At 60.2% G+C, this 55189-nt stretch carries 60 protein-coding genes (2 of these 60 only partly in view); 34 read left to right on the top strand and 26 right to left on the bottom strand.

Annotation, left to right across the window (positions count from 1 at the left end; genetic code table 11):
* The 4 genes from kdgD to garD all read left to right on the top strand — a co-directional run.
* A protein-coding gene (kdgD, locus tag BFQ03_RS24820; protein WP_032860114.1) for a 5-dehydro-4-deoxyglucarate dehydratase crosses the window boundary here: on the top strand, positions 1 to 203 show its end. 709 nt of this gene lie to the left of the window's left edge; only the last 203 of its 912 coding nucleotides appear in the window; the start codon falls outside the window, past its left edge; the stop codon is at positions 201 to 203.
* 54 nt (positions 204 to 257) lie between these two features.
* Positions 258 to 1703: an aldehyde dehydrogenase family protein gene (locus BFQ03_RS24815; protein WP_065944212.1), complete on the top strand. Its 1446-nt coding sequence runs from the start codon at positions 258 to 260 to the stop codon at positions 1701 to 1703.
* A gap of 120 nt (positions 1704 to 1823) precedes the next feature.
* Complete coding sequence (locus tag BFQ03_RS24810; RefSeq protein WP_032860112.1) at positions 1824 to 3188, top strand: MFS transporter; 1365 nt, start codon at positions 1824 to 1826, stop codon at positions 3186 to 3188.
* Between the two features lie 12 nt (positions 3189 to 3200).
* Positions 3201 to 4754 (top strand): galactarate dehydratase, encoded by a 1554-nt coding sequence (gene garD, locus BFQ03_RS24805; RefSeq protein WP_065944211.1) that lies wholly within the window; start codon positions 3201 to 3203, stop codon positions 4752 to 4754.
* A gap of 9 nt (positions 4755 to 4763) precedes the next feature.
* Here garD and BFQ03_RS24800 read toward each other — a convergent pair whose 3' ends face one another.
* From BFQ03_RS24800 to BFQ03_RS24790, 3 genes are all read right to left on the bottom strand, one after another.
* Positions 4764 to 5468: an HAD-IB family phosphatase gene (locus tag BFQ03_RS24800; protein ID WP_032860110.1), complete on the bottom strand. Its 705-nt coding sequence runs from the start codon at positions 5466 to 5468 to the stop codon at positions 4764 to 4766.
* Complete coding sequence (locus BFQ03_RS24795) at positions 5465 to 6109, bottom strand: 1-acyl-sn-glycerol-3-phosphate acyltransferase (protein ID WP_083204911.1); 645 nt, start codon at positions 6107 to 6109, stop codon at positions 5465 to 5467. The genes BFQ03_RS24800 and BFQ03_RS24795 overlap by 4 nt, the downstream gene beginning before the upstream one ends.
* A 246-nt stretch (positions 6110 to 6355) precedes the next feature.
* On the bottom strand, positions 6356 to 6955 hold the full coding sequence (locus tag BFQ03_RS24790; protein WP_050593344.1) for a GNAT family N-acetyltransferase: 600 nt from the start codon (positions 6953 to 6955) through the stop codon (positions 6356 to 6358).
* A gap of 282 nt (positions 6956 to 7237) precedes the next feature.
* Here BFQ03_RS24790 and BFQ03_RS24785 point away from each other — a divergent pair, with 282 nt between their 5' ends.
* Entirely contained in the window at positions 7238 to 8179 is a 942-nt protein-coding gene (locus BFQ03_RS24785; protein ID WP_065944209.1) for an AEC family transporter, read from the top strand.
* A 15-nt stretch (positions 8180 to 8194) separates the two neighbouring features.
* On the opposite strand, the gene BFQ03_RS24780 is transcribed toward BFQ03_RS24785, so the two are convergent.
* The 6 genes from BFQ03_RS24780 to gatC all read right to left on the bottom strand — a co-directional run bounded on the left by BFQ03_RS24780 (position 8195) and on the right by gatC (position 13421).
* Positions 8195 to 8578: a carboxymuconolactone decarboxylase family protein gene (locus BFQ03_RS24780; RefSeq protein ID WP_032860107.1), complete on the bottom strand. Its 384-nt coding sequence runs from the start codon at positions 8576 to 8578 to the stop codon at positions 8195 to 8197.
* On the bottom strand, positions 8575 to 9636 hold the full coding sequence (locus BFQ03_RS24775) for a calcium/sodium antiporter (protein WP_032860106.1): 1062 nt from the start codon (positions 9634 to 9636) through the stop codon (positions 8575 to 8577). Before BFQ03_RS24775 ends, BFQ03_RS24780 begins: the two co-directional genes overlap by 4 nt.
* Before the next feature lie 44 nt (positions 9637 to 9680).
* Entirely contained in the window at positions 9681 to 10052 is a 372-nt protein-coding gene (locus BFQ03_RS24770; protein WP_032860105.1) for a septal ring lytic transglycosylase RlpA family protein, read from the bottom strand.
* Between the two features lie 157 nt (positions 10053 to 10209).
* The gene (gene gatB / locus BFQ03_RS24765; protein ID WP_032860104.1) at positions 10210 to 11655 is read right to left on the bottom strand and encodes an Asp-tRNA(Asn)/Glu-tRNA(Gln) amidotransferase subunit GatB; all 1446 of its coding nucleotides are present in this window, start codon (positions 11653 to 11655) and stop codon (positions 10210 to 10212) included.
* A gap of 10 nt (positions 11656 to 11665) precedes the next feature.
* Positions 11666 to 13117 carry an Asp-tRNA(Asn)/Glu-tRNA(Gln) amidotransferase subunit GatA gene (gatA, locus tag BFQ03_RS24760; protein ID WP_032860103.1) on the bottom strand — a complete coding sequence of 484 codons (1452 nt, stop codon included), beginning with the start codon at positions 13115 to 13117 and terminating at the stop codon, positions 11666 to 11668.
* 16 nt (positions 13118 to 13133) lie between these two features.
* Entirely contained in the window at positions 13134 to 13421 is a 288-nt protein-coding gene (gene gatC, locus BFQ03_RS24755) for an Asp-tRNA(Asn)/Glu-tRNA(Gln) amidotransferase subunit GatC (RefSeq protein WP_032860102.1), read from the bottom strand.
* Between the two features lie 210 nt (positions 13422 to 13631).
* Between gatC and mreB the strand changes: the two genes are divergently transcribed.
* From mreB to tldD, 8 genes are all read left to right on the top strand, one after another.
* Positions 13632 to 14669, top strand: a complete 1038-nt coding sequence (gene mreB, locus BFQ03_RS24750; RefSeq protein WP_002555108.1) for a rod shape-determining protein MreB — start codon at positions 13632 to 13634, stop codon at positions 14667 to 14669.
* A 138-nt stretch (positions 14670 to 14807) separates the two neighbouring features.
* A complete protein-coding gene (gene mreC, locus BFQ03_RS24745) occupies positions 14808 to 15884 on the top strand; it encodes a rod shape-determining protein MreC (RefSeq protein WP_082445572.1) in 1077 nt (358 codons plus the stop codon).
* Positions 15884 to 16372: a rod shape-determining protein MreD gene (gene mreD / locus BFQ03_RS24740; protein WP_032860100.1), complete on the top strand. Its 489-nt coding sequence runs from the start codon at positions 15884 to 15886 to the stop codon at positions 16370 to 16372. The genes mreC and mreD overlap by 1 nt, the downstream gene beginning before the upstream one ends.
* 50 nt (positions 16373 to 16422) lie before the next feature.
* Positions 16423 to 17019 (top strand): Maf family protein, encoded by a 597-nt coding sequence (locus tag BFQ03_RS24735; RefSeq protein ID WP_032860099.1) that lies wholly within the window; start codon positions 16423 to 16425, stop codon positions 17017 to 17019.
* A 69-nt stretch (positions 17020 to 17088) separates the two neighbouring features.
* Entirely contained in the window at positions 17089 to 18546 is a 1458-nt protein-coding gene (rng, locus tag BFQ03_RS24730) for a ribonuclease G (protein WP_032860098.1), read from the top strand.
* A 75-nt stretch (positions 18547 to 18621) separates the two neighbouring features.
* Positions 18622 to 22437, top strand: a complete 3816-nt coding sequence (locus tag BFQ03_RS24725) for a YhdP family protein (RefSeq protein ID WP_065944208.1) — start codon at positions 18622 to 18624, stop codon at positions 22435 to 22437.
* A gap of 48 nt (positions 22438 to 22485) precedes the next feature.
* Positions 22486 to 23334: a carbon-nitrogen hydrolase family protein gene (locus tag BFQ03_RS24720; RefSeq protein ID WP_065944207.1), complete on the top strand. Its 849-nt coding sequence runs from the start codon at positions 22486 to 22488 to the stop codon at positions 23332 to 23334.
* A gap of 16 nt (positions 23335 to 23350) precedes the next feature.
* Positions 23351 to 24793, top strand: coding sequence for a metalloprotease TldD (gene tldD, locus BFQ03_RS24715; RefSeq protein WP_065944206.1), 1443 nt, complete (start codon positions 23351 to 23353; stop codon positions 24791 to 24793).
* Between the two features lie 45 nt (positions 24794 to 24838).
* On the opposite strand, the gene yjgA is transcribed toward tldD, so the two are convergent.
* Positions 24839 to 25360 carry a ribosome biogenesis factor YjgA gene (gene yjgA, locus BFQ03_RS24710; RefSeq protein WP_029291815.1) on the bottom strand — a complete coding sequence of 174 codons (522 nt, stop codon included), beginning with the start codon at positions 25358 to 25360 and terminating at the stop codon, positions 24839 to 24841.
* 108 nt (positions 25361 to 25468) lie between these two features.
* Between yjgA and pmbA the strand changes: the two genes are divergently transcribed.
* From pmbA to BFQ03_RS24680, 6 genes are all read left to right on the top strand, one after another.
* Positions 25469 to 26815, top strand: a complete 1347-nt coding sequence (gene pmbA, locus BFQ03_RS24705) for a metalloprotease PmbA (protein ID WP_032860094.1) — start codon at positions 25469 to 25471, stop codon at positions 26813 to 26815.
* 152 nt (positions 26816 to 26967) lie between these two features.
* Positions 26968 to 27363: a FagA protein gene (locus BFQ03_RS24700; protein WP_065944205.1), complete on the top strand. Its 396-nt coding sequence runs from the start codon at positions 26968 to 26970 to the stop codon at positions 27361 to 27363.
* On the top strand, positions 27356 to 28732 hold the full coding sequence (locus BFQ03_RS24695; protein ID WP_065944204.1) for a class II fumarate hydratase: 1377 nt from the start codon (positions 27356 to 27358) through the stop codon (positions 28730 to 28732). Before BFQ03_RS24700 ends, BFQ03_RS24695 begins: the two co-directional genes overlap by 8 nt.
* Before the next feature lie 27 nt (positions 28733 to 28759).
* Complete coding sequence (locus BFQ03_RS24690) at positions 28760 to 29203, top strand: hypothetical protein (protein ID WP_032860091.1); 444 nt, start codon at positions 28760 to 28762, stop codon at positions 29201 to 29203.
* Between the two features lies 1 nt (position 29204).
* A complete protein-coding gene (locus BFQ03_RS24685) occupies positions 29205 to 29816 on the top strand; it encodes a superoxide dismutase (protein ID WP_032860090.1) in 612 nt (203 codons plus the stop codon).
* 31 nt (positions 29817 to 29847) lie between these two features.
* Positions 29848 to 30741 (top strand): ZIP family metal transporter, encoded by an 894-nt coding sequence (locus BFQ03_RS24680; protein ID WP_038443334.1) that lies wholly within the window; start codon positions 29848 to 29850, stop codon positions 30739 to 30741.
* A 148-nt stretch (positions 30742 to 30889) separates the two neighbouring features.
* Here the strand turns inward: BFQ03_RS24680 and BFQ03_RS24675 are convergent, their stop codons facing one another.
* The 10 genes from BFQ03_RS24675 to BFQ03_RS24630 form a co-directional block, all read right to left on the bottom strand.
* Complete coding sequence (locus BFQ03_RS24675) at positions 30890 to 31162, bottom strand: HPr family phosphocarrier protein (RefSeq protein ID WP_057438107.1); 273 nt, start codon at positions 31160 to 31162, stop codon at positions 30890 to 30892.
* 16 nt (positions 31163 to 31178) lie between these two features.
* Complete coding sequence (gene rapZ, locus BFQ03_RS24670) at positions 31179 to 32036, bottom strand: RNase adapter RapZ (RefSeq protein ID WP_032860087.1); 858 nt, start codon at positions 32034 to 32036, stop codon at positions 31179 to 31181.
* Between the two features lie 2 nt (positions 32037 to 32038).
* Entirely contained in the window at positions 32039 to 32503 is a 465-nt protein-coding gene (gene ptsN, locus BFQ03_RS24665) for a PTS IIA-like nitrogen regulatory protein PtsN (RefSeq protein ID WP_032860086.1), read from the bottom strand.
* Positions 32504 to 32515: 12 nt separating this feature from the next.
* Positions 32516 to 32821, bottom strand: a complete 306-nt coding sequence (gene raiA / locus BFQ03_RS24660; protein ID WP_032860085.1) for a ribosome hibernation-promoting factor, HPF/YfiA family — start codon at positions 32819 to 32821, stop codon at positions 32516 to 32518.
* 75 nt (positions 32822 to 32896) lie between these two features.
* Positions 32897 to 34390: an RNA polymerase factor sigma-54 gene (locus tag BFQ03_RS24655; protein ID WP_065944203.1), complete on the bottom strand. Its 1494-nt coding sequence runs from the start codon at positions 34388 to 34390 to the stop codon at positions 32897 to 32899.
* Between the two features lie 184 nt (positions 34391 to 34574).
* Positions 34575 to 35300: an LPS export ABC transporter ATP-binding protein gene (lptB, locus tag BFQ03_RS24650; protein ID WP_029291791.1), complete on the bottom strand. Its 726-nt coding sequence runs from the start codon at positions 35298 to 35300 to the stop codon at positions 34575 to 34577.
* The gene (gene lptA / locus BFQ03_RS24645; protein WP_029291790.1) at positions 35300 to 35833 is read right to left on the bottom strand and encodes a lipopolysaccharide transport periplasmic protein LptA; all 534 of its coding nucleotides are present in this window, start codon (positions 35831 to 35833) and stop codon (positions 35300 to 35302) included. Before lptA ends, lptB begins: the two co-directional genes overlap by 1 nt.
* Entirely contained in the window at positions 35820 to 36392 is a 573-nt protein-coding gene (gene lptC / locus BFQ03_RS24640) for an LPS export ABC transporter periplasmic protein LptC (protein WP_032860083.1), read from the bottom strand. The genes lptA and lptC overlap by 14 nt, the downstream gene beginning before the upstream one ends.
* An 8-nt stretch (positions 36393 to 36400) precedes the next feature.
* Positions 36401 to 36925 carry a KdsC family phosphatase gene (locus tag BFQ03_RS24635; RefSeq protein ID WP_032860082.1) on the bottom strand — a complete coding sequence of 175 codons (525 nt, stop codon included), beginning with the start codon at positions 36923 to 36925 and terminating at the stop codon, positions 36401 to 36403.
* Positions 36926 to 37900 (bottom strand): KpsF/GutQ family sugar-phosphate isomerase, encoded by a 975-nt coding sequence (locus BFQ03_RS24630; RefSeq protein WP_032860081.1) that lies wholly within the window; start codon positions 37898 to 37900, stop codon positions 36926 to 36928.
* Between the two features lie 288 nt (positions 37901 to 38188).
* Here BFQ03_RS24630 and BFQ03_RS24625 point away from each other — a divergent pair, with 288 nt between their 5' ends.
* The 10 genes from BFQ03_RS24625 (at position 38189) to hisC (ending at position 46222) form a co-directional block, all read left to right on the top strand.
* Positions 38189 to 38998, top strand: a complete 810-nt coding sequence (locus BFQ03_RS24625) for an ATP-binding cassette domain-containing protein (protein ID WP_029291781.1) — start codon at positions 38189 to 38191, stop codon at positions 38996 to 38998.
* Positions 38998 to 39795, top strand: a complete 798-nt coding sequence (gene mlaE / locus BFQ03_RS24620; RefSeq protein ID WP_032860080.1) for a lipid asymmetry maintenance ABC transporter permease subunit MlaE — start codon at positions 38998 to 39000, stop codon at positions 39793 to 39795. The genes BFQ03_RS24625 and mlaE overlap by 1 nt, the downstream gene beginning before the upstream one ends.
* On the top strand, positions 39795 to 40262 hold the full coding sequence (mlaD, locus tag BFQ03_RS24615; protein WP_032860079.1) for an outer membrane lipid asymmetry maintenance protein MlaD: 468 nt from the start codon (positions 39795 to 39797) through the stop codon (positions 40260 to 40262). Before mlaE ends, mlaD begins: the two co-directional genes overlap by 1 nt.
* 11 nt (positions 40263 to 40273) lie before the next feature.
* Complete coding sequence (locus tag BFQ03_RS24610; RefSeq protein ID WP_032860078.1) at positions 40274 to 40927, top strand: MlaC/ttg2D family ABC transporter substrate-binding protein; 654 nt, start codon at positions 40274 to 40276, stop codon at positions 40925 to 40927.
* Positions 40924 to 41229, top strand: coding sequence for an STAS domain-containing protein (locus BFQ03_RS24605; RefSeq protein ID WP_032860077.1), 306 nt, complete (start codon positions 40924 to 40926; stop codon positions 41227 to 41229). Before BFQ03_RS24610 ends, BFQ03_RS24605 begins: the two co-directional genes overlap by 4 nt.
* Before the next feature lie 114 nt (positions 41230 to 41343).
* Positions 41344 to 41583, top strand: a complete 240-nt coding sequence (locus tag BFQ03_RS24600) for a BolA family protein (protein ID WP_010567702.1) — start codon at positions 41344 to 41346, stop codon at positions 41581 to 41583.
* A gap of 23 nt (positions 41584 to 41606) precedes the next feature.
* Positions 41607 to 42872 (top strand): UDP-N-acetylglucosamine 1-carboxyvinyltransferase, encoded by a 1266-nt coding sequence (murA, locus tag BFQ03_RS24595; RefSeq protein ID WP_032860076.1) that lies wholly within the window; start codon positions 41607 to 41609, stop codon positions 42870 to 42872.
* A gap of 213 nt (positions 42873 to 43085) precedes the next feature.
* A complete protein-coding gene (gene hisG / locus BFQ03_RS24590) occupies positions 43086 to 43721 on the top strand; it encodes an ATP phosphoribosyltransferase (RefSeq protein WP_003188599.1) in 636 nt (211 codons plus the stop codon).
* A 128-nt stretch (positions 43722 to 43849) separates the two neighbouring features.
* Positions 43850 to 45166: a histidinol dehydrogenase gene (gene hisD / locus BFQ03_RS24585; protein WP_029291757.1), complete on the top strand. Its 1317-nt coding sequence runs from the start codon at positions 43850 to 43852 to the stop codon at positions 45164 to 45166.
* 3 nt (positions 45167 to 45169) lie between these two features.
* Complete coding sequence (gene hisC / locus BFQ03_RS24580; RefSeq protein WP_032860075.1) at positions 45170 to 46222, top strand: histidinol-phosphate transaminase; 1053 nt, start codon at positions 45170 to 45172, stop codon at positions 46220 to 46222.
* A 130-nt stretch (positions 46223 to 46352) separates the two neighbouring features.
* On the opposite strand, the gene BFQ03_RS24575 is transcribed toward hisC, so the two are convergent.
* Positions 46353 to 47627, bottom strand: a complete 1275-nt coding sequence (locus tag BFQ03_RS24575; RefSeq protein WP_032860074.1) for a uracil-xanthine permease family protein — start codon at positions 47625 to 47627, stop codon at positions 46353 to 46355.
* 2 nt (positions 47628 to 47629) lie between these two features.
* Entirely contained in the window at positions 47630 to 48268 is a 639-nt protein-coding gene (gene upp / locus BFQ03_RS24570; RefSeq protein WP_032860073.1) for a uracil phosphoribosyltransferase, read from the bottom strand.
* Positions 48269 to 48433: 165 nt separating this feature from the next.
* On the opposite strand from upp, the gene BFQ03_RS24565 reads away from it, so the two are divergent.
* The 3 genes from BFQ03_RS24565 to BFQ03_RS24555 all read left to right on the top strand — a co-directional run bounded on the left by BFQ03_RS24565 (position 48434) and on the right by BFQ03_RS24555 (position 49839).
* Positions 48434 to 48991, top strand: a complete 558-nt coding sequence (locus BFQ03_RS24565) for a hypoxanthine-guanine phosphoribosyltransferase (RefSeq protein WP_029291749.1) — start codon at positions 48434 to 48436, stop codon at positions 48989 to 48991.
* Between the two features lie 3 nt (positions 48992 to 48994).
* Positions 48995 to 49462, top strand: coding sequence for a WbuC family cupin fold metalloprotein (locus tag BFQ03_RS24560; protein WP_032860072.1), 468 nt, complete (start codon positions 48995 to 48997; stop codon positions 49460 to 49462).
* 89 nt (positions 49463 to 49551) lie between these two features.
* On the top strand, positions 49552 to 49839 hold the full coding sequence (locus BFQ03_RS24555; protein ID WP_065944202.1) for a PA4642 family protein: 288 nt from the start codon (positions 49552 to 49554) through the stop codon (positions 49837 to 49839).
* 167 nt (positions 49840 to 50006) lie between these two features.
* Here the strand turns inward: BFQ03_RS24555 and mqo are convergent, their stop codons facing one another.
* Together mqo and BFQ03_RS24545 are read right to left on the bottom strand one after the other, a co-directional pair.
* On the bottom strand, positions 50007 to 51515 hold the full coding sequence (mqo, locus tag BFQ03_RS24550) for a malate dehydrogenase (quinone) (protein WP_032860070.1): 1509 nt from the start codon (positions 51513 to 51515) through the stop codon (positions 50007 to 50009).
* A gap of 732 nt (positions 51516 to 52247) precedes the next feature.
* The gene (locus BFQ03_RS24545; RefSeq protein WP_032860069.1) at positions 52248 to 52484 is read right to left on the bottom strand and encodes a hypothetical protein; all 237 of its coding nucleotides are present in this window, start codon (positions 52482 to 52484) and stop codon (positions 52248 to 52250) included.
* 170 nt (positions 52485 to 52654) lie between these two features.
* On the opposite strand from BFQ03_RS24545, the gene BFQ03_RS24540 reads away from it, so the two are divergent.
* Positions 52655 to 53242, top strand: coding sequence for a YajG family lipoprotein (locus tag BFQ03_RS24540; protein WP_032860068.1), 588 nt, complete (start codon positions 52655 to 52657; stop codon positions 53240 to 53242).
* Positions 53243 to 53299: 57 nt separating this feature from the next.
* Here the strand turns inward: BFQ03_RS24540 and BFQ03_RS24535 are convergent, their stop codons facing one another.
* Complete coding sequence (locus tag BFQ03_RS24535) at positions 53300 to 53509, bottom strand: hypothetical protein (protein ID WP_032860067.1); 210 nt, start codon at positions 53507 to 53509, stop codon at positions 53300 to 53302.
* 159 nt (positions 53510 to 53668) lie between these two features.
* Here BFQ03_RS24535 and BFQ03_RS24530 point away from each other — a divergent pair, with 159 nt between their 5' ends.
* Complete coding sequence (locus BFQ03_RS24530) at positions 53669 to 53926, top strand: hypothetical protein (protein WP_032860066.1); 258 nt, start codon at positions 53669 to 53671, stop codon at positions 53924 to 53926.
* Between the two features lie 123 nt (positions 53927 to 54049).
* Here the strand turns inward: BFQ03_RS24530 and BFQ03_RS24525 are convergent, their stop codons facing one another.
* Positions 54050 to 55189, bottom strand: partial view of a 1-acyl-sn-glycerol-3-phosphate acyltransferase gene (locus BFQ03_RS24525; RefSeq protein WP_174553292.1) — the 3' portion only. The gene runs 24 nt beyond the window's last position; only the last 1140 of its 1164 coding nucleotides appear in the window; the start codon falls outside the window, past its right edge; the stop codon is at positions 54050 to 54052.

Genomic DNA, 55189 nt, shown 5'->3' with positions numbered 1-55189 from the left:
CCGTCGACAAGATCATCGACGACTTCTTCCTGCCTTACCTGGACATCCGTAATCGCAAGGCCGGTTATGCCGTGAGCATCGTCAAGGCGGGCGCAAAAATCGCCGGCTATGACGCAGGCCCGGTGCGTACCCCGCTGACCGATCTGCTGCCGGAAGAGTACGAAGCCCTGGCTGCGCTGATCGATAAGCAAGGCGCGCAGTAACCCAATAACAAAGCCGCTGAGTCATCAGCGGCTTTTTGCGTCAGGAGAAGATTCGTGTCCCAAGCCAAGCGTTTTGACAACTACATCGGTGGCCAGTGGGTGGCCGGTGCTGACTACTCAAGCAACATCAACCCGTCGGATCTGTCGGATGTCATCGGCGATTTTGCCAAGGCCGATCTGGCCCAGGTCAACGCCGCCATCGACGCCGCCCGCGGGGCGTTCCCGGCATGGTCGACTTCCGGCATCCAGGCCCGGCATGACGCCCTGGATAAAGTCGGCAGCGAGATCCTCGCGCGCCGTGAAGAACTCGGCACGCTGCTGGCCCGCGAAGAGGGCAAGACCCTGCCCGAAGCCGTTGGCGAAGTGACCCGCGCCGGCAATATCTTCAAGTTTTTCGCCGGCGAATGCCTGCGTCTGTCCGGTGATTACCTTCCGTCGGTGCGCCCTGGGGTCAATGTCGAAGTCACTCGTGAAGCCTTGGGCGTGGTGGGCCTGATCACTCCGTGGAACTTCCCGATTGCCATCCCCGCCTGGAAAATCGCTCCGGCCCTGGCCTACGGCAACTGCGTGGTGCTCAAACCGGCGGAGCTGGTGCCCGGCTGTGCCTGGGCGCTGGCAGAAATCATCTCCCGCGCCGGCTTCCCCAGTGGCGTGTTCAACCTGGTGATGGGCAGTGGCCGTGTAGTCGGTGATGCAATGGTCAACAGTCCGAAGGTCGATGGTGTCAGCTTCACCGGCTCCGTGGGCGTAGGGCGGCAGATCGCGGTCAGTTGTGTGTCGCGCCAGGCCAAGGTGCAGTTGGAAATGGGCGGCAAGAACCCGCAAATCATCCTCGATGATGCCGACCTCAAGCAGGCCGTCGAGTTGTCGGTGCAGAGCGCGTTCTACTCCACCGGCCAGCGTTGCACGGCGTCCAGTCGCTTTATCGTGACGGCCGGGATTCATGACCGGTTCGTCGCGGCCATGGCCGAGCGCATGCAGTCGATCAAGGTCGGGCATGCCCTGCATGCCGGGACCGATATTGGCCCAGTGGTGTCCCAGGCTCAATTGGACCAGGACTTGAAATACATCGACATCGGCCAGGGCGAAGGCGCGCGGCTGGTCAGCGGTGGTGGCCTGGTGACCTGCGACACCGAAGGTTACTTCCTGGCGCCGACGCTGTTTGCCGACAGCGAAGCCGCCATGCGCATCAGTCGTGAAGAAATCTTCGGCCCCGTGGCCAATGTGGTGCGCGTGGCGGACTACGAGGCGGCGCTGGCCATGGCCAATGACACCGAGTTCGGCTTGTCGGCGGGCATCGCCACCACCTCGCTCAAATACGCCAACCACTTCAAGCGCCACTCCCAGGCCGGGATGGTGATGGTCAACCTGCCGACGGCGGGTGTGGATTATCACGTTCCCTTCGGTGGCCGGAAGGGTTCATCCTACGGTTCGCGTGAGCAAGGTCGCTATGCGCAAGAGTTCTACACCGTGGTGAAAACCAGCTACATCGGCTCATAAACCCAGCCCCGGAAAGAGGGGGTTTCTGTAGGAGCGAGCAAGCTCGCTCCTACAAGAGCCAGCGTTACGCAACACACAACCATTACCCGCAAAAAAAATAATTAGTGGGAGTACATCTACATGCAAGCGACCAAGCCGACGCACGTCCGTTATTTGATCTTGCTCATGCTGTTCCTGGTGACCACGATCAACTACGCCGACCGTGCCACCATCGCCATCGCAGGTTCCAGCCTGCAAAAAGACCTCGGCATCGACGCGGTCACCCTCGGTTACATCTTCTCTGCATTCGGTTGGGCCTATGTGGCCGGGCAAATCCCCGGCGGCTGGCTGCTGGACCGGTTCGGCTCGAAAAAAATCTATGCCCTGAGCATCTTCACCTGGTCGCTGTTCACCGTGCTGCAAGGCTATGTCGGTGAGTTCGGGGTCTCCACCGCCGTGGTTGCGCTGTTCATGCTGCGCTTTTTGGTCGGCCTGGCAGAAGCGCCTTCCTTTCCCGGTAATGCGCGGATTGTCGCGGCCTGGTTCCCCACCGCCGAGCGCGGTACGGCCTCGGCGATCTTCAACTCGGCGCAGTACTTCGCCACGGTGTTGTTTGCACCGCTGATGGGCTGGATCGTCTACAGCTTCGGCTGGCAGCATGTGTTTATCGTGATGGGTCTGATCGGTATCGTGTTCTCGCTGATCTGGCTCAAAGTGATCTACAGCCCGCGCCAGCACCCGTTGATCAACGAGGCCGAGTTCAATCACATCGCCGCCAACGGGGCGATGGTCGATATGGATCAGGACAAGGCCAAGGGTAAGAAAACCGACGGGCCGAAGTGGGATTACATCCGCCAGTTGCTGACCAATCGCATGATGCTCGGTGTGTACCTGGGCCAGTACTGCATCAACGGCATTACCTACTTCTTCCTGACCTGGTTCCCGGTGTACCTGGTGCAGGACCGTGGCATGACCATCCTCAAGGCCGGCTTTATCGCCTCGCTGCCAGCGATCTGCGGGTTTATTGGCGGTGTCTTGGGTGGGGTTATTTCCGACTACTTGCTGCGCAAGGGCCATTCCCTGACCTTCGCACGCAAGGCGCCGATCATTGCCGGCCTGCTGGTCTCCAGCAGCATCATTGCCTGCAACTATGTGGACGTGGAATGGATGGTCGTCGGCTTCATGGCCCTGGCCTTCTTCGGCAAAGGCGTTGGCGCACTGGGTTGGGCGGTGGTGTCCGACACCTCGCCGAAACAGATCGCCGGCCTCAGCGGTGGCTTGTTCAACACCTTTGGCAACCTGGCTTCGATCACCACGCCGATCGTGATTGGCTACATCATCAGCACCACCGGCTCGTTCAAGTGGGCCCTGGTGTTCGTCGGCGCCAACGCGCTGGTGGCGGTGTTCAGCTATCTGGTGATCGTCGGTCCGATCAAGCGCGTGGTGCTCAACGAACCACCGAGCAAAGGCCCCGAGTTGACTAACCTTACCCAAGCGCAATCCTGAAGGGGCCGTGCGATGCAGTTGATTGAACATGCCGACTCGCCGCGCTCCATTCGTTTGCACGAGCGCGACAATGTAGTGATTGTGGTCAATGACCAGGGCGTGCCGGCCGGGACCGAGTTCCCGGACGGCCTGGTGACCGTGGAGTTCATTCCCCAGAGCCACAAGGTGACCCTGGAAGATATCCCCGAAGGCGGTCAGATTATTCGCTATGGCCAGACCATCGGTTACGCCTTGCAGCCGATACCGCGAGGCAGTTGGGTCCAGGAAGATCAGTTGCGTATGCCAACGGCGCCGCCGCTGGACAGCTTGCCGCTGTCCACCGAAGTGCCCGAGGCCCAGGCGCCATTGGAAGGTTTTACCTTCGAAGGCTATCGCAACGCGGATGGCACCGTGGGCACGCGCAATATCCTCGGCATCACCACCACCGTGCAGTGCGTGACCGGCGTGCTGGACCAGGCGGTCAAGCGCATCAAGGGCGAGTTGCTGCCCAAGTACCCGCATGTCGATGACGTGGTGGCCCTGACCCACAGCTACGGGTGTGGCGTGGCCATTACCGCCACCGACGCCTATATCCCGATCCGTACCGTGCGTAACCTGGCGCGCAACCCGAACCTGGGTGGCGAAGCCCTGGTGATCAGCCTGGGCTGCGAGAAACTGCAGGCCGGGCAGGTGATGCACGACAACGACAGCTCGGTGGACCTCAGTGAACCGTGGTTGTATCGCCTGCAGGACGCAAGCCATGGTTTCACCGAAATGATCGAGCAGATCATGGAATTGGCCGAAACCCGCCTGAAGAAACTCGACCTGCGCCGTCGCGAAACCGTACCGGCGTCGGAGCTGATCCTCGGTATGCAATGTGGTGGCAGTGACGCTTTTTCCGGGATCACGGCCAACCCGGCGCTGGGTTACGCCTCGGACTTGTTGTTACGGGCGGGGGCGACGGTGATGTTTTCCGAAGTCACCGAAGTGCGCGATGCCATTTACCTGCTGACTTCCCGCGCGGAAAACCAGGATGTTGCCCGGGAACTGGTGCGGGAAATGGACTGGTACGACCGCTACCTGGCCAAGGGCGAGGCCGACCGCAGCGCCAATACCACGCCGGGCAACAAGAAGGGCGGGTTGTCGAATATTGTCGAGAAGTCCCTGGGCTCCATCGTCAAATCCGGCAGCAGCGCGATCAATGGCGTGCTTGGGCCTGGCGAACGGTTCAAGGGCAAAGGCCTGATCTTCTGCGCGACACCGGCCAGCGATTTTGTCTGCGGCACCTTGCAACTGGCGGCGGGGATGAACCTGCATGTGTTCACCACCGGTCGCGGCACGCCCTATGGGCTGGCGATGGCGCCGGTGGTGAAGGTCTCGACCCGTACGGAACTGGCGCAGCGCTGGCCGGACCTGATCGATATCGATGCCGGGCGGATCGCCACTGGCCGTGCAACCATCGAAGAGTTGGGATGGGAGTTGTTCCACTTCTATCTGGATGTGGCCAGCGGCAAGAAGCAGACCTGGGCTGAGAGGCACAAACTGCACAATGACATTACCTTGTTCAATCCGGCGCCGATCACCTAGGCCTTGGGGTTAGGGCAACGCGCTGATCAATGCCTGCAGATGGGGGTAGACCTGTTGCGGGCTGGTCGCGCGAAGGATGTGCCCGGACATTGCAGGCATGGGGTGGCGCGTGTAGTAGTCCGCACAGACAAAGCCGTCTACCCAGCCATCGACATACACCTGATGGTCAGAGCGGGCATCTCCGACGATCACGGCCCGGCCCTTGAGCTTGCCGCTCTGGCGCCATTGCCCGACGATTCTGCTCTTGCCGCGCCCGGGATTTATCAGCGGTGAGGGCCAGGGGCATAGGGCCCGCGAACCGGCCCAGAACAGACGGTTGGCGATCACGTTGTGTGTGTCGATATCCAGCGAGCGGGCGATGGGGGCGATCCACTCGATGTAGCCGCCGGACAGGATATGCACTTGTGTGCCCTCGCGTTGCAGGTTACGCAGCATCAGCATCAGGTCCGGGTCGAGGCTGCCAATGATCGCGTCGACATAGTGGTTGATATGGCGCTTGCGGATGCGCGGGATCACCTTGATCAAGGACAGCAGCTCCCAGGTACTGGCCCGGCCGGCCAACGCCTTGGGCGCCAGCCGTTGCAGTTGCTCCAGCGTAGCCTGGGCGCCGGGGCCGTCGCCAAGCGCCGACTTGATGACTTCCAGGGTGCTTTCGTGGTTCACCAGAGTCTGGTCAAAGTCGAAGATTACATGGGTTGTGTCAGCTGTGGTCACGGGCGTACCTGCTTATCTAGCTGGCGATACTGGTGTTTATCCTCGCGGGTCCACAGGGTCGCAGCGATACCCAGGTGTTGGGCAATGCGTGCCTGGACCTGGTCGGCAAACGCCTGGCCACTTTGCTGCTCCTGGCGTTCGAGGCGCTCCAGGTAGGTCATTTCGCAGATGGCCCAGGGCATCATCAGCACACGTAGGAAGCTCGCCAGGCCAGAAGCATGCAGCGGGCTGGCGACTAGGCCGAAGGGTAAAATCAGGCGTCCGGCCAGCGGCACCACGGGCAAGCCGCGGCTCAACAGCCCCGCGCGAAAGCGATACAAGCCCCGGCCATTGTTAATGGTCGCTTCGGGGGTGGTGTAAAGCGCGGTGCCTTGTGGGTGGGTGCGCAGTTTATGCAGGTTGCGGGAGAAGGCCTTCTTATCTGCACCGTTCCAGAACTGCCCACCCGAGCATTTGAGCAGCAGGAAGGCCGTGAAGGCGATAAAACGGTTGTAACCGCTGGACGCCACCAGCGTCGCGCCAGGCATCGCCAGGATGGCGAACGGGTCAATCACGCTGACGTGATTGGCGGCCACCACGCAGCCGTCGGTGAGAAGGGCGATTTGCCGTGATGAGTGTGTGCAGCGGATCCGGATACCCATTATCCCTAGAAGGCCTCGATACATGATGCGTCTGACAGCCAGAGGTAACGGCCAGGCGATCAGACTCACCATGACCATTGATAGCAGGCGCAGGCCTGCCAGCACGCAGCCAAAGGGCAGGTACAGTGGGCGTAGCCAGCAGGGATAGGCCCAGACTTCCCGGGTGCATAGGCCCGCTACAGAATGAAGGGGGGCTGGTGGAGGTAGATTGTCTTTCAAGGGGGCCTACTCAAGTGATGATGGTCGTCAGGCCAGCTTGGTTTGCTCGGCGGTTTTCATCCGGCGCGAAAACCGCTCGATGCGCGCCAGGTTGGCAGGGCTGATTTCCTTGAACCGCTCGCAGGTAAGATCAATTTTCACGTGCGGGCCATAAGGGGTTTCAATCACTTGCCCCGCGATGTGTGGTGCGTGCAAAAAGGCCCTGTTCATTTCCAGTGCACGGTGATGTTGGATATTGGTCAGGGTGTAAATCTTCTCGAAACCCAAGTGTTTAAACCCGTATTCAAGTGCCAGGTGAATGGCGATAAAGGGGTAGGGTGTTCCCCAGTATTTCCTCAGGAAACGGTTGCCGAAGTTGATCCCGTATTCTTTCTTTGCGAACCCGGCATAACCGATAAATGAACCCTCCAGGCCAATGCTCACTGCCCAGCGTGACCAGTTCTGGTCGGCCATTTCTTTTTTGAAGGTCGAGATTTCGTTTGTGGCAGCGGCCATGTCCCGGGTGGTGCCGGCTGAAATGAACTTCATCGCTTCGGGGTCACTGAGCAGCTCGGTATACCCCTTGATGTCCTGATCGTCCCAGCTTCTGATATGCACGTTGTATAAATGGCTGACGGATCTACGCATGAGTCCCCCCTGGAGTTATTCAGTTGTTACAGGAGGGGATTTTCAGGGGCAGCGTTGATGAAACAGAGGTGTGGATTCTCGTTAGTGCGTGGGAGCCTGTGTAGTGGTTTGTGGGACAGTCGACTCTCAAGCGAGAGCTTGGTATTACCTCCTACAAAATAGGCACAGTTCCCTGTTTTTATTTTTTAGTTAGTGCTCATGTTTAGAAATGAAATGTGAACAGTCGGTGCCACTGCTTTATCATTGCAACTCCCTGAAAACAGGACTTAAGGCTGATACAGCATGCTCGCCATTTTCCTTGCGACGCTCACCATCACCGCACCGGTGTTTGCCATGCTGTTCCTGGGGGCGTTGCTCAAGCGCATCAGTTGGATCAACGACAACTTTATCCACACCGCATCGGCCCTGGTGTTCAACGTCACCATGCCGGCGTTGCTGTTTCTGGGGATTCTGCACGCCGACCTGCATTCGGCGCTCAAGCCAGAACTGCTGATCTATTTCTCCTTGGCCACGGTCGTCAGCTTTGCCCTGGCCTGGGGCTGGGCGATCTTTCGTTGCCCGCGTGAGGATCGGGGCATCTATGCCCAAGGGGCATTTCGCGGCAATAACGGAGTGATCGGCCTGGCACTGGCGGCCAGCATGTATGGGGACTACGGGATCTCCCTCGGGGCGATCCTCGCGGGGCTGGTGATCCTGTTCTACAACACCCTGTCGACCATCGTGCTGGCAGTCTATAGCCCGGTGATCAAGTCTGACCCGTGGAGCATCTGCAAGAGCGTACTGGCCAACCCGTTGATTCTCAGCGTGATTGCCGCCACACCGTTTGCCTATTTCCAGATTGGCCTGCCCGGTTGGCTGCAAACCTCCGGTCAGTACCTGGCGGACATGACGCTGCCCATGGCCCTGATCTGCATTGGCGGCACTTTGTCACTGGCTGCATTGCGCCAAAGCGGCAACATGGCGTTGAGCGCCAGCCTGGTGAAGATGATTGGCTTGCCGGTCGTGGCAACGCTGGGGGCTTGGTTGTATGGCTTCCGGGGGCCGGAGTTGGGGATTCTGTTCCTGTATTTCGGCGCGCCGACGGCCGCTGCCAGTTTTGTCATGGCCCGTGCGGCCCAGGGTAATCATGAACTGGCGGCGGCGATTATTGTGATCACCACCTTGATGGCGGCGGTGACCACCAATATCGGGATCTTTGTGTTGCAGGCGGGTGGCTGGGTGTAGGAGACAAACTCGCTCCTACAAAGGGGGTTGCTGATAACTGTCGATCACTTCCTGGGCCGCCCGAAACGCATCAATCGCCGCCGGCACGCCGGCATACACCGCGCAATGCAGCAGTGCCTCGCGAATTTCTTCAACAGTACAGCCATTGTTCAGCGCACCGCGTACATGGCCCTTGAGTTCTTGCGGGCACTTCAAGGCGGTCAGCGCCGCGAGGGTAATCAGGCTGCGGGTCTTCAGCGGCAGGCCTTCACGGTTCCACACTCCACCCCAGGCATGTTCGTTGACGAAGTCCTGCAACGGCTGAGTGAACTCGGTGGCATTGCCCAGGGCGCGATCGACAAACGCATCGCCCATTACCTGGCGACGCATTTCTACGCCGGATTTCGCTTGATCGGTCATTGCGACTCCCTCTTGTGTTGACGGCGCCAGGCTCGCAGCGAGGTGAATAACAGGAACGCCACCAGCGCTGGCAGGACGTAATACAGCATCAATTGTTCAAGTTTGTTGGCCAGCGGCATGCCCGTGGTGAATGACACCACGTGCAGCCCATAAGCCAGGTACAACCCCAGCAGCAGCAAACCTTCGGCGCGGGTGATGCGGTAGCCGGTGTAAAACACCGGCAGGCACAACACCACGACGCCGAGCATCACCGGCAAGTCGAAATCCAGGGCGTTGGGCGACACCGACAAGGGCAACGGCGCCACCAGCGCGGTAAAGCCCAGCACTCCCAACAGATTGAACAGGTTGCTGCCGATCACGTTCCCCACCGCAATCTCCCGTTCGCCGCGCAGGGCGGCGATCAGTGAGGTTGCGAGGCACGGCAGGGACGTGCTGACGGCAACGATGGTCAGGCCGATCACCCGCTCGGACAGGCCCAGGTCGCTGGCCACTTCCACCGCCGCTCCCAACACCAGATGCCCGGCGAACATCAGCAACACGAGCCCGCCGATCATCCACAGCAAACTGCTCAGCCACGGCGCCTGTACCACCGTGTCGCGGGTCCGTGGGCGGCGCGAGTGGCGGGTCTGGTACAGCAACAGACCCAGGTAGGCGAGCAGGGCGGCAAGCAAGGCCAGGCCGTCAAGCGGTGTCAGTTCTTCATCACTGGCGAGAATAAACAGCAGCATGCTGGCGCCGATCATCACCGGGATATCCAGGCGCACCAATTGCCGCGACACGCGCAGGGGAATGATCAGCGCCGAGAGGCCAAGCGTCACGAGGATATTGAAGATGCTGCTGCCAATCACACTGCCCACCGCAATATCGGTGTTACCGGCGAGGGTGGCTTGCAGGCTGACGGCGATTTGTGGCGCGCTGCTGCCAAAGGCGACGATGCTCAAGCCTATGATCAGCGGCCTGACCTTGAGGCTGGCGGCCAGGCGCACGGCGGCGCGCACCAGCATTTCGGCACCGGCAATCAGCAGCAGCAGGCCGCTGATCAGTTCAATCAGGCTCATGGGCGAGAGGGCGCTTAATCCGAAAATGGCCAGGGCTCCGTCAGTCAGTTGTTCAGGGCTTGCACGCGCACGCGCGCGGTGCCGCTGCGCAGCATACCCAACTGCTCGGCGGCCTGGCGTGAAAGATCGATCAACCGGCCACGGATGTGCGGGCCGCGATCATTGATGCGCACCACCACGGATTTGTCGTTGGCAAGATTGGTAACCTTGACCCGCGTGCCGAACGGCAGGCGCCGGTGAGCGGCGGTCAGGGCGTGTTGGTTGAAGGGTTCACCGCTGGCGGTTTTCTTGCCGTGGTGCTTGGCGCCGTAGTAGGACGCGGTGCCGGTTTCGTCGTAGCCGTTGGGGTCGATCATGCCGCTGGCGCAGCCGGTGAGCAGGGAGAACAGGGCCAGGAGGCCGAGCAGACGCTTCATTTTCAAGGTGTCCCCAAAATTGATGTGGGGACCGACCCCTGTAGGAGCTGGCTTGCCTGCGATGCGGGCGCCTCGGTGTTTCAGATGCACCGAGGTGATGCTATCGCAGGCAAGCCAGCTCCTACAGAAGCCGGTTCCTACAGGGCGGCAACCGTTATCAGCCTTCGAGCTTGCTCTTGAGCAATTCGTTCACCTGTTGCGGGTTGGCCTTGCCTTTGGAGGCCTTCATCGCCTGGCCCACAAAGAAGCCGAACATCTTGCCGCGCTTGGCTTCATCCGCCGCGCGATACTGCTCGACCTGCTCGGCGTTGGCCGCGAGCATTTCATCAAGAACGGCCGAGATGGCGCCGCTGTCGGTGACTTGCTTGAGGCCGCGCTTCTCGATGATCTCGTCGGCACTGCCTTCACCGCTGGCCATGGCTTCAAACACGGTCTTGGCGATTTTGCCGGAGATGGTGTTGTCCTTGATGCGCAGCAACATGCCGCCCAACTGCTCGGCCGAGACCGGTGCTTCGTCGATTTCCAGCCCCTGCTTGTTCAACAGGCTGCCCAACTCGACCATGACCCAGTTGGCCGCCAGTTTGGCGTCGCCGGCGATGCTCACGACTTTTTCGAAGTAGTCCGCTTGCTCGCGGCTCGACGCCAGGACGCTGGCGTCGTACACCGAAAGACCGAACTGCGCCTGGAAGCGCTCGCGTTTTTGCGGTGGCAATTCTGGCAGGGTGGCGCGCACGTCATTGAGGAACGAGTCCTCGATCACCACCGGCAACAGGTCCGGATCGGGGAAGTAACGGTAGTCGTTGGCTTCCTCCTTGCTGCGCATGGCGCGGGTTTCGTCTTTGTTCGGGTCGTACAGGCGGGTCTGCTGGATCACCTTGCCGCCGTCTTCGATCAATTCGATCTGGCGACGCACTTCGGTGTTGATCGCCTTCTCGATGAAGCGGAACGAGTTGACGTTCTTGATCTCGCAGCGGGTGCCGTACTCGGCCTGGCCTTTTGGCCGCACCGACACGTTGCAGTCGCAACGCAGGGAGCCTTCGGCCATGTTGCCGTCGCAGATGCCCAGGTAACGCACCAGCGCGTGGATCGTCTTGACGTAGGCCACGGCTTCCTTGGCACTGCGCATGTCCGGCTCGGATACGATTTCCAGCAGCGGCGTCCCGGCGCGGTTCAGGTCGATGCCGCTGGCGCCGTTGAATTCTTCATGCAGGCTCTTGCCGGCATCTTCTTCCAGGTGCGCACGGGTCACACCGACACGTTTGATCGTGCCGTCTTCCAGCGGGATGTCCAGGTAGCCCTTGCCGACGATCGGCAACTCCATCTGGCTGATCTGGTAGCCCTTGGGCAGGTCCGGGTAGAAGTAGTTCTTGCGCGCAAACACGTTGTGCTGGCCGATCTCGGCGTCAATCGCCAGGCCGAACATCACCGCCATGCGCACCGCTTCCTGGTTCAGTACTGGCAATACGCCGGGCATGCCCAGGTCTACCAGGCTGGCCTGGGTGTTGGGCTCAGAGCCGAACGTGGTGGCGCTACCGGAGAAAATCTTCGATTGGGTGGCGAGCTGGGTATGAATCTCCAGCCCGATCACAACTTCCCATTGCATAGTGTTCTCCTCAGAAGCCGGTTGGGGTGCGAGTGTGCCAGTCAGTGTTCAACTGGTACTGGTGCGCCACATTGAGCAAGCGGCCTTCCTGGAAATACGGGGCGAGCAACTGCACGCCCACCGGCAGCCCGTCGACGAAACCGGCTGGCATGGACAAGCCTGGCAAGCCCGCGAGGTTGGCGGTGATGGTGTACAGGTCTTCCAGGTACTCGGCGATCGGGTCGCCGGTCTTGGCACCGATCTTCCAGGCCGGGTTCGGCGTGGTCGGGCCGATGATCACGTCGACTTCATTAAAGGCCGCCATGAAGTCGTTCTTGATCAGGCGTCGGATTTTCTGCGCCTTGAGGTAGTACGCATCGTAGTAGCCAGCCGACAGGGCGTAGGCACCGACCATGATCCGGCGCTGTACTTCCACGCCGAAGCCTTCGCCACGGGAGCGCTTGTACAGGTCGGTGAGGTCTTTCGGGTCTTCACAGCGGTAGCCGAAACGTACGCCGTCGAAACGCGACAGGTTGGACGAGGCTTCAGCCGGGGCGATCACGTAATAAGCCGCAATTGCGTGCTGGTTGTTCGGCAGGCTGATTTCCTTGATCACCGCGCCAAGCTTTTCCAGCTCCTTGATGCTGTTGTGCACCAGTTCGGCGATACGCGGGTCGAGACCGGCGCTGAAGTACTCTTTCGGCACGCCGATGCGTAGGCCCTTGAGCGAGGTATTGAGGCTGGCGCTGTAGTCCGGCACCGGCTCATCGATGCTGGTGGAGTCCTTTGTATCGAACCCAGCCATGCCTTGTAACAATATTGCGCAGTCTTCGGCAGTGCGAGCCAGAGGGCCGCCTTGGTCGAGGCTGGACGCGTAGGCAATCATGCCCCAGCGGGAAACGCGACCGTACGTCGGTTTCAAACCGGTGAGGTTGGTGAATGCCGCAGGCTGGCGGATCGAGCCGCCGGTATCGGTGGCCGTGGCGGCCGGCAGGAAGCGCGCAGCAACGGCTGCGGCCGAACCACCGGACGAACCGCCAGGCACGTGCTCCAGGTTCCACGGGTTTTTCACCGCGCCGTAGTAGCTCGATTCGTTGGCCGAGCCCATGGCGAACTCGTCCATGTTGGTCTTGCCCAGGGTCACAGCCCCGGCCTCGGCCAGCTTGGCGACGACAGTGGCGTCGTAGGGCGCCTTGAAGTTGTCGAGCATCTTCGAGCCGCAACTGGTGCGGATGCCCTGGGTGCAGAACAGGTCCTTGTGACCGATTGGCGCACCCAGCAGCGCGCCGTTTTCACCGTTGGCGCGACGGGCGTCGGCGGCCTTGGCCTGGCCTAGGGCCAGCTCCTCGGTGAGGCTGATGAAGCTGTTGACCTTCGGATCCAGTGCGGCGATACGTGCCAGCAGGGTCTGGGTCAGCTCTTCGGAAGAAAACTTTTTGTCGGCGAGACCGCGGGCGATCTCGGCCAGAGTCATTTGATGCATTGCAGGCTCTTTCCCTTTAGTCGATGACTTTCGGAACCAGGTACAGGCCGTTTTCGACCGCTGGTGCGATGGACTGGTAGGCCTCGCGGTGATTGCGCTCGGTCACGACGTCTGCGCGCAGGCGCTGGCTGGCTTCCAGTGGGTGAGCCAGGGGCTCGATGCCGTCGGTATTGACGGCCTGCATTTGGTCGACCAGCCCGAGAATGCTGTTCAGGGCTGCGGTGGTCTGTGGAAGATCGGCTTCATTGAGGCCCAGGCAGGCCAGATGAGCGATTTTTTCCACGTCGGAGCGTTCAAGCGCCATGGGATTCTCCAGTGGAAAACAGAACGGAAGCTATCCGTGTGTTAGATTGTCGGAACACTACCGCATTTCTACGGTCATATGGCCGCGATTGTGGGGTTAGGTGCACAGAAAGTCGGTCAATTTAGCACATTGGCGCCTTGCCCAAAATCCCTGTCGTTGTTAGAGTTTGCCGCACTTTTTTACCCACGCGTTGCCTAGGGTCCCTTTCCCATGTTCAAGAAACTGCGTGGCATGTTTTCCAGCGATCTTTCCATTGACCTGGGCACTGCCAACACCCTTATTTACGTGCGCGAGCGCGGTATCGTCCTGAATGAGCCATCGGTTGTGGCCATTCGGACCCATGGTAATCAGAAAAGTGTCGTTGCCGTGGGCACCGAGGCCAAGCGGATGCTCGGCCGTACACCTGGCAACATTGCCGCCATTCGTCCGATGAAAGACGGCGTGATCGCCGACTTCAGCGTCTGCGAGAAGATGCTGCAGTACTTCATCAACAAGGTTCACGAAAACAGTTTCCTGCAGCCCAGCCCTCGTGTGCTGATCTGCGTGCCCTGCAAGTCCACCCAGGTGGAGCGTCGTGCCATCCGTGAATCGGCCCTTGGCGCCGGTGCTCGTGAAGTGTTCCTGATCGAGGAGCCAATGGCTGCTGCGATCGGTGCCGGCCTGCCGGTTGAAGAGGCGCGCGGTTCGATGGTGGTGGATATCGGTGGTGGTACCACCGAGATCGCCCTGATTTCCCTCAATGGTGTGGTGTATGCCGAATCCGTACGCGTAGGCGGCGACCGCTTCGACGAAGCGATCATCACTTATGTGCGCCGTAACTACGGCAGCCTGATCGGCGAATCCACCGCCGAGCGCATCAAGCAGGAAATCGGCACCGCTTACCCGGGTGGCGAAGTGCGCGAAGTCGATGTGCGCGGTCGCAACCTGGCCGAAGGCGTGCCACGTGCCTTTACCCTGAACTCCAATGAAGTGCTGGAAGCTCTGCAAGAGTCCCTGGCCACCATCGTTCAGGCAGTAAAAAGCGCCCTGGAGCAATCGCCGCCGGAACTGGCTTCCGATATCGCCGAGCGTGGCCTGGTACTGACCGGTGGTGGCGCCTTGCTGCGCGACCTCGACAAGTTGCTGGCCCAGGAAACCGGTCTGCCGGTGATCGTCGCCGAAGACCCGCTGACCTGTGTGGCTCGTGGCGGTGGTCGTGCACTGGAAATGATGGATAAACACACCATGGACCTGCTCTCCAGCGAATAAGATCGTTGGTTGCGCCATGTTTCGCCAACAGGCAGCACTTTGCAGTGCTGCCTGTTGGCGTTTATCTTCTTCAATCTGCATCCAGGCCGGTTTGATGCCGTATGAATAAAGAGAATATCTGCCCGGGAGGAGCGGCCTATTAAACCGCTCTTCACTAAAGGCCCCTCATTGGGCGTGCGCTTGTTGGTGCTGGTCGTGCTATCGGTCGCGCTGATGGTGGTCGATGCCCGCTTCACACTGCTCAAACCAGTGCGTAGCCAGATGTCGCTGGTATTGATGCAGTCCTACTGGATCACTGACCTGCCACAACGGCTATGGCAAGGTGTGGCCAGCCAATTTGGCAGCCGTACCGAACTGGTGGCCGAGAACGAAAAACTCAAGACCGAAAACCTGCTGTTGCAGGGGCGCATGCAAAAGCTGGCGGCCCTGACCGAGCAGAACGTTCGACTGCGCGAGTTGCTCAATTCTTCCGCGCTGGTCAACGAAAAGGTCGAAGTGGCCGAGTTGATCGGCATGGACCCCAACCCTTTCACCCACCGCATCATCATCAACAAGGGCGAGCGCGATGGCGTGGTTCTTGGCCAGCCGGTGCTCGATGCCCGTGGCCTGATGGGGCAGGTGGTGGAGTTGATGCCCTATACCTCCCGCGTGCTGCTGCTGACCGACACCACCCATAGCATTCCGGTGCAGGTCAACCGCAACGGCCTGCGGGCTATTGCCAGCGGCACGGGCAACCCGGAGCGCCTGGAACTGCGGCATGTGGCGGACACCGCCGACATCAAGGAAGGTGACCTGCTGGTCAGCTCCGGCCTTGGCCAGCGGTTCCCGGCAGGCTACCCCGTGGCGACGGTCAAGGAAGTGATCCACGATTCCGGCCAGCCCTTTGCGATTGTCCGCGCGGTGCCGACGGCTGCGCTGAACCGCAGCCGCTACCTGTTGCTGGTGTTCAGTGACACCCGCACGCCGGAAGAGCGCGCCAACGAAGCCGCCCAGGCCCAGGAAGCGCAGGACCGGCAAGAAGGCAGCACGACGCCGATTATTCCGGCAACCGTACCCAAGCCTGCAGCGCCAGCTGCAACCGTTACGACACCGCCTGCAACCACCACGCCTGCCGTGGCGACGCCAGCCCAGCCTGCTCGCCCTGTGAAACCCGCGGCAACGACACCAGCGGCACCTGCAGCTGCGCCGGCAACCACCCGACAGAGGGCGCAATAATGGCCGGTACTCATTCGCGCAATGGCTGGATAGTCTGGCTGACCTTCGCCATCGGCATGCTGCTCAGCGTCTCGCCGATGCCGCAGTTCATGGAAATCCTGCGCCCGCTGTGGCTCGCATTGCTGCTGGCCTTCTGGTCGCTGGCTTTGCCGCACAAGGTCGGGATGGTCACGGCCATGTGCCTGGGGCTGGCCGAAGACGTCATGTATGGCACGTTGCTGGGCCAGAACGCGTTGATCCTCACCCTGATTACCTTTCTGGTGTTGTCGTTGCAGCAACGCTTACGCATGTTTCCGATGTGGCAGCAGAGCCTGGTGATTCTGGTGATCTTCGGCCTGGCCCAGTTGGTGCAACTGTGGCTCAGTGCCTTGACCGGCAACCGTCAGCCGACCCTGGCGCTGGTCTTGCCGGCCCTGGTCAGTGCGCTGTTGTGGCCATGGATCAGCTTTGGCCTGCGTGGTTTGTGTCGTCGCTATAAAATCAATTGAGTGGGGTGCGAGGCTCTGCCTGGTTATCGAACCCACAGGGAGAGTCTGCAATGCATGCACTTTATCTGGCCTCCGGCTCTCCTCGGCGACGTGAACTGCTGACCCAGATCGGCGTGCCGTTCACCGTGGTCAACGCCGCCATTGATGAAACGCCCCTGGGCGACGAATCGCCTGCGTCCTACGTCGAGCGCCTGGCCCGTGGCAAAGCCGCCGCTGGCCTGGCGACATTGGCCGATACCACAAATGCCTGCGTGTTGGGGGCCGATACTGCCGTCATCCTTGATGGCCGGATCCTTGGGAAACCCCTGGACCAGGCCGATGCCTTGGCCATGTTGCTGGCCCTTTCTGATCGTGAACACGAAGTCCTTACCGCCATTGCGGTGCTTGATGACCAGCGCTGTGAAACGCGCCTGGTCAGTAGTCGCGTGCGCTTTCGCAAGGTTTCAACACAAGAAGCAACGACTTACTGGCACAGCGGTGAGCCCCAGGACAAGGCGGGCGGCTATGCTATCCAAGGGCTGGCAGCGGTGTTTGTCGCCGGGCTCAATGGCAGTTACTCCGCGGTCGTCGGCCTGCCGGTCTGCGAAACAGCAGAACTGCTGGGCCATTTCGGCATACCCTGTTGGCAACACCTTTGCGCGCGCTGAACGCTTTACTCCAGCGCCACCTATAAGCGATCGGCCACTATTGTGAAAACGCCTGAACGAGACCCAGCCATGAGTGAAGAGATTCTGATCAATATCACGCCGATGGAATCGCGCGTGGCGGTGGTAGAAAACGGTGTCTTGCAGGAAGTGCATGTCGAGCGCACCCAGAAGCGCGGGATTGTCGGCAACATCTATAAAGGCAAGGTCGTGCGGGTATTGCCGGGCATGCAGGCGGCGTTTGTCGATATCGGCCTGGACCGTGCTGCATTTATCCATGCTTCGGAAATTTCCCTGCGCGAAGGTCCGGCGGTCGAGAGCATCAGCGCCCTGGTACACGAAGGGCAGAGCCTGGTGGTGCAAGTCACCAAGGACCCGATTGGCTCCAAGGGCGCACGCCTGACCACGCAACTGTCGATTCCTTCGCGCTATCTGGTGTACATGCCGCGCACTGCCCACGTCGGCATTTCCTTGAAGATAGAAGATGAAGGCGAGCGTGAGCGCCTGAAAAAGGTCGTCAGTGATTGCGTGGCGGCCGAAGGCATCAAGGAAGTGGGTGGCTTTATCCTGCGCACCGCCGCCGAGGGCGCCGGTGCCGATGAAATCCTCATGGATATCCGCTATCTGCGTCGCCTGTGGGATCAGATTGATACCCAGATCAAGACGATCGGCGCACCGAGCGTCATCTATGAAGACCTGGGCCTGGCCCTGCGTACCCTGCGCGACCTGGTCAGCCCCAAGATCGAGAAAATTCGCATCGACTCGCGGGAAACCTTCCAGCGCACCACGCAATTTGTTGCCGAACTGATGCCGGAAATCGCCGATCGCCTGGAGCACTATCCCGGTGAACGGCCGATATTCGACCTGTATGGCGTCGAGGATGAAATCCAGAAGGCCCTGGAGCGCAAGGTGCCGCTCAAGTCCGGTGGCTACCTGGTAGTGGACCCGGCGGAAGCGATGAGCACCATCGACGTTAACACCGGTGCCTTTGTCGGCCATCGCAACCTTGAAGAAACCATCTTCAAGACCAACCTCGAAGCTGCCACCGCCATCGCTCGCCAACTGCGTCTGCGCAACCTGGGCGGGATCATCATCATCGACTTCATCGACATGGAAGATGAAGAGCACCAGCGCCAGGTATTGCGCACCCTTGAAAAACAACTGGAGCGCGATCACGCCAAGACCAACATCATCGGTATCACCGAGTTGGGCCTGGTGCAGATGACCCGCAAGCGTACTCGCGAAAGCCTTGAGCAGGTGCTGTGCGAGCCGTGCAGCAGCTGCCAGGGGCGCGGTAAATTGAAGACCCCGGAAACGGTTTGCTACGAGATTTTCCGGGAAATCCTACGGGAGGCACGCGCTTACCAGGCCGAGGGTTATAGAGTCTTGGCCAACCAGAAGGTGGTTGACCGCTTGCTCGACGAAGAGTCGGGCAACGTTGCGGAGTTGGAGGGTTTTATTGGCCGCACCATCCGTTTCCAGGTCGAAACCATGTATTCCCAGGAACAATACGACGTGGTGCTGCTCTGATCGGCATCAGTCTTTTTCAACGAGACCGGCAGACCGTGATCTGCCGTCCGACTATTACCTTGAGGGTCGCCTGACATGGAGCGTCTGAAACGCTTTTTTGCCGCACTGACCCGTTGGGGCCTTGGCCTGTGTGCATTGCTGTTGGTGCTGGCGGCGGTCTACGTCAGCCTGGGCCGTGAATTGACGCCGCTGGTCGCGGAGTATCGCGCCGAAATCGAGGCCAAGGCACAGGCGGCGGTCGATATGCCGCTGAGTATTGGTAGCCTGGAAGGGCGCTGGAGCGGCTTTGCCCCGGTACTGCTGGCCCATGATGTGATGGTCGGCGAGGGCAGCAGTGCCTTGCGCCTGGACCAGGTGCAAGTGGTGCCTGACGTCTGGGCCAGCCTGCTGGCGTGGGATGTGCGTATCGCCCACCTGGAAGTCAGCGGCTTGCAGGTCAGCGTCAAGGAAGGCAAGGACGGCCAGTGGGCACTGCAAGGCCTGCCGATGCAGGACGACCAGCCCCTGGATCCGGAGCAGTTGCTCAAGCGCATGCAGGCCGTGGCGAAGGTCTCGCTGCTGGACAGCCAGGTGACCTTGCAGCCGTTCGAGCAGGCGCCGCTGACCTTGACCTATGTGGGTTTGAGCCTGCAAACCGGCGCGACTCGCCAGCGCCTCGACGCCCGCCTGACCCTGCCTGATGGGCAGCCGCTGGCCCTTAGCCTGCGTACGCGGATCCGTGCCAGCCAGTGGAAGGACGGTGAAGTCCAGGCATACCTGAGCCTGCCCCAGAGCAACTGGGCGCAGTGGGTTCCGGCAAAGTTGACGGGTGATTGGAAACTCAGCGAACTGAAAGCCGGCGGCGAGTTCTGGCTGACCTGGGCCAACGGCACGTTGCAAAGCGCGGCCGCCCGGCTCAATGCACCGCAGGTAAAAGTCCGCTACGCCCAGCGCAAGCCTGCAAGCATCCAGAACCTGGCCTTGACGGCTTACCTGCAACGCAGTGACAGCGGCCTGAAGGTTGTCTTCGATTCGTTGGCCATGAACCTGGGGGAGACTCGCTGGGAGTCGCACCTGCAATTGCAGCAAACCCTGGCCACCGACAAGACCCAGGAAATCTGGAACTTGCAGGCTGACCGCCTGAACCTGACGCCCATCACCCCATTGCTCAACGCCCTGGCGCCGCTGCCGGAAGGTTTTGCCAAGACCGTCGAGGCGCTGAAGGCCACAGGCATGCTGCGCAATGTGCGGGTGGATTATCGTCCCCAGGAGACGGGCGACCAGCGCGTCAGCTTTGCCGCCAACCTTGACCGCGTGGGTTTTGACGCCTATTTCGGCGCGCCAGCGGCGCGCAATGTGTCCGGCAGTATCAGCGGTGACCTGGGCCAGGGTGAGCTGCGCATGGACAGCAAGGACTTTGCCTTGCATCTGTTCCCGATTTTCGACAAGCCTTGGCAATACATCCAGGCCAATGCCCGCCTGACGTGGAAACTGGATAAGCAAGGTTTCACCTTGATTGCGCCGTACATCAAGGTGCTGGGCGAAGAGGGCAAGATCGCGGCGGATTTCCTGATTCGCCTGCATTTCGATCATAGCCAGGAAGACTACATGGACCTGCGGGTCGGCATGGTCGACGGTGATGGGCGTTTTACCCCCAAGTATCTGCCGGCGGTCCTCAGCCCGGCCCTGGATGAATGGCTGAGTACGGCCATTCTCAAGGGGGCGGTCGATGAAGGTTTCTTCCAGTATCAAGGCTCGCTGAACCATGATGCGGTGACGGCCGCGCGCAATATCAGCCTGTTCTTCAAGGTGCGCGACGCCGAACTGGCGTTCCAGCCCGGCTGGCCCCATGTCAGCAAGGTCGCCGGTGAAGTGTTTGTCGAAGAAACCGGCGTGCGCATCCTGGCCAGCAAGGGGCAATTGCTCGACACCAAGGTCAAGGACATCTACGTCAATATTCCCCATGCGCTGCCTGGGCATGACAGCCACCTGCTGCTCACGGGTGGGTTTGCCGGCGGGTTGGGCGATGGCCTGAAGATCCTCCAGGAAGCGCCCATCGGCACGGCATCGACGTTTGCCGGATGGAAAGGCGAGGGCGACCTGCAAGGTTCGCTGAACCTGGATATTCCCCTGGCCAAGGGTACCGAGCCGAACATCGTGGTGGATTTCAAGACCGACAAGGCACGCCTGCAACTGGCCGAACCTACCCTGGATCTGAACCAGCTCAAAGGCGAGTTCCGCTTCGACAGCGCCAAGGGCCTGAGTGGGCAGAACATCAGCGCCCAAGCCTTCGACCGGCCTATCACGGCGCAGATTGCTGCCGGCGGCAAGCCGGGCAATCTCAGCACACGGGTCACGGCCAAGGGCCAGGTGACGGTCAAGCGGCTCACCGACTGGCTGAAAGTCAGCCAGCCACTGCCGGTGTCCGGGGACATCCCGTATCAGTTGCAGCTCGACCTGGATGGTGCCGATAGCCAACTGATGGTCAGCTCTAACCTCAAGGGCGTGGCGGTAGATTTGCCGGCACCGTTTGGCATGCCCGCCAGCCAGGGGCGTGACAGCGTGTTCCGCATGACCTTGCAGGGTAAGGAACGGCGTTACTGGTTTGACTACGGTGAACTGGCGAACTTTACCTTCGCCGCGCCCGCAGACAACTTTGCCCAGGGCCGTGGCGAGCTGTTCCTCGGTGATGGCGATGCCTTGCTGCCGGGTGGCAAGGGGCTGCGGATTCGTGGTGTGCTGTCGGAGCTGGATATCGATCCCTGGAAGAAACTGGTGGACCGTTATGCCGGCAATGATCCCGGTGGCAACGCCAAGCAACTGTTGAGCAGTGCTGATTTCAAGATCGGCAAGCTGACGGGGCTTGGTACTCGCTTCGACCAGGTCAACCTGCAATTGGATCGCAAGCCCGCCGCCTGGGGCCTGCAATTCGACAGCCAGCAAGCCAAGGGCACTGTTGGCCTGCCGGATGCCAAGGGCGCCCCGATTGCCATCAACCTGCAATACGTGAAGCTGCCTGCGGTCGATCCGACGGTACAGGCCGATGAAAATGCACCTGATCCCCTGGCCGATATTGACCCCAAGGACATTCCGGCGCTGGATATCGCGATTGACCAGTTGTTCCAGGGGCCTGACTTGATCGGCGCCTGGTCATTGAAAGTTCGCCCGACGGCCAAGGGCATGGCCTTCAACAACCTCGACCTGGGCCTCAAGGGCATGCAGCTCAAGGGGGCCGGTGGCTGGGAAGGTGTGCCGGGCGCCACCAACAGTTGGTACAAGGGGCGCCTGGACGGCAAGAACATCGCCGATGTGCTCAAGGGCTGGGGCTTTGCGCCGACCGTGACCAGCGAGAGTTTCCATCTGGACGTGGACGGGCGTTGGCCGGGTTCGCCGGCCTGGGTCGGTCCCAAGCGTTTCTCCGGCAGCCTGGATGCGTCGTTCCGCAAGGGCCAGTTTGTCGAGGTGGAAGGTGGGGCCCAGGCGTTGCGGGTATTCGGCCTGCTGAACTTCAACTCGATTGGCCGGCGCTTACGCCTGGACTTCTCGGACTTGCTCGGCAAGGGCCTGAGCTACGACCGAGTCAAGGGCTTGCTGGTCGCCAGTAACGGTGTGTTTGTGACCCGTGAGCCGATTACCCTGACAGGGCCGTCGAGCAATCTGGAGATCAACGGCACCCTGGATCTGGTGGCCGATCGTATCGATGCCAAGTTGTTGGTGACACTGCCTGTGACCAACAACCTGCCAATTGCTGCGTTGATCGTGGGCGCGCCGGCCATTGGTGGCGCACTGTTCCTCATCGACAAGCTGATCGGCGATCGGGTCTCGCGTTTCGCCAGTGTTCAGTACAAGGTGGAAGGGCCATGGAAAGATCCCAAAATCACCTTCGACAAGCCATTTGAAAAACCACAATAAGCGCCTGTGGAGTAGCATGGCCCCATGCTTTTTATGGAGTGTGGGCCCATGTCCTTTGCGGTAATCCAGATGGTCAGCCAGAGCGATGTCCTGGCCAACCTGGCCCAGGCTCGGCGTTTGCTGGAACAGGCTGCGGCAGGCGGTGCGCAGCTTGCGGTATTGCCGGAGAACTTCGCCGCCATGGGCCGTCGCGACGTGGCTGAGCTTGGCCGTGCCGAAGCCTTGGGCGAGGGACCGATCCTGCCCTGCTTGAAACTGGCCGCCCGTGACCTCAACTTATGGATAGTGGCCGGCACATTGCCGTTGCCCCCACTGGGTCAGCCCGACGCCAAGTCCAACGCCTGCTCGTTGTTGATCGACGCGCAGGGGCAAATCGTCGCCCGCTACGACAAGCTGCACTTGTTCGACGTGGACGTGGCTGACGCGCGCGGGCGGTATCGTGAATCCGACGACTATGCTTACGGCAACCAGGTGGTGGTGGCCGATACGCCGGTCGGGCGCCTGGGGCTGACGGTTTGCTATGACTTGCGCTTCCCGGAGTTGTACAGCGAATTGCGTGCTGCGGGGGCTGAATTGATTACCGCACCCTCGGCCTTTACGGCGGTAACCGGGGCTGCACACTGGGATGTGTTGATCCGTGCGCGGGCCATCGAAACCCAGTGTTATCTGCTGGCCGCCGCCCAGGGTGGAGTGCATCCGGGGCCTCGGGAAACCTATGGCCACGGGGCGATTATCGACCCGTGGGGGCGAGTGCTGGCGCAACAGGATCAAGGCGAAGCGGTGTTGTTGGCCGAACGCGATAGCAACGAACAAGCGTCGATACGGGCGCGCATGCCGGTGGCAGGCCACCGGCGCTTTTTCTCGCAGGGCGCACAGCGACCTGCTTCAGAACGATGAATTTAAGGCCGAACCTATGAGCGAGTTGTTGTCCTCAGTCAGTGAACACCTCCTGGCGCCCGGTGGCGTGACCATCGAAAGTCTGCAAACCGTACTGGGCGACCTGGCCGGGCCGGGCATCGATGCTGCCGACCTGTATTTCCAGGGGCAGATCTCCGAGTCCTGGTCCCTGGAAGACGGGATCGTCAAGGACGGTAGCTTCAACCTCGACCAAGGGGTTGGCGTGCGTGCGCAGTCCGGTGAGAAGACCGGCTTTGCCTACAGCAACGCCATCACCCTGGAAGCCCTGGGCCTTGCAGCCCGCGCAGCCCGCTCGATTTCCCGGGCCGGGCAGAACGGCACCGTGCAGGCGTTCAGCACCCAGGACGTGACCCAGTTGTACGGCCCGGACAACCCGCTGGAAGTCATGACCCGTGCCGAAAAGGTCGAGTTGCTCAAGCGTGTGGATGCTGCAACCCGTGCCCTCGATCCGCGTATCCAGCAGGTGAGCGTGAGCATGGCCGGCGTCTGGGAGCGCATCCTGGTGGCGTCCACCGATGGCAGCCTGGCGGCGGATGTGCGGCCGCTGGTGCGCTTCAATGTCAGTGTGATCGTTGAGCAGAACGGTCGTCGCGAGCGCGGCGGCCATGGCGGCGGCGGGCGTACGGATTATCGCTATTTCCTCAGCGAAGACCGCGCCATGGGCTATGCCCGCGAGGCGTTGCGCCAGGCGCTGGTCAACCTGGAAGCCATTCCGGCGCCGGCGGGTACGTTGCCGGTGGTGCTCGGTTCCGGCTGGTCTGGCGTGTTGCTTCACGAAGCCGTGGGCCATGGCCTGGAAGGCGACTTCAACCGCAAGGGCAGCTCCGCCTACAGCGGGCGTATGGGCGAGATGGTTGCCTCCAAACTCTGCACCATCGTCGATGACGGTACATTGGCCGGTCGCCGTGGCTCGCTGAGTGTCGATGACGAAGGCACACCCACCGAGTGCACCACGCTGATCGAAAACGGCGTGCTCAAGGGCTATATGCAAGACAAACTCAACGCGCGCCTGATGGGCGTGGCGCGCACCGGCAACGGTCGCCGTGAGTCCTACGCGCATTTGCCGATGCCACGCATGACCAATACCTACATGCTGGCGGGCGAAAGCGACCCGGCAGAGATCATTGCCTCGGTCAAACGTGGGATCTATTGCGCCAATCTGGGTGGCGGCCAGGTGGATATCACCAGCGGCAAGTTCGTGTTCTCCACCAGCGAAGCCTATTTGATCGAGGACGGCAAGATCACCGCACCGGTCAAGGGCGCAACCTTGATTGGCAACGGCCCGGAAGCCATGAGCAAGGTGTCGATGGTTGGCAACGACCTGGCGCTGGACAGCGGCGTGGGGATGTGTGGCAAGGACGGGCAGTCGGTGCCGGTCGGTGTCGGCCAGCCAACCCTGAAAATTGATGCGATCACCGTGGGTGGCACGGGGTCGTAAGGCGTGGAGCTTCGGGTGGCGAAGACCGCCACCCGGGGAAGAGGATCAGCGCAGGCCGCGTTGAGTCTCGTCCAGCTCACGGATGTACTTGAAGATTTTACGGCTGGTCGCCGGCGCCTTGTTCTGTGCCAGTTCGTGCTGGGCCTGACGGATCAGGGAGCGCAGTTGCTGGCGGTCGGCATCCGGATAATCCAGGACGAACTTCTCCAATACAGCGTCGTCACCGCCGATCAGGCGGTCGCGCCAACGTTCCAGGTTATGGAAACGTTCGTTGTACTGGCGAGTAGAGGCATCGAGTTGGTCGAGCAAGGTCAGAATGGCGTCAGTGTCCTGGTCGCGCATCAGCTTGCCGATAAACATGATGTGCCGTTTACGCGCGATATTCGCGGTGTGCTTGGGTGCATCCGCCAGGGCCCGACGCATTTCGTCGGTCAATGGCAGTTTGGCAATCAAGTCCGGCTTGAGTGTTGTAAGGCGCTCGCCGAGATCAACCAGAGCATGCAGCTCACGTTTGACCTGGGTTTTGCTTTTCTCCCCATCGAGGGAGTCGTCGTAAGAATCAACCATGGTGGCAGTCCGCAAAGAAACGCCGCCATGATAACCAGTCGGGGGCCGCTTGTCCGGCCCGGTCGCTCGATGGCCTTAACCGAAAGCAGAATTTGAGTGGAGAAAACCATGAGTGCAGCCCAAAGCGTCGGTCCACAAGCATTACCGGCACTGCAGGAACAAGTTGAGCAGATTATTGCCGAGGCCAAGCGCCAGGGCGCCAGTGCCTGTGAAGTGGCGGTGTCGCTGGAGCAGGGCCTGTCGACTTCGGTACGCCAACGGGAAGTGGAAACCGTTGAATTCAACCGCGACCAGGGCTTTGGCATCACCTTGTATGTGGGGCAGCGCAAAGGTTCGGCCAGTACTTCGGCCAGCGGCCCGGAAGCGATTCGTGAAACTGTCGCCGCCGCGTTGGCGATTGCCAAGCACACCTCCGAAGACGAGGCGTCGGGCTTGGCCGATGCCGCCTTGATGGCGCGGGACCTGAAGGATTTCGATCTGTATCACGCCTGGGATATCACCCCCGAGCAGGCCATCGAAAAGGCCCTGGCCTGCGAAGCCGCAGCGTTTGATACCGACAGCCGGATCAAGAATGCCGATGGCACCACCTTGAGCACCCACCAGGGTTGCCGGGTGTATGGCAACAGCCACGGGTTTATCGGTGGTTATGCGTCGACGCGTCATAGCCTGAGCTGCGTGATGATCGCCGAGGCCGATGGCCAGATGCAGCGTGACTACTGGTACGACGTAAGCCGCCAGGGTGAGTTGCTGGCGGACCCTGCAAGCATTGGCCAGCGCGCCGCGCAACGGGCAGCGAGTCGTCTGGGCGCACGCCCGGTGCCGACATGTGAAGTGCCGGTGCTGTTTTCGGCAGAGTTGGCAGGTGGTCTGTTTGGCAGCTTCCTGGGCGCGATTTCCGGGGGCAACCTGTACCGCAAGTCGTCGTTCCTTGAAGGCGCGCTGGGCCAGAAGCTGTTTCCCGAGTGGCTGACCCTGGATGAGCGCCCACACCTGATGCGGGCCATGGGCAGCTCGGCGTTCGACGGCGATGGCCTGGCGACCTACGCCAAGCCGTTTGTCGAGAACGGCGAGTTGGTGTCCTACGTGCTCGGGACCTACGCCGGGCGCAAGCTGGGCTTGCCCAGTACCGCGAACTCCGGTGGCGTCCACAACCTGTTCGTGACCCATGGCGACGAAGACCAGGCGGCGCTGCTGCGGCGCATGGGCCGTGGCTTGCTGGTGACCGAGTTGATGGGCCATGGCTTGAACATGGTCACCGGCGATTATTCCCGGGGCGCGGCGGGGTTCTGGGTGGAAAATGGCGAAATCCAGTTCGCCGTCCAGGAAGTGACCATCGCCGGCAATATGCGTGACATGTTCAAGCAGATTGTCGCCGTGGGTAACGACCTGGAACTGCGTAGCAATATCCGCACCGGCTCGGTGCTGATCGAGCGCATGACCGTCGCTGGCAGCTAAGCGTCAACCCGTTGCACAGAAGCGCCACCCCTTGGGGTGGCGCTTTTTTTTGCCTGGAATATCGCAAGGCCGAAAAAGGTATAGGTTCAATAGCTTGTTTTGATTCTCAATATCATTTAATAATAAATATCATTATCGAATGAGCGTGGGTCATGAGTTCTGTCTTGCACGAGGATCCCTACCTGGAAAGCTGGCGCTGGATGAGTCGTCAGATTCGCTGCGGGCTCAACCCTGATGAGCCACGCCTGATCGAACACTACTTGAGCGAAGGGCGCTATCTGGCCTGCTGTACGGCCACACACCCGTGGACCATTGCCGAGACCTCGTTCCACCTGCTGATTGACACCGCCAGTGATATCGCCTTGCCCTGGCATTGGCGCTCCGTGTGCTTGGACCAGGCCTGGCGCCCGCTGCGGGACCTGGAAAACCTTTCTCACTGTGCCTGCCGCCTCAAGCGCTGGCAGACCTTTGCCTGGCAATTGGCGACCTGTGAATTGTTGCCGTCTATTTCTCACTCCGACTTGGTGCAAGGATCTTCCGATGAGTAATACCCGTATCGAACGCGACAGCATGGGCGAGTTGCAAGTCCCCGCAGAGGCTTTGTATGGCGCCCAGACTCAGCGTGCGGTGAACAACTTTCCGATCAGCCACCAACGCATGCCGACCCAGTTCATTCGCGCCCTGATCCTGGCCAAGGCTGCGGCCGCCAAGGCCAATGTCGATCTCAAGCAGATCAGCGAAGGCCAGGGCAAAGCCATCGTCGAGGCAGCCCAAGGCTTGTTGGAAGGCGACTTCATGCAGCACTTTCCGGTGGATATCTTTCAGACCGGTTCCGGCACCAGTTCCAACATGAATGCCAACGAAGTGATTGCGACCCTGGCCAGCCGCCTGCTGGGTGAGCCGGTCAACCCAAACGATCACGTCAACTGCGGGCAAAGCAGCAACGACATCATCCCGACCACTATCCACGTTAGCGCTGCGCTGGTGCTGCATGAGCAGACGTTGCCGGCGCTGCTGCACTTGGTTGAAGTTATCGAGCACAAGGCGGTTGAAGTCCATCCGTTCATCAAGACCGGACGTACGCACCTCATGGATGCCATGCCGGTGCGCATGAGCCAGGTCCTGGAGGGGTGGGCGCAGCAGCTCAAGGCCAATATCGGTCACCTGCAAGGCCTGCTGCCAAGCCTGCAAGCCTTGGCGCAGGGCGGTACTGCGGTAGGCACCGGAATCAACGCACACCCTGAGTTTGCTGCGCGTTTCAGCCAGCAACTGAGCAACCTGACCCAAGTGCATTTCACACCGGGCAAGAACCTGTTCGCCTTGATTGGCTCCCAGGACACCGCCGTGGCTGTTTCCGGCCAACTCAAAGCCATTGCCGTAACGCTGATGAAAATCGCCAACGACCTGCGCTGGATGAACTCCGGCCCACTCGCAGGCCTCGGTGAAATCGAACTCGAAGGCCTGCAGCCGGGGTCTTCGATCATGCCGGGCAAGGTCAACCCGGTGATTCCGGAGGCCACCGCGATGGTTGCGGCACAGGTTATCGGCAATGACAGCGTGATCACGATTGCGGGGCAGTCCGGCAACTTCGAGCTGAACGTGATGCTGCCGATCATCGCCCAGAACTTGCTCGGCAGCCTGGAGTTGCTGGCCAACTCCAGCCGCCTTCTGGCAGACAAGGCCATCGCCAGCTTCAAGGTCAACGAGCCCAAGCTCAAGGAAGCCTTGTCGCGCAATCCGATCCTGGTCACCGCACTCAACCCGATCATTGGTTACCAAAAGGCTGCTGAAATCGCCAAGAAAGCCTATCAACAAGGCCGGCCGGTGATTGATGTGGCTCTCGAACACACCGACTTGCCGCGCAGCCAACTGGAGGTCCTGCTGGACCCGGAAAAGCTCACGGCGGGCGGTGTGTAATCACCGACCCTGCTTTGGAGGCTCACCATGGAGCACTGGAAACGCACGATCGAACGGGCCAATCGCTGCTTTATGCAGGGCGAACTGGTGGATGCCCGCGAGCATTACCTGCAGGCGCTGGCCCTGGCCCAAGTGTTGTTCGAGCGCTGGGGTGATGCCGACGAAGCCGTGGCAGCTTGTGTCATTTCCCATCACAACCTGGCGGACCTGCATCTGCGCCTGAACCAGCCTGAAGAAAGCGCCGAATACCTCTGCGCCATTCACCAGCGCTTGCTGCAGACCATGCAGGACACCCGGCTGCCGCAAGCCTTGCGCGAGGCGGCCTTGCGCCAGAGCAGCAAGACCTACGTTGAACTGTTGAATTTCATCAGCGATCACGGCGAGTACCCCCGTACCCATCGCTTGCTGGGCAGCAATACGGCGCAGACGGATGTGCCGACCCGCAACAGCCCTTTTTATGGAGCCCATTGATATGACTTACACCTTGCCTGCCTTGCCTTACGCCTACGATGCCCTGGAACCGCATATCGATGCGCAAACCATGGAAATCCACTACACCAAGCACCACCAGACCTATATCAATAACCTCAATGCCGCCGTCGAAGGCACTGAGTTTGCCGGCTGGCCGGTAGAGAAGCTGGTCTCGAGCGTCCAGCAACTGCCGGAAAAACTGCGTGCGGCGGTGATCAACCAAGGCGGTGGGCATGCCAACCACTCGTTGTTCTGGGCGGTCATGTCGCCCAAGGGTGGCGGTAAGCCCGAGGGCGTCCTGGGCCAGGCGATTGATGCGCAGTTGGGTGGTTTTGACGCGTTCAAGGATGCATTCACCAAGGCCGCGCTGACTCGTTTTGGCAGTGGTTGGGCCTGGCTGAGTGTCACCCCGCAAAAGACCCTTGTCGTCGAAAGCAGTGGCAACCAGGACAGCCCATTGATGAACGGCAATACGCCGATCCTCGGCCTGGATGTCTGGGAGCACGCCTACTATCTGCTCTATCAAAACCGCCGCCCTGAATACATCAACGCCTTCTACAGTGTGATCAACTGGCCGGAAGTCGCTGAGCGCTACCAGGCTGCACTGGCTTAATGCCCTCTCATAACAAGATCTAAGGCCGACTATGGGCACTGAAACACTGGCGATCAGCAGCGTGCGAATGTTCCGTTATGCGTTTGGCTCGTTGCTGCTATTGGCGGGAACTGCATTGCTGGTGGCCCACGGGCTGGCCTGGCTGAACCTGGAACCACGGATTCTGCGGGCCCTGCAGGGTGGCGCAATTTGTGCCCTGGGTACGGCATTGGGCGCGGTGCCGGTCCTGGTGATCCGGCGGATGCCGCTGGCGGTCAGCGACACATTGCTGGGCTTTGGTGCCGGGGTGATGCTGGCGGCGACGGCGTTTTCGCTGGTCGTGCCGGGAATCGCCGCCGCCGAAAACCTGGGATTGACGCCCTGGGCCTCCAGCGGGCTGATCAGTTTTGGCATCATGTTGGGCGCGTTCGGTTTGTTCCTGGTGGACCGCAAGGTCTCCGGGGCCAGCCCGGAGATGCTGGTCGGTACGCCCGACAAACCGGTGATTCCACCGCGTATCTGGCTGTTTGTGTTTGCCATCATTGCCCACAACATTCCCGAAGGTATGGCGGTGGGTGTCTCGGCCGGTGGCGGCATGCCTGATGCGGATAGCCTGGCCATGGGCATCGCCTTGCAGGATGTGCCCGAGGGGCTGGTGATTGCATTGGTGCTGGCAGGGGCGGGGATGTCGCGGGTCAAGGCATTCCTGATCGGCGCGGCGTCCGGGCTGGTGGAGCCGGTGTTTGCCGTGCTTTGTGCCTGGCTGGTCAGCCTGGCCGAGATGCTATTACCTTTGGGCCTGGCCCTGGCGGCTGGGGCGATGCTATTGGTGGTGACTCATGAAGTGATTCCCGAGTCGCGGCGCAATGGCCATGACAAGCTGGCCAGCCTGGGGTTGTGCATCGGGTTTTGTCTGATGATGGCCATGGATACAGCGCTGGGCTGATCCTTTATTCAGGCGTTGCACAAAACCAACGTGGGAGCGGGCTTGCTCGCGATGGCGGTGGGTCAGTCAGATATATATCGGCTGACACCCAGCTATCGCGAGCAAGCCCGCTCCCACATTGATTGGTGCTGCATTCAGGAAAGGCGAGCTATTCGCCTTCATCGAAGTAGTTATTGATCAACTTCACCAGTGCATCCAGCGCTTCCTGTTCCTGCTCACCTTCGGTCTTCAGATGGATCGTGGTGCCCTTGCCGGCAGCCAGCATCATCATCGCCATGATGCTTTTGCCGTCGACCATGGATTCTGGCGTACGCCCGGCACGGACCTGGCAAGGAAACTGGCCCGCAACCCCGACAAATTTGGCCGACGCGCGGGCATGCAAGCCCAGTTTGTTGATGATTTCAATTTCCAGAGCGGGCATCGCGAAGGTGTTCCTTTCAGCTGAGGTCGCGGTGGCGAACCTGGACATTCTTGAGGGTTTTCTGCAAGACCTGGCCCAGGCGCTCGGTCAGGTAGACGGAGCGGTGATGCCCGCCGGTACAGCCGATGGCGATGGTGACATAGGCCCGGTTGCTGGCGGCAAAGCGCGGCAGCCACTTGAGCAGGTAACTGGAGATGTCCTGGAACATCTCCTCGACATCCGGTTGGGCTGCCAGGTACTCGGCCACCGGCTGGTCCTGCCCAGACTGATCGCGCAGTTCCGGCTTCCAGTAGGGATTGGGCAGGCAGCGCACGTCAAACACCAGGTCGGCGTCTACCGGCATACCCCGCTTGAAGCCAAAGGATTCAACCAGGAAGGCCGTGCCGGGCTCCGGCTGGTTCAGCAGGCGCAGCTTGATGGCGTCACGCAGTTGGTAAAGGTTCAGGCTGGTGGTGTTGATCTTGAGGTCAGCCAAATCAATGATTGGCCCCAGTAGCTTGGTCTCGTCCTCGATGGCTTCGGCCAGCGAACGGTGCGGGCTGCTCAGCGGGTGGCGACGGCGGGTTTCCGAGAAACGCTTGAGCAGCGTTTCTTCGTCGGCATCCAGGTACAGCACGTCGCAATGGATATGCTTGGCGCGTACCTCTTCAAGCAGTTCCGGGAATCGCGTGAGGTGGCTGGGCAGGTTGCGTGCGTCGATCGATACAGCCACCAGCGGTTGAGCCAGCTCGGTATGGATCAGTGCGCGTTCGGCCAACTCGGGCAGCAGGCCTGCTGGCAAGTTGTCGATGCAATAAAACCCATTGTCCTCAAGCACGTTGAGGGCAGTACTTTTACCCGAGCCGGAACGCCCGCTGACGATGATCAAACGCATGATTACTGCCCGCTTTGCTCATCCAGGACAACCTGATACAGCGCTTCGTTGGTGCTAGCGCTGCGCAGCTTCTTACGTACTTCTTCACGGTCGAGCATGCTGGCGATCTGCCGGAGCAGCTCCAGGTGTGCATCGGTAGCGGCTTCCGGGACCAGCAGGACAAACAGCAGGTCAACCGGGGCGCCATCGATGGCGTCGAAATCAATGGGGGCCTCCAGGTGCAGCAGGGCGCTGACCGGGGTTTCGCAGCCTTTGAGGCGGCAGTGTGGAATGGCGATGCCGTTGCCAAAACCGGTCGAGCCGAGTTTTTCACGAGCAATCAGGGCCTCGTACACATCTTGCGTATCCAGCTCAGGCACTTCGCGGCCGATCAGGTTGGCAATCTGTTCGAGGGCTTTCTTTTTACTGCCGCCCGGCACGTTCACGAGGGAACGGCCGGGGGTCAGGATGGTTTCAAGTCGAATCATGGGTGGGGAGTGTTAGCGGCCCGTGCCTTGAAGAAGGCTCTGCTGCTTTTCCTTATGCTTTTTGATTTGGCGATCCAGCTTGTCGGTCAGGTCATCAATGGCGGCATACATGTCTGAATGCTCGGCATTGGCGACTACTTCCCCGCCGGGTATACGCAAGGTGGCTTCGATTTTCTGCTTCAGCTTTTCGACAGACATGATGACTTGCACATTGGTGATCTTGTCGAAATGCCCCTCAATTCGTTTGAGTTTTTCGCTGATGTAGGCGCGCAGCGGTTCGGTCACTTCCAGTTGGTGTCCACTGATGTTGACTTGCATACAGCTTCTCCTTCGTTGCCAGTGCATAAAGCGGCGGGTAGGAATACCCGCCACTGGAACGCTGTGGCCCGCCCGTCACATCAACCGTTTACGCTCGCTGGAAGGCGCGATCCCAAGGGACTCGCGGTACTTGGCGACGGTTCGACGGGCGACCTGAATGCCTTGTGCCTCCAGTAAACCAGCGATCTTGCTGTCACTCAACGGCTTTTTCTGATTTTCCGCGGCAACCAGTTTTTTGATGATCGCGCGGATCGCCGTGGACGAGCATTCGCCGCCTTCGGAGGTGCTGACATGGCTGGAGAAAAAGTATTTCAGTTCATAAATTCCCCGTGGGGTATGCATGAACTTCTGGGTGGTTACCCGGGAAATGGTCGATTCATGCATGCCAACCGCTTCGGCAATATCATGCAGTACCAGCGGTTTCATCGCCTCGTCGCCATATTCCAGGAAGCCGCGCTGGTGCTCGACGATCTGGGTAGCCACTTTCATCAGGGTTTCGTTACGGCTTTGCAGGCTCTTGATGAACCAGCGCGCTTCCTGCAACTGATTGCGCATGAACGTGTTGTCGGCACTGGTATCGGCCCGGCGTACGAAACCGGCGTACTGCGGGTTGACGCGCAGGCGCGGCACCGACTCCTGGTTCAGTTCCACCAGCCAGCGCTCGTTGTCCTTGCGCACGATCACGTCGGGGACGACGTATTCGGCTTCGCTGGACTCGATTTGCGAGCCGGGGCGCGGGTTGAGGCTCTGTACCAGTTCGATAATCTGGCGCAGATCGTCTTCCTTGAGCTTCATCCGGCGCATCAACTGGCTGTAGTCGCGGCTGCCCAGCAGGTCGATGTAATCGGTGACCAGGCGCTGGGCTTCGGCCAGCCATGGGGTCTTGGCCGACAACTGGCGCAGTTGCAGCAGCAGGCACTCGCTGAGGTTGCGGGCGCCGATGCCGGCAGGCTCGAACTGCTGGATGCGGTGCAGGACTGCTTCGATTTCGTCCAGCTCGATATCCAGTTCCGGGTCGAAAGCCTCAAGGATTTCTTCGAGGGTCTCGTCCAGGTAGCCCTGATTGTTGATGCAATCGATCAGGGTCACGGCGATCAGGCGATCGGTGTCGGACATCGGGGCGAGGTTCAATTGCCACAGCAGGTGGCTCTGCAGGCTCTCACCAACGGAGGTGCGGGTGGTGAAGTCCCACTCGTCATCGTCGTTGCTGGGCAGGCTGCTGGCGCTGGTCTGGTAGACGTCTTCCCAGGCCGTATCCACCGGCAGTTCATTGGGAATGCGTTCGTTCCATTCGCCTTCTTCCAGGTTATCCACCGTGGGTGCGGTTTCCTGGTAGGACGGCTCCTGGACGTCGGTATTGGGTTTTTGCTCGATGTTGTCGGCCAGCGGGTCGGCGTTATCGAAGTCGTCGCCTTCTTCCTGGCGTTCGAGCATCGGGTTGGACTCCAGGGCCTCCTGGATTTCCTGTTGCAGGTCCAGGGTCGACAATTGGAGCAGGCGGATGGCCTGTTGCAGCTGCGGTGTCATCGTCAGCTGCTGGCCCATTCTCAGGACTAGCGATGGTTTCATGGCAGGGGCTTAACACCTTATTCGCCGGCGCAATGCGCCATCCACGACAGGGCGCGTGAGCGCCAAACATAAGCAAATTATATGCCTGATATCGGGGGCTTTGCCTAGAGCGCGGTAACAATAAAAATAATGAGGTTTTTATTGACTCCCGCGCCTGATGGCGAATGTCCTGACACCACAGTGTTTACAGGCGGAATTCGTGCCCCAGGTACACTTCCTTGACCAGTTCGTTGGCCAGGATGGTAGCGGAGTCACCTTCGGCAATCAGTTGGCCATCGTTGACGATGTACGCGGTTTCGCAGATATCCAGGGTCTCACGCACGTTGTGGTCGGTGATCAGCACGCCGATCCCCTTGGCCTTGAGGTGATGGATGATCTGCTTGATGTCGCCAACCGAAATCGGGTCGACACCGGCGAAGGGTTCATCGAGCAGGATGAACTTCGGTGCAGTGGCCAGGGCGCGGGCGATTTCCACACGACGACGCTCGCCGCCGGACAGGCTCATGCCGAGGTTGTCGCGAATGTGGTTGATGTGGAACTCCTGCAACAGGCTTTCCAGCTCTTGGCGGCGTCCGTCGCGATCCAGTTCCTTGCGGGTTTCAAGGATCGCCATGATGTTGTCGGACACTGACAGTTTGCGGAAGATCGACGCCTCCTGGGGGAGATAGCCGATACCGGCCCGTGCACGACCGTGCATTGGCTGATGGCTGACGTCCAGGTCGTCGATCAAAACACGGCCCTGGTCAGCCTGGACCAGGCCGACGATCATGTAGAAGCAGGTGGTCTTGCCGGCACCGTTGGGGCCAAGCAGGCCGACGATCTGGCCGCTGTCGATCGACAGGCTGACGTCGCGCACGACCTGACGGCTTTTATAGGCCTTGGCCAGATGCTGGGCTTTCAGGGTTGCCATTACTGGGCCTTCTTCTTCGGCTGGATAACCATGTCAATGCGCGGACGTGGCGCGGTGACCTTGGTGCCATTGGCGCGGCCGGCAGTCGCAACTTGCTTGACGGTGTCGTAGACAATTTTCTCGCCTTCGGTCGAGTTACCGTCGCTGCTGATCACTTTGGCACGATCAGTCAGTACGATGCGGTTTTGCGGCGCGTGGTACTGGATGGTTACGCCGTAGCCTTTGATCGGACCTGGATCGGCGGCATTCTGCTTCTGTTCGAAATAGGCAAGGTTGCCCACCGAGGTCACGACGTCGATGTCGCCGGCCGGGGTGCGGGTAAGGGTCACGGTATTGCCGGTAATTTTCATCGAGCCTTGGGTGATGATTACATCGCCCTTGTAGGTCGCGATACCTTGCTTGTCATCCAGTTGCGCATCGTCAGCCTGAATGTGGATCGGTTGCTGGCTATCGTTCGGCAGAGCCCAGGCGCTCACGCTTCCCAGTGCTGCGCCCAGACCGAGCAAAATAGGGAGGGTTTTAACGAGCCTCATACTGTCCTCTTACGTTCGATAGCAGGTGTATCCTGCTTTCTTTCAAATACGCTTTCATTCCCTTGCCAGTCGATACACCGCCAGCGCCGTCGATTCTAACGTCTTGCTCGGTCTGCGCATATTGCTTCTGTGGGAATACGGTCATGCGACTGCTGGTAATGATGGTCTCGCGGTTCTGTGCGTCGGTGCGCGCAACGCGCACCGAATCGATCAGCTCCACTTCGGTGCCGTCCGGGTTGACCTCGCCACGCTTGCTGGTGACATGCCACGGGAATTCGGTGCCGCGATACAGGTTCAGGTCGGGATTGGTCAGCAATGTGACCTCCGAAGCCTTCAAGTGTTCGACCTTGTCCGACGTCATTTCGTATTGCACCTTGCCGTCAGGCAGGAACTGCACGCTGTAGGCGTTGGTGGCGTAATAGTCGATGGCGCCCTGATCGGCCTGCACAACAGGCTGGTCGAGGAAGCGCTCCGGGCTGATATTCCAGTAGCCCACCGCCAGGAACAGCGCGGCGATGGCTCCGAATATCAGGAAGTTGCGAATCTTTTTGCTCAGCATAGAAGGCTCTATAGGTAGGCGGCGTGGGCCGCTTCAAGGCTGCCCTGGGCACGCAGGATCAGCTCGCAGAACTCGCGGGCGGCGCCTTCGCCGCCACGGGCCTGGGTGATGCCGTGGGCATGCTCGCGGACAAACGACGCGGCGTTGGCCACGGCCATGCCCAGGCCTACGCGGCGAATCACCGGCAGGTCAGGCAAGTCGTCGCCCAAGTAGGCGACCTGCTCATAGCTTAGGTTGAGTTTGCCAAGAAGCTCATCCAGAACCACCAGTTTATCCTCGCGCCCCTGGTAGAGGTAAGGAATCCCCAGGTTTTGTGCGCGGCGTTCCACAACGGGTGTCTTTCGACCACTGATGATCGCGGTTTGCACACCGGAGGCCATCAACATCTTGATGCCCTGGCCGTCCAGCGTGTTGAAGGTCTTGAATTCGCTGCCGTCTTCGAGAAAGTACAGGCGGCCGTCGGTCAGCACGCCGTCCACGTCGAAAATTGCCAGTTTGATGGCCTTGCCCCGTTGCAACAGGTCGTTGCTCATTTACATCACTCCTGCGCGCAGCAAATCGTGCATGTTCAGGGCGCCGATCGGGTGATCGGCATCGTCGACCACCACCAGGGCGCCGATTTTGTGGTCTTCCATGATCTTCAGGGCTTCAGCCGCGAGCATTTCGGCGCGGGCGGTCTTGCCGTGGGGGGTCATGACCTGATCGATGGTCGCGGTGTGGATATCGATGGTGCGGTCCAGGGTGCGACGCAGGTCGCCGTCAGTGAATACCCCGGCCAGGCGACCGTCGGCTTCCAGGATCACCGTCATGCCCAGGCCCTTGCGGGTCATTTCCATCAAGGCGTCCTTGAGCAACGTGCCGCGCTGTACCTGTGGCAGCTCATCGCCGGAATGCATCACATTTTCCACTTTCAGCAGCAGGCGACGACCGAGGGCGCCACCAGGGTGGGAAAAGGCGAAATCTTCGGCGGTAAAACCGCGGGCCTCCAGCAGGGCCACGGCCAGCGCGTCGCCCATGACCAGGGCGGCGGTGGTGGAGGAGGTCGGCGCCAGGTTGAGCGGGCAGGCTTCGTGGGCCACGTGCACGTTCAGGTTCACTTCGGCGGCCTTGGCCAGCGTCGAATCCGGGTTGCCGGTCACGCTGATCAGCTTGATGCCCAGGCGCTTGATCAGCGGCAGCAGGGTCACGATTTCGTTGGTGGTGCCGGAGTTGGACAGGGCCAGGATCACGTCATCACGGGTGATCATGCCCATGTCACCATGGCTGGCTTCGGCCGGGTGCACGAAAAATGCGGTGGTGCCAGTGCTGGCCAGGGTGGCGGCAATCTTGTTGCCGACATGGCCTGACTTGCCCATGCCGACCACGACAACCCGGCCTTTACTGGCCAGGATCATCTCGCAGGCGCGTACGAAATCTGCGTCGATATGGGCCAGCAAGCCTTCTACGGCTTCAAGTTCGAGGCGGATGGTGCGTTGTGCGGATTGAATAAGGTCGCTGGATTGGCTCATGTCTGAAATCGTATAGCCTGACGAAAAGTCGGCGATTATAGCGGTAATGATCAATTCCCTCACGCAAGTTCGTCAGGTGTTGTGCTTCTTGAGCGCGAGATCAGTCTCAATTGCGCTTTTTACCTGTCCTCTTTCTGAACAAGCGCTGCTCCGGCCTTGGGCGCTTTATGTCAGCAGTGATATAGTTCGCCGCCAGTTCGGTCCGCGCAGTCCACATGTGTCTAACTGTCGCAAGCAGTTGTCCCAAGCATGGTGTCTGAGTGAGAAGCTGCATCCCAAGGAGTTTAGATGAGTGCCGATAACGCCTACGCGGTCGAGCTGAAGGGCCTTTCCTTCAAGCGCGGTACGCGCAGCATCTTCAATAATGTCGATATTCGCATTCCCCGCGGCAAGGTGACGGGCATCATGGGGCCGTCCGGCTGCGGCAAGACGACCCTGCTGCGCCTGATGGGCATGCAGTTGCGTCCCACCGCCGGGGAAGTCTGGGTCAACGGCCAGAACCTGCCGACCCTGTCGCGCAGTGACCTGTTCGATGCGCGCAAGCACATGGGTGTGCTGTTTCAGAGCGGCGCTCTGTTCACCGATCTCGACGTTTTCGAAAACGTCGCGTTCCCGTTGCGGGTGCACACCCAACTGTCCGAAGAAATGATTCGTGACATTGTATTGCTGAAACTGCAGGCCGTCGGCCTTCGCGGTGCCATCGACCTGATGCCAGATGAACTCTCTGGCGGTATGAAACGGCGTGTCGCCCTGGCGCGTGCGATTGCCCTCGACCCCCAGATCCTGATGTATGACGAGCCGTTCGTCGGCCAGGACCCCATCGCCATGGGTGTCTTGGTGCGTCTGATCCGTCTGCTCAACGATGCGCTGGGTATCACCAGTATCGTGGTTTCCCATGATCTGGCCGAAACCGCGAGCATTGCCGACTACCTCTATGTTGTCGGTGATGGCCAGGTGTTGGGACAGGGTACGCCTGAAGAACTGATGAACGCTGACAACCCGCGCATTCGCCAATTCATGACCGGCGATCCTGATGGCCCGGTGCCTTTTCATTTTCCGGCAGCGGACTACCGCTCAGATCTTCTGGGGAAGCGCTGATGCGCAAGACATCTTTAATCGAGAAGGTTCGTCTTTTCGGTCGCTCCGGCATCGACATCCTCGAAGTGCTCGGGCGTTCGACGATTTTCCTGTTTCACGCCTTGCTTGGCCGCGGCGGTATTGGCGGTGGTTTTGGCTTGCTGCTCAAGCAGTTGCATTCGGTGGGCGTGATGTCCCTGGTGATCATCGTGGTCTCCGGTGTCTTTATCGGTATGGTGCTGGCGTTGCAGGGCTTCAATATCCTGTCCAGCTACGGTTCCGAGCAGGCGGTGGGGCAGATGGTTGCGCTGACGCTGCTGCGTGAGCTGGGGCCGGTGGTCACGGCATTGCTGTTTGCCGGGCGTGCCGGTTCTGCGTTGACCGCCGAGATCGGCAACATGAAGGCCACCGAGCAGTTGTCCAGCCTGGAAATGATCGGCGTGGACCCGCTCAAGTACATTGTTGCCCCGCGCCTGTGGGCCGGCTTCATTTCCCTGCCACTGCTGGCGATGATCTTCAGCGTGGTCGGGATCTGGGGCGGTTCGTGGGTGGCGGTGGACTGGCTGGGGGTCTACGACGGCTCCTACTGGGCCAACATGCAAAACAGCGTGACCTTCAGCGGTGACGTGCTCAATGGCATTATCAAGAGCATCGTCTTCGCCTTTGTCGTGACTTGGATCGCCGTATTCCAAGGCTATGACTGTGAGCCCACTTCAGAGGGGATCAGTCGTGCCACCACCAAGACCGTTGTGTACGCCTCGCTGGCGGTACTGGGCCTTGACTTCATTTTGACCGCCTTGATGTTTGGAGATTTCTGATGCAAAACCGCACTGTGGAAATCGGTGTCGGCCTTTTCTTGCTGGCTGGCATCCTGGCTTTACTGTTGCTCGCCCTGCGAGTCAGCGGCTTGTCGACCAGCCCGGCCGCCGATACCTATAAACTTTACGCCTACTTCGACAATATCGCCGGTTTGACGGTCAGATCCAAAGTGACCATGGCCGGTGTGACCATCGGCAAGGTCACGGCAATCGATCTGGACCGCGACAGCTTCACCGGCCGCGTGACCCTGCAACTGGACAAGAAGGTAGATAATCTGCCGAATGACTCCACTGCATCTATTCTCACGGCGGGTCTGCTGGGCGAGAAGTACATCGGTATCAGCGTGGGCGGGGAAGAAGCCTTGCTCAAGGATGGCTCGACCATTCATGACACACAGTCGTCGTTGGTGCTTGAGGACCTGATCGGTAAATTCCTGCTTAATACGGTTAGCAAAGACGCCAAATGAGGAGTTTGTTCATGATCTCTACCTTGCGACGTGGCCTGTTGGTGCTGTTGGCAGCCTTGCCATTGATGGCTAACGCCGTGGCGGCGCCTTCGGCGCACGACATTATTGATAGAACCACCAAAGAACTGCTGGCTGACCTTGCCGCGAACAAGGACAAGTACAAGCAGAGCCCAGGCGCGTTCTACGACGCCCTTAACGGGATCGTGGGGCCGGTGGTCGACGCTGACGGCATCTCCCGCAGCATCATGACCGTCAAGTATTCGCGCAAGGCTACGCCTGAGCAGATGCAACGCTTCCAGGAAAACTTCAAGCGCAGCCTGATGCAGTTCTACGGCAACGCCCTGCTGGAATACAACAACCAGGGCATCGTGGTTTCCCCGGCCAAGGATGAGTCTGGCGACCGCACCAGCGTGGATATGCAGGTCAAGGGCAACAATGGCTCGGTGTATCCGGTTTCCTACACCCTTGAGAAAATCAATGGTGAGTGGAAAGTGCGCAACGTGATCATCAACGGCATCAACATCGGCAAGTTGTTCCGTGACCAGTTTGCCGACGCCATGCAGCGCAATGGCAACGACCTGGACAAAACCATCAATGGTTGGGCTGGCGAAGTGGCCAAGGCCAAGGAAGTGACCGAAGAAGCCGCAGAGAAGCAGGCCCCATGACTGAGTCGGCTGTTCGTCAAGGCCAGCCCGGCGAGTTGCTCCTGAGTGGCGTGCTCGACTACAGCTCCGGGCCGGCTCTGCGCAAGCAGGGCCAGGCGCTGATCAATGCCAGCACCGCGCCGGCATTGGTTCTCGATTGCTCGGCGGTGGTGAAGTCCAGCAGTGTTGGCTTGTCATTGCTCTTGTGTTTCCTACGTGACGCCGCCGCAGTCAGCAAACCTGTCAGTATTCGCGCATTACCCGAGGATATGCGGGAAATCGCCCAGGTTTGCGGTTTGACCGAGCTGTTGGCGCATCCTTAATACACATTATTGAAGAAGCCCCCCGTCAGAGTCCTGCTACGCGGGGTTCGCAGGCGCGGGGCTTTTTTGTATGATGTGCGACCCGCGCGCACTGGGCGCCGATAGAGGTTGAGCATGCAGGCCCTAGAAGTTAAAAGCTTCCTTGAAGGAAAGCTGCCGAATACTGAGGTTGCAGTTGAAGGCGAAGGCTGCAATTTCCAGCTGAACGTGATTAGCGATGAACTGGCGGCATTGAGCCCGGTCAAGCGTCAGCAGCAGATCTATGCCCATTTGAACCCGTGGATCACCGATGGCAGCATCCATGCGGTCACTATGAAATTTTTCAGCCGCGCGGCCTGGGCCGAGCGCACCTGAGCCCCCAAGGCGTCGAGATTCTTATGGATAAATTGATTATTACCGGCGGTGCCCGTCTTGATGGCGAAATCCGTATCTCCGGGGCTAAAAACTCGGCCTTGCCGATCCTGGCCGCTACCTTGCTGTGCGATGGCCCGGTTACCGTAGCCAACCTGCCGCACCTGCACGACATCACCACGATGATCGAGCTGTTCGGCCGCATGGGCATTGAGCCTGTGATCGACGAGAAACTGTCGGTCGAAATCGACCCGCGCACCATCAAAACCCTGATCGCACCGTACGAACTGGTGAAAACCATGCGTGCCTCGATCCTGGTGCTGGGGCCGATGGTCGCCCGTTTCGGCGAAGCCGAAGTGGCCCTGCCTGGCGGTTGCGCCATCGGTTCGCGTCCGGTGGACCTGCACATCCGTGGCCTTGAAGCCATGGGCGCAACCATCGACGTCGAAGGCGGCTACATCAAGGCCAAGGCGCCGGAAGGCGGCCTGCGTGGTGCGAGCTTCTTCTTTGATACCGTCAGCGTGACCGGTACCGAGAACATTATGATGGCCGCTGCCTTGGCCAAGGGCCGCAGCGTCCTGCAAAACGCCGCGCGCGAGCCGGAAGTGGTCGACCTGGCCAACTTCCTGAACGCCATGGGCGCGAAGGTTTCCGGTGCTGGCACCGACACCATCACCATTGATGGCGTAGAGCGTCTGCACACCGCGACCTACAAGGTCATGCCGGACCGTATCGAGACCGGTACCTACCTGGTTGCTGCTGCCGTGACCGGTGGTCGCGTAAAGGTCAAGGACACCGATCCGACTATCCTGGAAGCGGTCCTGGAAAAACTGCGCGAAGCCGGTGCTGAAATCACCTGCGGCGAAGACTGGATCGAGCTGAACATGCACGGCAAGCGGCCGAAAGCCGTGAACGTGCGTACTGCTCCGTACCCGGCGTTCCCGACTGACATGCAGGCGCAGTTCATCTCCCTGAACGCGATTGCCGAAGGTACTGGTGCTGTCATCGAGACCATCTTCGAAAACCGCTTCATGCACGTGTATGAACTGCACCGCATGGGCGCCAAGATCCAGGTCGAAGGCAACACGGCCATCGTCACCGGTATCGAGCAGCTCAAGGGCGCGCCAGTAATGGCGACCGACCTGCGGGCTTCGGCCAGCCTGGTGATCTCGGCGCTGTGCGCTGACGGCGACACCCTGATCGATCGCATCTACCACATAGACCGTGGCTACGAGTGCATCGAAGAAAAACTGCAGATGCTCGGCGCAAAAATCCGCCGCGTACCGGGCTAGTCCCTGCTGCGCTGTAGGAGCGAGCTTGCTCGCGAAAAACGTCAACGATAACGCGTTTATCCAGAGTCAACGTGGTGTCCATGAGTTCTTCGCGAGCAAGCTCGCTCCTACAAACACTGGTTTGTTTCAAATCGAGGCTGTCATGGCCTCGATCTGTGTCTGGCGCCGTTTGTGACCGGACAGCAATAGCCTGATGAAGGATTGACGTTTCCCATGTTGACCATCGCACTGTCCAAGGGCCGCATCCTTGACGACACTTTGCCGCTTCTGGCTGAAGCGGGCATCGTGCCGACCGAGAATCCGGACAAGAGCCGCAAGCTGATCATCCCCACGACCCAGGACGACGTTCGCCTGCTGATCGTGCGGGCTACCGACGTGCCGACCTACGTTGAACATGGCGCCGCCGACCTCGGCGTCGCCGGTAAGGACGTGCTGATGGAATACGGTGGTCAGGGCCTGTACGAGCCGCTGGACCTGCGTATCGCCCTGTGCAAGTTGATGACTGCTGGCCGTGTCGGTGACGTCGAGCCCAAGGGCCGCTTGCGGGTGGCCACCAAGTTCGTCAACGTCGCCAAGCGTTATTACGCCGAGCAAGGCCGTCAGGTCGACATCATCAAGCTCTACGGCTCGATGGAGTTGGCTCCGTTGATCGGCCTGGCCGACAAGATCATCGACGTGGTCGACACCGGCAACACCCTGCGCGCCAATGGCCTGGAGCCCCAGGACTTTATCGCCGACATCAGCTCCCGGCTGATCGTCAACAAAGCTTCGATGAAAATGCAGCACGCCCGTATCCAGGCGTTGATCGACACCCTGCGCAAGGCAGTGGAGTCTCGACACCGCGGTTGACTCACCCGCGTAGCTGAAAAGCTGCGCCCGTCTATCCGCCTCATAGCCAGAATTCTCAGGTGCCCAAGCGGAAACGACTGCTAGTTTAGGGCGCCTGAGTTTTTGCCAATTCTATTGAGGCCCTCGCTATGACCACGTCCACTGCAATTGCCCGACTCAACGCTGCCGACCCGGATTTCGCCCATCATCTGGATCATCTGCTGAGCTGGGAAAGCGTGTCCGACGACTCGGTCAACCAGCGGGTGCTCGACATCATCAAGGCCGTGCGCGAGCGCGGTGATGCGGCGCTGGTGGACTTTACCCGCCAGTTTGACGGCCTGGACGTCAAATCCATGGCTGACCTGATCCTGCCCCGCGAACGCCTGGAGCTGGCTCTGACGCGCATCACCGCGCCTCAGCGTGAAGCCCTGGAAGTGGCGGCAGCGCGGGTGCGCAGCTACCACGAGAAGCAGAAACAGGACTCCTGGAGTTACACCGAGGCTGATGGCACGGTGCTGGGCCAGAAGGTCACGCCCCTGGACCGTGCCGGCCTGTATGTGCCGGGTGGCAAGGCTTCGTACCCGTCATCGGTACTGATGAACGCGATTCCGGCCAAGGTGGCCGGCGTGACCGAAGTGGTTATGGTCGTGCCGACCCCGCGCGGTGAAATCAACGAGCTGGTGCTGGCTGCGGCCTGCATCGCCGGGGTTGATCGCGTGTTCACCATAGGTGGCGCCCAAGCCGTTGCGGCCCTGGCCTATGGCACCGAAAGCGTGCCCAAGGTCGACAAGGTCGTTGGCCCAGGCAACATCTACGTCGCCACCGCCAAGCGCCACGTATTCGGCCAGGTCGGCATCGACATGATCGCCGGCCCCTCGGAAATCCTCGTGGTGTGCGACGGCCAGACCGACCCGGACTGGATCGCCATGGACCTGTTCTCCCAGGCCGAGCACGACGAAGACGCCCAGGCGATCCTGGTCAGCCCCGACGCCGAGTTCCTCGACAAGGTGGCCGCCAGCATCAATAAACTGCTGCCGACCATGGAACGTGCCGAGATCATCGAGAAGTCGATCAATGGCCGTGGCGCGCTGATCCTGGTGCAGGACATGGAACAGGCCATCGAAGTCGCCAACCGCATCGCGCCGGAGCACCTGGAGCTGTCGGTGGCCGACCCACAAGCCTGGCTGCCGTCGATTCGCCATGCCGGGGCGATCTTCATGGGCCGCCACACCAGCGAAGCCCTGGGCGACTACTGCGCGGGTCCCAACCACGTCCTGCCGACGTCCGGCACTGCGCGCTTCTCGTCGCCGCTTGGGGTGTACGACTTCCAGAAGCGCTCGTCGATCATCTTCTGCTCGCCACAGGGCGCCTCGGAGCTGGGCAAGACCGCCTCGGTGCTGGCCCGTGGTGAATCGCTGAGCGCGCACGCCCGCAGCGCCGAATATCGCATCGTCAAGGGAGAGTAAGGCATGAGCAAATTCTGGAGCCCCTTCGTCAAGGACCTGGTGCCTTACGTGCCCGGCGAGCAGCCGAAGCTGACCAAGCTGGTCAAGCTCAACACCAACGAAAACCCCTATGGTCCATCGCCCAAGGCGCTGGCAGCCATGCAGGCCGAGCTGAACGACAACCTGCGCTTGTACCCCGACCCCAACAGCGATCTGCTCAAGCAGGCCGTGGCCAGGTACTACGGGGTCGATGCAGGCAAGGTCTTCCTCGGTAACGGTTCCGATGAGGTCCTGGCGCACATCTTCCACGGCCTGTTCCAGCACGACTTGCCGCTGCTGTTTCCGGATATCAGCTACAGCTTTTATCCCGTCTACTGCGGGCTGTATGGCATCAAGTCCGACCCGGTGCCGCTGGATGAGCAGTTCCAGATCCGCGTGGTGGACTATGCCAAGCCTAACGGCGGGATCATCTTCCCCAACCCGAACGCGCCGACGGGCTGCGTACTGGCACTGGATGCGGTAGAGCAGCTTCTCAAGGCCAGCCCGGATTCGGTGGTGGTGGTTGATGAGGCCTATATTGACTTCGGCGGCGAAACCGCGATCAGCCTGGTGGACCGTTACCCGAACTTGCTGGTCACCCAGACCCTCTCCAAGTCGCGCTCACTGGCCGGTTTGCGGGTAGGCTTGGCGGTGGGGCACCCGGACCTGATCGAGGCGCTGGAGCGGGTCAAGAACAGCTTCAACTCGTATCCGCTGGATCGCCTGGCGATTGTCGGCGCGGCAGCAGCGTTCGAGGACCGTGAGTATTTCGAGAAGACTTGCCAGTTGGTCATCGACAGCCGTGAGAAGGTTGTGGCGCAGTTGCGAGAGAAGGGTTTTGAGGTGTTGCCGTCAGCGGCCAACTTCATCTTTGCCCGCCACCCACGGCACGATGCGGCTGGCCTGGCGGCCAAACTGCGTGAGCAAGGGGTGATCGTGCGGCACTTCAAGCAGGAGCGGATTGCCCAGTTCCTGCGGATCAGCATCGGTACGCCAGAGCAGAACCAGGCGCTGGTCGATGGCTTGGGCGATCTTTAAGGCTTGGATCTACATTGGCTGGACTGGCCTCATCGCGGGCAAGCCCGGCTCCCACATTGGAATACACTTCAATGTGGGAGCCGGGCTTGCCCGCGATGAGGCCATCAGCAACACCGACAATCCGTAGCTTTTAGAGCAACGGCTCATCCGGCTTCTTGTGCTTCCAGCCATCATTGCCCGGCAGCAGCAGGTTCAAACCAATTGCCACCACGGCACACAGGGCGATGCCCTTGAGGCCGAAATCATCCGGACCAGTACCGGTACCGATCAGCACACCACCAATCCCAAAGACCAGGGTCACTGACACAATCACCAGATTGCGCGCTTCGCCCAGGTCGATCTTGTGACGGATCAGGGTATTCATCCCCACCGCGGCAATCGAGCCGAACAACAGGCACAGAATCCCGCCCATCACCGGCACCGGAATGCTCTGCAGCAGCGCGCCGAACTTGCCGACAAAGGCCAGGGTGATGGCGAATACTGCCGCCCAGGTCATGATCTTCGGGTTGTAGTTCTTGGTCAGCATCACCGCGCCCGTCACTTCGGCGTAGGTGGTGTTGGGCGGGCCGCCGAACATACCGGCAGTGGTGGTGGCGATACCGTCGCCCAATAGCGTGCGATGCAGGCCGGGCTTTTTCAGGTAATCGCGACCAGTCACGCTACCCACGGCAATCACGCCGCCGATGTGCTCGATGGCCGGTGCCAGGGCCACCGGGACGATAAACAGGATCGCCTGCCAGTTGAACTCCGGTGCGGTGAAGTGGGGCAGGGCGAGCCACGGGGCGGCGGCGATCTTCGCGGTATCGACCACGCCAAAGTAGAACGACATGCCAAAACCTACCAGCACCCCGGCAATGATCGGCACCAGGCGGAAAATGCCCTTGCCGAATACGGCCACGATCAGCGTGGTCAGCAGCGCCGGCATCGAGATCATCATCGCCGTCTGGTAATGAATCAGCTCGGCACCATCACCGCTCTTGCCCATTGCCATATTGGCGGCGATCGGCGCCATGGCCAGGCCGATGGAGATGATCACCGGCCCGATGACCACGGGCGGCAGCAGCCGGTCGATAAAACCGGTGCCTTTGATCTTCACGGCCAGGCCGAGGAAGGTGTAGACGAAACCCGCCGCCATCACGCCGCCCATGGTCGCCGCGAGGCCGAACTGGCCCTTGGCGAGAATGATCGGGGTGATAAAGGCAAAGCTCGATGCCAGGAATACCGGCACTTGGCGTCCGGTCACGATCTGGAACAGCAGCGTGCCAAGACCTGCGGTAAACAGTGCAACGTTTGGATCAAGACCTGTGATCAGTGGCATCAACACCAGCGCGCCAAATGCTACGAAGAGCATTTGTGCGCCAGACAGGATCTGGCGCCAAAGCGGGTCGTTGAATTCATCCTGCATGCTCACGCGTCCTTCTGCTTGGTGCCGAAGATCTTGTCGCCAGCATCGCCCAGGCCCGGAATGATGTAGCCGTGCTCGTTCAGGCGTTCATCAATGGACGCGGTGTAGATCATCACATCCGGGTGCGCCTTCTCTACGGCGGCGATCCCTTCGGGCGCAGCCACCAGCACCATGGCGCGGATGTCCTTGCAGCCGGCTTTCTTCAGCAGGTCGATGGTGGCGACCATGGAACTGCCGGTGGCCAGCATCGGGTCGATGATCATCGCCAGGCGTTCGTCGATTTCCGGGACGAGTTTTTCCAGGTAGGTGTGGGCCTGCAGGGTTTCTTCGTTGCGGGCTACGCCCACAGCGCTGACCTTGGCGCCCGGGATCAGGCTCAGCACGCCTTCAAGCATGCCGATGCCGGCGCGCAGGATCGGTACTACGGTAATTTTCTTGCCGGCGATTTTCTCGACCTGGACGGGACCGCACCAACCGGGGATCTCGTAGTTTTCCAGGGGTAAATCTTTCGTGGCTTCGTAGGTGAGCAACGCTCCGACTTCCTGAGCAAGCTCACGGAAGTTCTTCGTGCTAATGTCGGCGCGGCGCATAAGGCCGAGCTTGTGTCGGATCAGCGGGTGGCGGATCTCACGGATGGGCATGGGGAAAGGCTCCGGCGGCGGGCAAAAAAACCGGCCTAGATTAATCTATCCGAGGGTGTTGTCCTATAGACAACCAGTACGTTAGTCCATAAAGGCTTGAACGTTGCGTCCCAGAAGCGTACCTTCGCCCGCTTTTCTTGCCACAGTACCCCTCTGGAGAGCGCCATGTCCGCTGATCTCGACCATATCCGTCAAATCATGCGCGAGGCTGACTGCCTGTACACCGAAGCACAAGTCGAAGAGGCTATCGCCAAGGTCGGCGCGCACATCACACGCGAAATGGCCGACACCAACCCGGTGGTGTTCTGTGTGATGAACGGTGGTCTGATTTTCGCCGGCAAATTGCTGACTCACCTGCAATTCCCCCTGGAAGCGTCCTACCTGCACGCCACCCGCTATCGCAATGAAACCAGCGGCGGTGACCTGTTCTGGAAAGCCAAGCCGGAAGTGTCGTTCATCGACCGCGACGTATTGATCATCGACGACATCCTCGACGAGGGTCATACCCTTGGCGCGATCATCGACTTCTGCAAACACGCCGGTGCGCGCAAAGTGCACACCGCCGTGCTGATCGATAAAGACCACGACCGCAAGGCCCGCCCGGACCTGAAAGCCGATTACGTTGGCCTGCCGTGCATCGACCGCTACATCTTTGGTTACGGCATGGATTACAAAGGCTACTGGCGTAATGCCAATGGCATCTTTGCTGTGAAGGGGATGTAAGCCATGGCGCGCTTTCTTGATCAATCTCTGTTTGCCGAATTGGCTGAGAAAGCCGCCGCCAGCCCCCGTGGCCGGCAGAACGTCAACTTCCACCAGATGGAAGAGCCGTGCCATCGCATGGCTGTCGGTTTGCAGCCACACACCTACGTGCAGCCTCATCGTCACCTCACTGCTGACAAGGCCGAGACCCTGCTGGTACTCAAGGGGCGCCTGGGGATTCTGATCTTCAGCGAGTCAGGCGAAGTTCTCGAACGGCGCATCTTGCAGGCGGGTGGAGAGTGCCAGGGTGTTGATCTGTCGCCCGGCGTTTTCCATGGCCTGGTGGTGCTTGAGCCTGACTCGGTGATGTTCGAGTGCAAGGCTGGCCCTTATCGCCCGGTAGGCGAGGGCGAGCTGGCGAGCTGGGCACCCCGTGAAGGCGAAGCCGGCATGGCTGAGTATCATCGCTGGATGCTGGCCCAGTTCGACTGAGCCCACATTCGATTTTCGTGGCTTCCGAACCTTGAGTCCCGCAGGTAGACTTCTACCCCCGTGTAAATGTCTGCAGGCTGGAGTCGGCAATGCGTAAAGATAAGAAACAAGTGATTGGTGACGAGATCGGCGACGATCAGATCAAGCTGTTCCTGGATTTTGAACCGGTCGACGCCACTTCACCTTCCCTGCATAAACTGATCAAAGCCTATCGCGGCCTGCGCATCGACGATTTCGGACGTTTCCTGACCTTTTTCAAGGAGGCCGGCCTGGACCTCGATGGCAAGGACGAGCACGGCCAGACCTTCGTCGACCTGATCAAGGACCAGCGCAATGCGCACGAGTACATCGAGTTGATCGAGCAAGTCCGCGGCTGATTATCCAGACATAAAAAAACGCCCCGTTCTCATCGCGAGAGCGGGGCGTTTTTTATTGCCTTTGGTAGGAGCGAGCTTGCTCGCGAAGAACGCTAACGATGACGCGTTTATTCTGGATAAACGCGGCGTCCTCAGGTTTTTCGCGAGCAAGCTCGCTCCTACAGGGGTCAAGCGTAGCTTTGGGCCGCGCTGCTTTGCTCAACCAGCTCCAGGCTGATGTTGTTCTGTACGCTGATCTTGCGGTACAGCTCGGCATCAGTCTCCAGGACTTTTTCCCGGGCCGGGAAGATTTCCTGCAGCTTGGTCGCCCACTCGCCGGCAGCCTGGGCCGGGAAGCAGCGTTCGATCAGTTCCAGCATGATCGAAACAGTTACCGACGCACCTGGGGAGGCGCCCAGCAGCGCGGCCAGCGAACCGTCCTTGGCCGCGACCAGTTCGGTACCGAATTGCAGCACGCCGCCTTTCTTCGGGTCTTTCTTGATGATCTGCACTCGCTGGCCAGCCACTTCCAGGCGCCAGTCTTCGGCTTTTGCCTCGGGGTAGAAGCGGCGCAGGGATTCCAGGCGCTGTTCCATGGACTGCATCACTTCGCTGACCAGGTACTTGGTCAGGTCCATGTTGTCGCGGGCCACGGCCAGCATCGGGCCGATATTGCCGAGGCGAATCGACATGGGCAGGTCAAGGAACGAACCGAACTTGAGGAACTTGGTGGTGAAACCGGCGTATGGCCCGAACAGCAGGGATTTCTTGCCCTCTACCACGCGGGTGTCCAGGTGCGGCACCGACATCGGTGGCGAACCCACAGCCGCCTGGCTGTAGACCTTGGCCTGGTGCTGCTTGACCACTTGTGGGTTGTCGCAACGCAGCCACTGGCCGCTGACCGGGAAGCCGCCAAACCCTTTGCTTTCTTCGATACCCGAGGCTTGCAGCAGCGGCAAGGCCGCGCCACCGGCGCCGAGAAACACGAACTTGGCGTCGACATGGCGCGTGTTGCCGCTGTTGACGTCCTTGATGCTCACGGTCCAGCCGGCGCCATTGCGCTTGAGGCCGGTGACGCGCTTGCTGTATTTGACCTGGGCATCTGCCGAGCTGCTCAGGTGCGCCAGCAATTGGTTGGTCAGGGCGCCGAAGTTGACGTCGGTGCCGTTCATCACGCGGGTCGCGGCGATTTTCTCGTCAGCCGGGCGGCCAGGCATCATCAGCGGCATCCACTCGGCCATTTCTGCACGGTCTTCGGTGTAGTGCATATCCGAGAACGCGTGGTGCTGGCTGAGGGTTTCAAAGCGCTTCTTGAGGAACGACACGCCTTTTTCGCCCTGTACGAAGCTCAGGTGCGGCACCGGGCTGATAAAGGACTTGGCTGAGCCAAAGGTGCCTTGTTTGGTCAGGTACGCCCAGAACTGCTTCGACACCTCGAACTGGGTGTTGATGTGCACGGCTTTCTTGATGTCGATGGAACCATCGCCAGCCTGCGGGGTGTAGTTCAGCTCGCACAGCCCGGCGTGACCGGTACCGGCGTTGTTCCACGGGTTGGAACTCTCTGCTGCACCCGAGTCCATCAGCTCAACGACTTCCAGCTTGAGGCCGGGGTCGAGCTCCTTGAGCAGTACGGCGAGGGTGGCACTCATGATGCCCGCACCTACCAGTACTACGTCGACTGCTTCGTTATGCGCCATTTAACGCGTCTCCAAAATCTGCAGCACCAAATTGACGGCATGGCTGCCAGGAGTGACGGGGCGGTTCACGTGATGCCCCAGGTTACCCATGGCCAGGATTGCCATGTCCGATTCTTCGCAATTTTTTTGCAACTTCAGCGGACGCTGCCGACCAGGCCTTATCTGCATATGAACGCATTTCAGGGCCTCTGTGGCAATTCGACTTATGGTCAAGTACGTCCGATCGTGCAACCAAATCCGTAGCGGACAGGCTTCAAGCTCCGGTTCTTGGGGAGTACTCGGTCCTGTGTGGTTGGGCAGTGCCAGACGTTGATGGTGCTTGTACAAACGCAAAACTATTCATTTGCTCGCCACACTCTTGTGAAGTTGTGAAAACCCGTTTTTTCACGCTCTTTTGAAGACGTGAACCTCAAAAAAGGGCTGCCCCAGCCTGGCACCTGGCCCGAAATCACTGCCGACATGCGGCATAACGGGCAAACAACTCAAGTGGCCGAGCGCAATGGCAGCTCTGGCAGATTCGGTAAAGGCGCAGGTTTGCAGACAAAACAGCCAGCTCGCCAGCTTCACTCGATCTGTGTGGGCGGCTCTCTGTGGGCGGTGCGGGGGAGCTAATACCAGGGCATTAGCGATGCTGCGAGGCCCGATCAGGAGACGTCCTTATAATCGGGGGGAGATTGTAGCGAAGAAATGCGGGGAAATGGACGTGTTTTATGACTTTTATTAGCGCTTCGGTCAGGCGGTCAACGGCAGACGGTGTGATGACCGTGCGCGGCGCGGGCTGACGCGGGCGCGGGCGGGCAGTGGCTGGTGCATCCAGCTCAGGCGGATCTCTTCGACTTCGACCCAACCCTCGCCCACGGGCGGCTGGCTGCATTGCTTGAATGCCTGGCAGCGACCTTGTGGGTCGAGCCTGGCAAAGTTGCGATAGGCGGGCGTGCGAGCGAAAAAGCGCCAGAGAAGATTGAGCATGGTAGGCCTCCTGAGAATGACGCCAAGCATATCTGTCAAGAATGACATCTTGGTGACACTGAACCGCTGCACACGGGCCTGGGTCTGAGGTTGTAACTGGCGCTAGTTCCAGGTGGTGACGCACCGCTATACTGCCGGGCTGTCGGTACCTGAATTCTGGAGAAAAAAGCATGTTGCAACGCCTGTTGTTCGGTTTGATCACTGTGACCAGCTTGACCCTGGTTGGCTGCGCCCACAGCCCGCAGCAACTGAGCCCGCAACCCAAGCTCACCACCCAGTTGGCGCCTGTGGGCCATGGCCAGCCGGTGTCGGTGCGTGTCGTTGATGGTCGTCCATCGCCGACACTGGGCACCCGCGGCGGCCTGTACCCGGAAACCAGCGCCATCACGGTGACCGGTGCCGACGTGCTGCCCAAGCTGCAAGCCCAGGCCGAAGCGGCTGTGCGTCTGCTGGGTTTCACCCCGACCAGCAACTCGCCTGGTGCGCCGCAGTTGACCGTGACCCTGGCCGAGCTCAAGTATCAGTCGCCCAAGGAAGGCCTGTACGTGACCGAAGCCACCATCGGCGCGACCTTCCGCTCTGATGTGTCGGCCGGCAACCGCCGCTACAACGGCCGTTACGCTGCGTCCCTGGACCAGCGCTTTGGCATGGCGCCGAACCAGGAAACCAACACCAAGCTGGTCAGCGACGTGTTGAGTGATGCCCTGACGCGACTGTTCAAGGATCCAAGCATCGGCCAGATCCTCAGCTCGCAGTAATCTTTAGTAAAAAGCCGGGCCCCAGTCAGGGGCCCGGCTTTTTTGTGCCTGCGGCTGTCATGCCGCCGTTTCGACATAAAAGTCCAGCACACTGACTCCAGTCAGCAGGTCCAGCTCCGGCAGGTCGGCATGCTGATGCCCGCCGAGGGCGCAATACACCAACCAGTGCCGGTCCTGGACATTGAACGCCAGGCCTCCGACCAGCGCCTCTTGCTCATCGGTTGGGGCGATCAGGTACAGCCGATCCTGGTTTTGCGCGTGCAACATGACAAGCTCCCGGGTGTTCGAAGGGCAACAGAGTGGCTTGTTAAGGTGACGTTCAGGTGACGACGTAAATTACTCGATACATTGCTCGTCATTGGGGGATGGAGCTGCACTGCGCAGGAGAGCGCATCTGGATGGACGACTGTCACACCGGGGTTTGAAATGCCGTTGCCTGCGTTATTGATCAATACCACTGCACTGCTGATTGCCTGTCCTGGCGCGGCGTTGCTGTTTATTACCCGCCTGCAGGAGCAGCGTGCGATGGCCAGTCTGGCTGCACAAAGCGAAGAGCGGGCCATCGACCAGCCCATGCTGTTTCTGGATGTGCGCACCGAGCGCAGTCATCGTCTTGGTTATCGCATCGGCTTTGCCTGCCTTGGCCTGGCGCTGCTGCTGTCCTGGCTCAGCACTCAACTGTAAAGACACCACAAAACAACTGTAGGAGCTGGCTTGCCAGCGATGCAGGCACCTCGGTATGCCAGATACACCGAGGTGATGCGATCGCCGGCAAGCCAGCTCCTACAGTTGATTGCGCCGTGTTGTTTACAGAGGGATCCCGGCGTTGACCCGATACTGATTGCGCACCGGCATCGCATATTGCAACACCAGATACGGTCGGTGCTCTTGCGGGCATGCAGTCAAGCGCCGTTCCCACTCCGCTTTCGCCTTGGCCAACTCATCGGCCGGGAATACTTCGGCAGCCGTCGGCACCTGCAATTGCGGGTCCGCGTCGCTCCACTGTGCATACGCCAGGTAATGCACAGGAAACAACCGATAACCGCCCAGGATCTGCCGGTCCATCTCGATGGCCAATAGTTTGGTGTCTTCAAACCGCTCGGTGATGGGCGGCGCAAAGTTGATATGGACCCGGCCCTTGTAACCGGTGATGCCCAGGGCAATGCTCGCGTCATCCTCGCCGGGCGCCTTGCTGTAGGTGCCAGTGCTGGCGCGGATAAATAGCTCGCGCGCCTTGGCCGCGTCGCACGGGTCATATTCGTAGCTGATGGACACCGGTGTCAGGTTCAACGACAGGATGACGTCGGCGAACGGCTCATCCTTGCGGCTCATATGGAACATCTTGAGGATCGCCGACTCGGTGCGATCATCCCCATCCTTGGCCCGACCTTCGGCCTGGGCGATCCAGATCGACTGGCAGTCGTTGCGGATCGAATGGTTGATGTAGGCGGACAGCAACTGATAAGCCGCCATCTTCTCGCGTCGCCCGGTAATGGAGCGGTGCACGATAAAGCTCTTGTTCAGGCGCATCAGGTCGCTGACGAACGGCTTCTGCAGCAGGTTGTCACCGATGGCAATGCGTGGTGTTGGCAGGCCGGCGTGGTACACCGCATAGTTGACGAAGGCCGGGTCCATCACGATATCGCGGTGGTTGGCCAAAAAAACATAGGCCATGCCGGACTTGAGCTGTTCGACCCCGGTGTAGGTGACGCCGTCGGTCGCCCGGTCGATGGTGTGGTCGACGTAATACTCGACTTTGTCCTGCAAGGTGGCGACGGTGGTGACACCGGCGAACTCACGGCGCAGTTTCTGGGCGATCAGCGGCTTGAGCAGCCAGCCAAAGGCGCCGGCAAAGCGCGGGAAGCGAAAGTGGGTCAGGATGTCCAGAAAGGCCTTGTCACTGAACAGCCGGGCCAGCACTGCCGGGACTTCGCTGTCGTTGTAAGG

Source organism: Pseudomonas sp. 25 R 14 (genome assembly GCF_900004755.1).
Lineage (GTDB): Bacteria > Pseudomonadota > Gammaproteobacteria > Pseudomonadales > Pseudomonadaceae > Aquipseudomonas > Aquipseudomonas brenneri.
This window is presented reverse-complemented; position numbering and strand designations above follow the sequence as displayed.

Coding starts and splice junctions, on each gene's coding strand:
- BFQ03_RS24545 (WP_032860069.1), bottom strand. CDS start 52,484: ATGCTCAATCTTCTCTGGCGCTTTTTCGCTCGCACGCCCGCCTATCGC.
- BFQ03_RS24725 (WP_065944208.1), top strand. CDS start 18,622: ATGGAGCGTCTGAAACGCTTTTTTGCCGCACTGACCCGTTGGGGCCTT.
- BFQ03_RS24605 (WP_032860077.1), top strand. CDS start 40,924: ATGACTGAGTCGGCTGTTCGTCAAGGCCAGCCCGGCGAGTTGCTCCTG.
- upp (WP_032860073.1), bottom strand. CDS start 48,268: ATGCCCATCCGTGAGATCCGCCACCCGCTGATCCGACACAAGCTCGGC.
- BFQ03_RS24610 (WP_032860078.1), top strand. CDS start 40,274: ATGATCTCTACCTTGCGACGTGGCCTGTTGGTGCTGTTGGCAGCCTTG.
- BFQ03_RS24770 (WP_032860105.1), bottom strand. CDS start 10,052: ATGAAGCGTCTGCTCGGCCTCCTGGCCCTGTTCTCCCTGCTCACCGGC.
- BFQ03_RS24600 (WP_010567702.1), top strand. CDS start 41,344: ATGCAGGCCCTAGAAGTTAAAAGCTTCCTTGAAGGAAAGCTGCCGAAT.
- BFQ03_RS24690 (WP_032860091.1), top strand. CDS start 28,760: ATGGAGCACTGGAAACGCACGATCGAACGGGCCAATCGCTGCTTTATG.
- lptB (WP_029291791.1), bottom strand. CDS start 35,300: ATGGCAACCCTGAAAGCCCAGCATCTGGCCAAGGCCTATAAAAGCCGT.
- BFQ03_RS24735 (WP_032860099.1), top strand. CDS start 16,423: ATGCATGCACTTTATCTGGCCTCCGGCTCTCCTCGGCGACGTGAACTG.
- BFQ03_RS24780 (WP_032860107.1), bottom strand. CDS start 8,578: ATGACCGATCAAGCGAAATCCGGCGTAGAAATGCGTCGCCAGGTAATG.
- hisC (WP_032860075.1), top strand. CDS start 45,170: ATGAGCAAATTCTGGAGCCCCTTCGTCAAGGACCTGGTGCCTTACGTG.
- yjgA (WP_029291815.1), bottom strand. CDS start 25,360: ATGGTTGATTCTTACGACGACTCCCTCGATGGGGAGAAAAGCAAAACC.
- mqo (WP_032860070.1), bottom strand. CDS start 51,515: ATGGCGCATAACGAAGCAGTCGACGTAGTACTGGTAGGTGCGGGCATC.
- hisG (WP_003188599.1), top strand. CDS start 43,086: ATGTTGACCATCGCACTGTCCAAGGGCCGCATCCTTGACGACACTTTG.
- BFQ03_RS24790 (WP_050593344.1), bottom strand. CDS start 6,955: ATGCGTAGATCCGTCAGCCATTTATACAACGTGCATATCAGAAGCTGG.
- mreB (WP_002555108.1), top strand. CDS start 13,632: ATGTTCAAGAAACTGCGTGGCATGTTTTCCAGCGATCTTTCCATTGAC.
- mreD (WP_032860100.1), top strand. CDS start 15,884: ATGGCCGGTACTCATTCGCGCAATGGCTGGATAGTCTGGCTGACCTTC.
- BFQ03_RS24575 (WP_032860074.1), bottom strand. CDS start 47,627: ATGCAGGATGAATTCAACGACCCGCTTTGGCGCCAGATCCTGTCTGGC.
- gatC (WP_032860102.1), bottom strand. CDS start 13,421: ATGGCGCTTGAACGCTCCGACGTGGAAAAAATCGCTCATCTGGCCTGC.
- BFQ03_RS24810 (WP_032860112.1), top strand. CDS start 1,824: ATGCAAGCGACCAAGCCGACGCACGTCCGTTATTTGATCTTGCTCATG.
- pmbA (WP_032860094.1), top strand. CDS start 25,469: ATGAGTGCAGCCCAAAGCGTCGGTCCACAAGCATTACCGGCACTGCAG.
- BFQ03_RS24540 (WP_032860068.1), top strand. CDS start 52,655: ATGTTGCAACGCCTGTTGTTCGGTTTGATCACTGTGACCAGCTTGACC.
- BFQ03_RS24560 (WP_032860072.1), top strand. CDS start 48,995: ATGGCGCGCTTTCTTGATCAATCTCTGTTTGCCGAATTGGCTGAGAAA.
- BFQ03_RS24555 (WP_065944202.1), top strand. CDS start 49,552: ATGCGTAAAGATAAGAAACAAGTGATTGGTGACGAGATCGGCGACGAT.
- ptsN (WP_032860086.1), bottom strand. CDS start 32,503: ATGATTCGACTTGAAACCATCCTGACCCCCGGCCGTTCCCTCGTGAAC.
- lptC (WP_032860083.1), bottom strand. CDS start 36,392: ATGCTGAGCAAAAAGATTCGCAACTTCCTGATATTCGGAGCCATCGCC.
- murA (WP_032860076.1), top strand. CDS start 41,607: ATGGATAAATTGATTATTACCGGCGGTGCCCGTCTTGATGGCGAAATC.
- BFQ03_RS24795 (WP_083204911.1), bottom strand. CDS start 6,109: ATGGGTATCCGGATCCGCTGCACACACTCATCACGGCAAATCGCCCTT.
- BFQ03_RS24625 (WP_029291781.1), top strand. CDS start 38,189: ATGAGTGCCGATAACGCCTACGCGGTCGAGCTGAAGGGCCTTTCCTTC.
- gatA (WP_032860103.1), bottom strand. CDS start 13,117: ATGCATCAAATGACTCTGGCCGAGATCGCCCGCGGTCTCGCCGACAAA.
- BFQ03_RS24700 (WP_065944205.1), top strand. CDS start 26,968: ATGAGTTCTGTCTTGCACGAGGATCCCTACCTGGAAAGCTGGCGCTGG.
- BFQ03_RS24630 (WP_032860081.1), bottom strand. CDS start 37,900: ATGAGCCAATCCAGCGACCTTATTCAATCCGCACAACGCACCATCCGC.
- BFQ03_RS24695 (WP_065944204.1), top strand. CDS start 27,356: ATGAGTAATACCCGTATCGAACGCGACAGCATGGGCGAGTTGCAAGTC.
- mlaE (WP_032860080.1), top strand. CDS start 38,998: ATGCGCAAGACATCTTTAATCGAGAAGGTTCGTCTTTTCGGTCGCTCC.
- BFQ03_RS24565 (WP_029291749.1), top strand. CDS start 48,434: ATGTCCGCTGATCTCGACCATATCCGTCAAATCATGCGCGAGGCTGAC.
- hisD (WP_029291757.1), top strand. CDS start 43,850: ATGACCACGTCCACTGCAATTGCCCGACTCAACGCTGCCGACCCGGAT.
- garD (WP_065944211.1), top strand. CDS start 3,201: ATGCAGTTGATTGAACATGCCGACTCGCCGCGCTCCATTCGTTTGCAC.
- BFQ03_RS24720 (WP_065944207.1), top strand. CDS start 22,486: ATGTCCTTTGCGGTAATCCAGATGGTCAGCCAGAGCGATGTCCTGGCC.
- BFQ03_RS24775 (WP_032860106.1), bottom strand. CDS start 9,636: ATGAGCCTGATTGAACTGATCAGCGGCCTGCTGCTGCTGATTGCCGGT.
- BFQ03_RS24535 (WP_032860067.1), bottom strand. CDS start 53,509: ATGTTGCACGCGCAAAACCAGGATCGGCTGTACCTGATCGCCCCAACC.
- BFQ03_RS24530 (WP_032860066.1), top strand. CDS start 53,669: ATGCCGTTGCCTGCGTTATTGATCAATACCACTGCACTGCTGATTGCC.
- mlaD (WP_032860079.1), top strand. CDS start 39,795: ATGCAAAACCGCACTGTGGAAATCGGTGTCGGCCTTTTCTTGCTGGCT.
- rapZ (WP_032860087.1), bottom strand. CDS start 32,036: ATGCGTTTGATCATCGTCAGCGGGCGTTCCGGCTCGGGTAAAAGTACT.
- BFQ03_RS24675 (WP_057438107.1), bottom strand. CDS start 31,162: ATGCCCGCTCTGGAAATTGAAATCATCAACAAACTGGGCTTGCATGCC.
- gatB (WP_032860104.1), bottom strand. CDS start 11,655: ATGCAATGGGAAGTTGTGATCGGGCTGGAGATTCATACCCAGCTCGCC.
- BFQ03_RS24680 (WP_038443334.1), top strand. CDS start 29,848: ATGGGCACTGAAACACTGGCGATCAGCAGCGTGCGAATGTTCCGTTAT.
- BFQ03_RS24785 (WP_065944209.1), top strand. CDS start 7,238: ATGCTCGCCATTTTCCTTGCGACGCTCACCATCACCGCACCGGTGTTT.
- BFQ03_RS24635 (WP_032860082.1), bottom strand. CDS start 36,925: ATGAGCAACGACCTGTTGCAACGGGGCAAGGCCATCAAACTGGCAATT.
- rng (WP_032860098.1), top strand. CDS start 17,089: ATGAGTGAAGAGATTCTGATCAATATCACGCCGATGGAATCGCGCGTG.
- lptA (WP_029291790.1), bottom strand. CDS start 35,833: ATGAGGCTCGTTAAAACCCTCCCTATTTTGCTCGGTCTGGGCGCAGCA.
- tldD (WP_065944206.1), top strand. CDS start 23,351: ATGAGCGAGTTGTTGTCCTCAGTCAGTGAACACCTCCTGGCGCCCGGT.
- BFQ03_RS24655 (WP_065944203.1), bottom strand. CDS start 34,390: ATGAAACCATCGCTAGTCCTGAGAATGGGCCAGCAGCTGACGATGACA.
- raiA (WP_032860085.1), bottom strand. CDS start 32,821: ATGCAAGTCAACATCAGTGGACACCAACTGGAAGTGACCGAACCGCTG.
- BFQ03_RS24685 (WP_032860090.1), top strand. CDS start 29,205: ATGACTTACACCTTGCCTGCCTTGCCTTACGCCTACGATGCCCTGGAA.